The following is a 51,124-nucleotide window of genomic DNA, read 5'->3' on the forward strand; positions in this document are numbered from 1 at the left end:
CGGCCCATGAGATGGCCGACGAGGCCTCGGCGGCGCATGCGCTCGGCGGCGAACAGCTCACCTCGCTCTTGGTGTTCCGCGCCGGCTCCTCGCAGCCCAAGGCGGTGCCGCTCGGCCTCGTCACCCGGCTGGAGGAGATCGCCACCGACAAGATCGAGCTCTCCAACGGCCGCTACATGGTGCAGTACCGCGAGCAGTTGATGCCGCTGGTGCAGATGAACGGGGTCACCGTGCAGAGCTCTGGCTCGCAGCCGATCCTGGTGTTCGCCGACGACGGCCGCTCGATGGGGCTCGTGGTCGACGAGATCATCGACATCGTCGAGGAGCGGCTGCACATCGAGGTCGCCGGCCAGCAGGAGGGCATTCTGGGTTCCGCCGTGATCAAGGGCCAGGCCACCGAGGTGATCGACGTCGGCCACTTCTTACCCATGGCGTTTGCCGACTGGTTCTCGCGCAAGGAGATGCGGGCCTCCTCGACCGCGCAATCGGTGCTGCTGGTCGACGACAGTGCGTTCTTCCGCAACATGCTGGCGCCGGTCTTGAAGGCCGCCGGCTACAAGGTGCGGGTCGCCGTCAACGCGCAGGAGGGGCTTAGCGCGCTGCGCTCGGGCTACACCTTCGACGTCGTGCTGACCGACATCGAGATGCCCGACATGAACGGCTTCGAGTTTGCCGAAACCATCCGCTCCGACCATAACCTGAGCCAGCTTCCGATCATCGCGTTGTCCTCGCTGGTGTCGCCGGCGGCGATCGAGCGCGGGCGGCAGGCCGGCTTCCACGATTACGTCGCCAAGTTCGACCGTCCCGGCCTGATCGCGGCGCTGAAGGAACAGACCGCCGACGTCAGGAACGCGGCCTAAGGAACAAAGCAGATGACAACCAAGACCGAGACCATCGAGGGCACTGTGGCCGAATACGTCACCGCCGTGATCGGCGGGCAATTGTTCGGCCTGCCGATCTCCCGGGTGCAGGACGTGTTCATGCCGGAACGGCTGACGCGGGTGCCGCTATCGTCCGCCGAGATCGCCGGCGTGCTGAACTTGCGCGGCCGCATCGTCACCGTGGTCGACATGCGCGCCCGGCTGGGCCTGCCGAAGAACGACGACGGCAAGCCGGCGATGGCGGTCGGCGTCGATTTGCGCGGCGAGTCCTACGGCTTCCTGATCGACCAGATCGGCGAGGTCTTGAAACTCCACGATAACGGCCGCGAGGAAAACCCCGTCAACCTCGACCCCCGCATGGCCAAGCTCGCCGGCGGCGTTCACCGTCTCGACGGCCAGCTCATGGTCGTCCTCGACGTCGATCGCGTTCTCGAAATCGTGCCGAAAACAACCCTCGCAGCATAGCGCCGCTCGTCAAGCAAGGAAGCAAAAATGAAAACCTGTCTTGTCGTCGATGATTCCAGCATCGTGCGAAAGATCGCGCGCCGCATTCTGGAGGAAATGGACTTCCAGATTACCGAGGCCGAGGACGGCGAGCAGGCGCTTGAAGTCTGCAAGCGCGCCATGCCTGAGGCGGTTCTGCTCGACTGGAACATGCCGGTCATGGACGGATACGAATTCCTCGGCAACCTGCGCCGCCTGCCCGGCGGCGACGTACCCAAGGTCGTGTTCTGCACCACCGAGAACGGCATGGATCATATCTCGCGCGCGCTGCATGCCGGCGCCAACGAATACATCATGAAGCCGTTCGACAAGGACATCGTTGCGGCAAAATTCCAGGAAGTTGGTCTGGTCGCGCTCCCGGAACAGAGCTCGATCTAAATCTTATCCGCTTGTCCTTGAGAGGCCGCCCGTGAACCCGACCGACTATGAGTATCTGCGTAAGCTCCTGAAGGATCATTCCGGTCTCGACCTTTCCGCAGACAAGCAATACCTGATCGAAAGTCGCCTGCTTCCGCTGTCGCGCAAATGCGGCGTGTCGGGTATCGGCGAGCTCGTGCAGAAAATGAGGGGCGGATCGTCCTTGATCATCGCCCAGGTGGTCGAAGCCATGACCACCAACGAGACCTTCTTCTTCCGCGACAAGGTGCCGTTCGAGCACTTCCGCGATACGATCATGCCGGAGATGCTGAAGGCGCGCGCCGGCCGCAGGAGCATCAGGATCTGGTGCGCTGCCGGCTCAACCGGCCAGGAACCGTATTCGCTTGCCATGTCCCTGAAGGAAATGGACGCGGTGCTGGCCGGATGGCGGGTCGAAATCATCGCGACGGACCTGTCGACGGAAGTGCTTGAGAAATCGAAGTCCGGCATCTACAGCCAGTTCGAGGTCCAGCGCGGCCTTCCGATTCAGTTGCTCGTCAAATATTTCAAGCAGAACGGCGAGCTCTGGCAGATCAACCCGGAGCTCCGCGCCATGGTTCAGCACCGGCAACTGAACCTGCTGCACGATTTCTCCCAGCTCGGCGTCTTCGATATCATCTTCTGCCGTAACGTCCTGATCTATTTCGATCAGGACACCAAGATCAATATCTTCGGCCGGCTTGCCAAGGCGATGGAAGGCGACGGCTTCCTGGTGCTGGGCGCGGCGGAAACGGTTGTCGGCCTGACTGATGTGTTCAAGCCGTTCCCGGACAGGCGCGGTCTCTATCGGCCGAACGGCGCGCGTGCAGCATCTCCGCAGGCCGCAATGTCGATGCCGAAAATCGCGGCGATGGCAGGACGGTGAGCGATGACAGAGGACGGCAAGGGCGCGGAAAGAGTCACATTCAGCCGGGGCTATGACGTCTGCATCATGGCGATCGACGGCACCTGGCGCAGGGACTGCCAGCTCAACGCGATCTCGGACACCGACGCCGAGCTGACCGTGGAGGGCTCCATTCAAGGCCTCAATCTCAAGGAGTTCTTCCTGCTGCTGTCGTCGACCGGCCTCGCCTATCGCCGATGCGAACTCGTTCGCGTCAACGGCACGGAAATGGACATTCGCTTCCTGAGAGGCAAGCACGGCAAAAAGCGGCCGGGCGCCTCGTCAAAGGCCGAGGAGGCGATGCACTGAGGCAGCGAGCCCTGTCAGACTAAACGCGCTGGCGCGGGTGATTTTGCCGGTTCCGACGCACAGGCGCTCAAGCACCAGCCTGTATATTTTGACGTAGCGAATCGTTCCATAGCAGCAGGCGGTTATTCGTCGCAGGCCTGCAACGCGGCGGCGGTCTTCATGTCGCGGGAAGACACGTGGTCAAGCACGATGACGTTGGTGGAACTTTCGGGGCTGCCGAGCGGCGTTTCCCCGGCCATCGTCTGTTCAATCAGCCGCAGGCTCTTCTGGATGTGCTCGACCAGGCGGACGAGGTCCGAAACCACGGCGCGATATGCGTCATTCCGGTCGTGCGGCGCCTGTGCGACGCCGTCGCCTGCTGCATCCTGCATGAGTGCGCTCCTTAGTTACTTTTTTAGGCGTGCGTTGCTACTTGTGCGCTAAGCCATGGTCCCGTACAAATACGGTCCGGTATGCAGTTGAATACCGTTATCCGAGTGTGCGTCCCATTCAACCACGCATGGACGATGGAACATGGCTGAAAAGGCCCCCTCCCGCGGGGAGATTTTCGTAGTCGATGACGACCCTGCCGTTCGCGACACGCTTTCGATGGTCCTGACGGCAGGTGGCTACCAGGTCATCTGCTTCGCCGACGGTGCCGCTCTGCTGGCAGTCGCACGAACGCGCACGCCAGCCTGCATCCTGCTCGATGTGCATATCCCCGGAAAGTCCGGTCTCGATATTCTGAAAGAACTTCATGGTGAGGATTACCCTGCGCCGATCTTCATGATCTCAGGACAGGGCGATATCGCTATGGCGGTCAGCGCCATCAAGAGCGGCGCGCTGGACTTCATCGAAAAGCCGTTTCGCGGCAGCGAAATCGTGGCAAGACTTGATGAGGCGATCGAGGCTTATGCTCGCCGGCAGGCGCAAAACGCGCAGTCGCGCATTGCGGCCCTGCATTTTCCGGGACGTGAACCGCTTACACGGCGCGAACGCGAGGTGCTGGAGCAGTTCACCGCCGGCGCTTCCAACAAGGAAGCAGGGCGGCATCTCGGGATAAGCCCGCGCACGATCGAGGATCATCGCGCCAATATCATGAAGAAGCTTGGCGCGCGGAATGCCGCCGATCTGGTCCGGATCGTGATGACTACCCAGCGTCAGGGCCAAGTCTGATTGTAGGTTCTGAGGCCTGATCCGGCGCAAGCCTGCGTCAGCTAGTATTGCGTCACAACCGTTCAAATCCTCATCCCGAGGAGCGGCGTCTTCGCCGGGTCTCGAAGGATGCAGGCCCGTCTGTGGCCTCATGGTTCGCCCGGCGATGCGAAGCATCGTCCGGAGACGCCGGGGAGCCTGTCATCGGGCCGCGCTACGCGCGGACCCGTTGGCGCTCCTCACCATGAGGGGCTTCTGACGGAGCAGGGCTAGACGCGCTGCCGCGGCGTCAATCGGCGAGCGCCTTGCGGATCATGATCGCCATATCCGATTTTCGATAGGGCTTGGCGAGCAGCAATACGCCTTCGTCGAGCCGGCCGTGATGAATGATGGCATTCTCGGTATAGCCTGATGTGAACAGCACCCTTAGCCCGGGCCTGACCTTCAACATCTCGTCGGCGAGCTGGCGGCCGTTCATGCCGGGCATGATCACGTCGGTGAACAGCAGGTCGAACGGATGGCTGGTATGGACGAGCGCGAGAGCTTCGATCGCGTTCGCCGCGTCCAGCGTGATGTAACCGAGTGAATGCAGTTGCGTCAGCACGTAGTCGCGCACCAGCTTGTCGTCCTCCACCACCAGAATTGTTTCGTGACCACCCTGGACGGTCGCCGGCAGTGCCGGATCGACCGCCGGCAACGCGCTCGTGGCCGGCGGCAGGTACATCTTGATCGTCGTACCGTGGCCCTCCTCGCTGTAGATCATGATGTGGCCGGCCGATTGCTTGATAAAGCCGTAGACCATGCTCAGCCCAAGGCCGGTGCCCTTGCCGGGGCCCTTCGAGGTGAAGAACGGATTGAATACGTTGTCGAGCATCGCAGCCGGGATACCGGTCCCGGTGTCGCTCACGGCGATCATGGCGTAGCGGCCGGGCCGGACGTCGCTGTGCAGCCTCGCATAATTGTCGTCGAGCACGACGAAGCCGGTCTCGATGACGAGCTTGCCGCCATCAGGCATGGCGTCGCGGGCGTTGAGGGCCAGATTGAGGATCGCGGTGGCGAGCTGATTGGGATCGACGATCGCCGGACAGGTCTCGTCTTCGAACACCGATTCGATCTCGACATGCTCGCCGAGCGTCCGCTGCAGCAGCTTCGCGGTGTCGATAATCAGCGTGTTGACGTCGGTTACCTTTGGCTCGAGCGGCTGCTTGCGCGCGAAGGCGAGCAGTTGCTGGGTGAGATCGGCGCCGCGCGACGCCGCCTCGTCGATCATTCGCGTGATGGCGGCGAGCTGCGGTTCGCCCTTGACGGCATCGGCCAGGATTTCGATCGTTCCCGTGATCACCGTCAGGATATTGTTGAAGTCGTGCGCGATGCCGCCGGTGAGCTGTCCCATCGCCTCCATCTTCTCCGCCTGCCGGATCCGGTCCTCGGCCGCGATCCTGTCGGTGAGATCGCGGACGAATCCGTTGAACAGGAAGCCACCGCGCGTCCTCAGCGCGGCGATGCTCAGCTCGACCGTGATCTCCTTGCCATCCCGCCGCCTGACCTGGAGTTCACGGCGGGGCTGACGGACCACCTCGTTGCCGGAGAGCAAGAAGGATTGCAGGGCTTTCTTGAGAGGTCCTTGTCCGTCAGGCTTGCCCATCAATTCGAACACATTCTTCCCGAGCACTTCATCCCGCGGCCAGCCGAAGATATTTTCGGCCTGCGCATTCCAGTCCCGGATGAAGCCCTGCTCGTCGACCTGGACGAAGGCGTCAAGTGCCGTATCGATAATGCCGCGGGCGAGCTGCTCGCTCTCGCGCAACGTCTCCTGTGCCAGCCGGCTCTCGGTCATATCGCGGCCGACGAAGAAGAAGCGCCTGGCCGGCTCTGACCATGTTCCCAGCCAGGACAGCCACACGGCCCGCCCGTCCTTGTGCATGCAGCGCGTGTCGGAAATTCTCGGACGCGCGCCGCGCCGCGCCGAGCGCATTTCCCGGCGGGAATTCTCCAGATGGTCGGGATGAATGAAGTCCTCGCCGCTGCGACCGATCATCTCCTCCGGCCGGTAGCCCAGGATGGCCTCGCAGCTCGGGCTGATCTGAACCAGAAATCCCCGCGAATCCATCACCATGATCAGATCCTGCGAGGTCTCGAAGATGCGGCGAAGCTCCTCGGTTTGTTGCAGCACCACCTGTCTGGTTTTGTTGGCTTCGGTGATGTCGCGCACCACCTTCGAGATACCGATGATCGCTCCCGTGGGCGCCTTGATCGGGGAAATGCTCAGCGAAACCTCGATGCGGCTGCCATTCTTTCGCTGACGGACGGTTTCATTTTGCTCGATGCGTTCGCCCCAGCCGATCCGGCGCAACGTGTCCTGCACCTCCGGCAGCCGGTCCACGGGAACGAGGATGGTGATGTTCTTGCCCGCGGCTTCCGCAGCCGTGTATCCATACAGCCGCTCCGCAGCCGAATTCCAGCCGGTGATCGTGCCATCAAGCGACGCCGTGATGATGGCGTCATTGGAGGATTCGACCGCTGCGCTGAACAGCCGCTCGCGCTCGGCATGATGGTCGCGCGCCGCCACGGTGCGACGATGCTCCTGGACCTCCCGTTCGAGGGCGGCGGTCTTTGCATTCACTTCGCCTATTGCCTGCGCAAACGCGCGTGCGAGTACGCCGGTCTCGCCGCGTGCGTCGACCGGAATGGCGATCTTCTTGTTACTAGCCACCCCCTGCACGGCTTCGGTTAACTGCACAATCGGGCGGGTCAGCGACCTCGCGATCAGCAGGGCCAGCACCGCCGCGCACAACACGGCGATCCCGCCAACGAGAAGGGAAGTATTTCTGATGCTCGCGGCCGGCGCCATGATGACCGCGTTGGGCGCGGTTTCGATGACGCCAACCCATTCGACGCCCGCCAGAACGGCGGGCGCCAGCGCTATTCCCCCCGGCCGTGCGGCTTGATCCGGCACGATATCCGCGCTGTTTTGCGTTGCCCCGGCCTGCGAGGCCAGATGCGGGAAGTCGGCTTTCCAGTTGTTCGGCTTGCCGAGCAGCCAGCCGAACTCGCGCGACCGATCTGGGTGAATAAGATAGTCGCCGCGCTTGTTAACGACGTATATGGTCTCGCCAGGCAACACCGATGACCGGACACGGTCGAACGCGCGCCGCATGTCAACATTGATCATGAAAATGCCGAACAGCTTGCCGTCGTCTGCGAATATCGGCGTCGCGATACGAAGCGTCGGCCTGTGCACCTCCTCGATCAGTCCGTTTCGGCGACCCAGATCGAGCGGCGAGACGTAGATTTGTCCGGGGCCTAGCCGGATCGTTTCCGGGAAGTAGCTGCGATTGTTTCTCTTCAGCAATCCCTCTTCTGGTACGATCCGAACTGCCTCGCTCGGTCCCGCGCGATCGACGCGGACAAGCTCACGGCCATCATCATCAAGGCCTATGATCCGAAGCATCGCATAGGCGGGCTTGGCTTCGAGTTCGGCCGCGAAGCGCGATGCGAGCCGGTCGCGCCAGGTCTTTTCTGAGACGCCATCGACCGGATCTATGCCTCCCGATCTGCGGGCGCGGATCAATCCGTACAGCGCCGCTGCGGAACGAAAGCTCGCGACATCGCCGGTCGCGCTGGCCGCGTAATATTCGAGATCAATCGCGATCTGCCGCGAATGAGTCTCGATGCGGTCACGCGCCCGCAGCAGGAGCGCCTGTTCCAGGTTGCGATAGTTCAGCCATCCGACCGCAGAAACTGCGATCGCGACCAACGCAATCATCGCGATGGCAAGCCTGGTTGTGAGCGACATGGGTTCGCTCGCCCTCCGCTCCGTCCCGGCGAACTGCCGGGCAGGCCCTATGCTACGGCGCATTACGGGGAGGAAGCAACACCGCCGCGCGATGGCGAGCCGCGCCCGGCGGCTTCCAGGCAGCCCGTAACGGCTGCCAGAAGTTCGGCGGGCCGGAACGGTTTCTGCAGACTGGAGACCGCTCCGAGCTTGGTCGCCATCGTCAGGAAGTCAGGGGCCGAGTCTGCCTCGGACGAGATCGGCCGGCCGGAGATCACGACGATCGGAATATGCGGCCGCTGCAGGCGCACCATCCGCATGGTTTCGAATCCATCCATTCCCGGCATGAAGATGTCGAGGAACAACAGGTCGAAATCTCCGGACTGGCACAATGCCAGGCCGTTTTGCCCGTTATCGGCGGTGACCACGCTATGGCCGGCGCGCTCCAGCAACAGGCGGACGGTCATCTGGACCGCCGCATCGTCATCCACGACCAGTATTTTTGCCAACGTAAAAAGCTCTCTGGAATCAGGTCAACGGCAGGTTACGAGTTTTGCCGAAGCCTCTTGTTGCCGCAACTGCTTCGCGGGCAGGAACGTTCCGCTTGGACCGTCAAAAGGCCGGTACAAAACGCCGTTATACGATCAGTTGCTGAGATATTCCGGATAACGCGCCCGAATCTGGGCGAGTTCGCTCAGTGTTCCAGACAGATGGGTGCGCAGATGTTTTTGCGCCGCTTCGGGTTCGCCGGCGTCGATGGCTTTCGCAATGAGCTTGTGATGCCGCACGATATCCTGCGCCTTGCCGGGGGAGGGCAGATGCAGCCGGCGCAGCCGGTCGATATGTCCGCTGCGGCTGCGCACCAGCGACCAGATGTCCTGTTTGTCGGTGGCGGCATAGAGCTGGGCATGGAACTCGTTGTCGGCGGCCATGAACTTCTCGAAGTCACCAGCCTTTGCGAACTGCTGCTGGCGGATGATTGTTGCATTGAGTTCGACGGCAAGGGCTTCGTCATGGCGTAGCGCCAGCATGCGCACGATTTCAAGTTCGACCGCCTGCCGCAGGAAATGCGCCTGCTGCGCCAGCCGCACATCCACCCGGCTGACCACGGTGGCATATTGCGGAAAGACGTCGACCAGCCCTTCCTCTTCGAGCCGCATCAGCGCATCGCGAATTGGCGTCGAGCTGACCCCGAATTGTCCGGCCAATGCGGCGCGCGACAGTGGCGATCCCGGCGGCAGCTCCAGCGAAATGATCATGCCGCGGAGTCGCTCGAACACCTGCGGCGCGGCCTGACGGTCGCGATCGAGCCTGTCGGCGGAACGGAGGGCCGCGCGGCGGGGGGCGGTTTGCAGTGGAGCCATCGAACGAGCCGGCCGGTTTTTCAGAAGGCGCTTGCCTCAGATGCACTAATACATTAGTGCATCTCCCTCAGAGCGTCAATCAGATGCCGGAGGAGATGCACGATGAAAAACGGGATGTGGCGCGCCTGCGCAGGCGCCATCGCGGCACTGGCCGTCACCATGTTGCTGCCGGGCTCGCAGGCCGCGGCCCAACAAAAAGCCGAGATTACGCTGTCGCGGCAGCCGGGCATTTTCTACATGCCCTCGCACATCATGGAGAAGCACAAGCTGATCGAGAAGCACGCAGCCAGCCTCGGCGTGCCAGGCGTCACCACCAAATGGATCAACTTGAGCGGCGGCGGCGCGCAAACCGACGCGCTGCTGGCCGGCAGCGTCGACATTCTCAACACCGGGACCGGCAATCTGCTGCTGCTGTGGGATCGCACTCGCGGCGGCGTCAAGGGCATCGTCGCCACCTCGGCGCAGCCGATGACGCTGATCAGCCGTGATCCGAATATCAAGTCGATCAAGGATTTCGGCCCGAACGACAAGGTCGCGGTGCCCACCGTCAAGGTCTCGACGCAGGCGATCGTGCTGCAGATCGCGGCCGCCGAAGCCTTCGGCGCCGACCAATGGTCGAAGCTCGATCCCAACACCGTGCAGCTCGGCCATCCCGACGCTTATGTGGCGATGACCAATGCGCAGCATGAGGTGCGCAATCACTTCGCGATCCCGCCGTTCACGTTCCTCGAGCTGAAGAACGTCCCCGGCGCGCATGTGGTGCTGTCGTCGCCGGACGTGATGGGCGGCCCGCTCAGCCAGGCGCAGTTCTTCACCACGACGAAGTTCGCAGACGGCAATCCGAAGATCGTGCAGGCCGTGCGCGCCGCCACCAAGGAGGCGCAGGACCTGATCCGCAGCGACACCAAGGCCGCGGTCGAGATCTACAAGGAGATCACCGGCGACAAGACCAGCGTCGACGATCTGCTGGCGTGGCTCAAGGAGCCCGGCATGATGGAATGGAACCTGCAGCCGCAGGGCACCATGAAGTTCGCTGCGCATCTGTTCAAGGTCGGCACGCTGAAGACCATGCCCAAGGCCTTCACCGACTACTATCTGCCGGTCGCGCACGACCTGAAGGGCAATTGAAGAACATGACCGCGCTTCTCGATGTCAGTGACGTAACGCTGCGCTACAAGACTTCGAGCGCGGTGGTGACCGCGACCGAGCGGGTCAGCTTCACGGTCGATCGTTCCGATCGTTTCGTGTTGCTCGGCCCCTCCGGTTGCGGCAAGTCGACGCTGTTGAAAGCGGTCGGCGGCTACATGAAGCCGAGCGAAGGCAAGATGCGCATTAGCGGCCGCGAAATATCGGAGCCCGGCGCCGACCGGATGATGATCTTTCAGGAGTTCGACCAATTGTTGCCGTGGAAGACGGTGCTGGAAAACGTGATGTTTCCGCTGCTGATGACGCGGAAGCTGCCGCGCAAGGAAGCCGAGGCAAGGGCGCGGGCCTATATCGAAAAAGTCAGCCTCACCCGCGTCGTCGATGCCTATCCGCACACGCTGTCCGGTGGCATGAAGCAGCGCGTCGCGATCGCGCGCGGCATGGCGATGGAGCCCGACATCCTCCTGATGGACGAGCCCTTCGCAGCACTCGACGCGCTGACGCGGCGCACCTGCCAGGACGAACTGCTGCAGCTCTGGGCCGAGACCAAATTCACCGTCCTGTTCGTCACCCATTCGATCGCCGAAGCGATCAAGATCGGCAATCGCATCCTGCTGCTGTCGCCGCATCCCGGCCGCGTCAAGGCCGAGGTGGCCGATGTCGACAGGGTCTCCGGCGAGGACGGCAGCGCCGCGCGGCTGGAGAAGCAGATCCATGATCTGCTGTTCGCCGACGCCGCCACGGCACACTGAAGGAGCGCGCGATGGGCGAAGCAAAATTCCTGCTGCGCGATGCCGCCGATCTGACGGCGGCGGTACCGGCGGAAGTCGAGCGCAAGCTGACGGTGCCGGAGCTGCTGTGGAATGACGGCTTCGTTCGCAAGGCCGTGATCATCCTGTTCCTTGCGGCCGCCTGGGAGGCCTACGGCACCGTTCTCGACAATCCCCTGCTGTTCCCGACCTTCCACGACACTATTCTCACGATGTTCGACAAGGTGCGCGACGGTACCATCCCCTTGCGCGCCTGGGCGTCGTTGAAGGTGCTGTTCATGGGCTACGCCGCCGGCATCGCGCTGGCGGCGATCTTCACTATTCTCGCGATCTCGACCCGGATCGGCACGGACTTCCTCGAGACCATCACGGCGATGTTCAATCCGCTGCCGGCGATCGCACTGCTGCCGTTGGCGCTGATCTGGTTTGGTCTCGGCAATGGCAGTCTGGTGTTCGTGCTGATCCATTCGGTGCTGTGGCCGGTCGCGCTCAACACCCATTCCGGCTTCAAGAGCGTGTCCAACACGCTGCGAATGGTCGGCCGCAATTACGGCCTGCGCGGCCTGCCGTATGTTGCCCGCATTCTCATCCCAGCGGCGTTTGGCTCGATCCTGACCGGACTTAAGATCGGTTGGGCGTTCGCTTGGCGCACGCTGATCGCCGCCGAGCTGGTGTTCGGCGTTTCGTCGGGGCAGGGCGGCCTCGGCTGGTTCATCTTCGAGAACCGCAACCTCCTGGACATCCCTGCGGTGTTTGCCGGCCTGTTGACGGTGATCGTGATTGGCCTGATCGTGGAGAACCTGATTTTCCGCACGATCGAACGCAACACCGTTCAAAAATGGGGCACTCAGTCATGAGCAGCAAGAAGAACCCCGCCGACCTCCGCAGCGCGCGCTGGTTCGCGCCCGACGACCTGCGCGCCTTCGGCCATCGTTCGCGCGCGATGCAGATGGGCTACGCGCCGGAGGAGTGGAAGGGCCGGCCCGTCATCGCGATCCTCAACACCTGGTCGGATGCGCAGCCCTGCCACATGCACTTCAAGAGCCGCGTCGACGACGTCAAGCGCGGCATCCTGATGGCGGGCGGCTTTCCGATGGAGCTGCCGGCGCTGTCGCTGTCGGAATCGTTTCTGAAGCCGACCACCATGCTCTATCGCAACATGCTGGCGATGGACGCCGAGGAACTGTTGCGCGGCCATCCCGTCGACGGCGTGGTGCTGATGGGCGGTTGCGACAAGACCACGCCGGGCCTGTTGCTAGGCGCCACCAGCATGAACCTGCCGACGATCTATCTTCCGGCCGGGCCGATGCTGCGCGGCAACTGGAAGGGCAAGACGCTTGGCTCGGGCTCCGACGCCTGGAAGTACTGGGACGAGCGGCGCGCCGGAAAAATCTCCGACAAGGACTGGGTCGACGTCGAGGCCGGCATCGCCCGCAGCTACGGCACCTGCATGACCATGGGCACTGCTTCGACCATGACGGCGATCGCGGAATCGATCGGCATGACGCTGCCGGGCGCGTCCTCGATTCCTGCCGCCGACGCCGGCCATATCCGTATGGCTTCCGAGTGCGGCCGGCGCATTGTCGAAATGGTGTGGGAAGATCTGACGCCGGACAAGATCCAGACCCGCAAAGCCTTCGAGAACGCGATCACGGTGGCGATGGCGATGGGTTGCTCGACCAACGCCATCATTCATTTGATCGCGCAGGCCCGCCGCGCCGGCCAGGACATCGGGCTCGACGATTTTGAGAAGGCCAGCCGCAAGGTTCCCGTGATCGCCAATGTGCGGCCGAGCGGCGACAAATATCTGATGGAGGATTTCTTCTATGCCGGCGGCCTGCCGGGCCTGATGAGCCGCATCAGGGAGCATCTGCATCTCGATGTCATGACCGTCACCGGCCAGACGCTTGGCGACAACATCGCCCGCGCCGAGGTCTACAATAACGACGTCATCCGCACGGTGAAGGACCCGATCTACGCCGAGGGCGCGCTGGCCGTGCTCAAGGGCAACCTCGCGCCCGACGGATGCGTGATCAAGCCCAGCGCCTGCGAGCCGCGTTTCCTCAAGCACACCGGGCCGGCGCTGGTGTTCGACGATTACCCCTCGATGAAGAAGGCAATCGACGATCCCGATCTGGACGTTACCGCCGATCATGTTCTGATCCTGCGCAATGCCGGGCCGCAGGGCGGCCCCGGTATGCCGGAATGGGGCATGCTGCCGATCCCCACCAAGCTCGTGAAGCAGGGCGTGCGCGACATGGTGCGGCTGTCGGATGCGCGCATGAGCGGCACCAGCTACGGCGCCTGCATCCTGCATGTCTCGCCGGAATCCTATATCGGCGGTCCACTGGCGCTGGTGCGCAACGGCGACAAGATCACGCTCGATGTCAACGCCCGCAGCATCAACGTCGAAGTGCCGGAGGCAGAGCTCGCCAAGCGCCGCGCCGAATGGAAGGCGACGGAGCCGCGTTACGAGCGCGGCTATGGCTGGATGTTCACCCGCCACATCAAGCAGGCCAATGAAGGCTGCGATTTCGATTTTCTGGAGACAGGGTTTGGGGCGCCGGTGGAGGAGCCGCCGATTTATTGATCACCGTCGTTCCGGGGCGCGAAGCGAACTACGGTGCGCAATTGCGCACCTGAGAACCTCGAGAGTCCGGGTCTGGTCCTTCGGACCATCCCGGAATGACGGACCCAAACCGACAAGAGCGCCGACACCAAAACAAAAAGCATCACAGGGGGAGGACGACCAATGAACATCACCCGACGCAACCTGCTCGCAGGCGCAGGCGCCGCTGCCGCCACGACGCTTCTCGCGCGCACCGCCGGCGCGCAATCGTTTCCGTTCGCGCCGAACCAGCGCTATCCCGACCCGGCAGTGCAGATCCTCGATCCGAGCTTTGCGAAATACCGGATCTACTCGTCAACGGTGGAGCAGGTCGCGACCGGCATGCGCTGGGCCGAAGGGCCGGCGTATTTCCCCGAGGGCGGCTATCTCCTGTTTTCAGACATTCCCAATAACCGCATCATGAAGTTCGACGAGAAGACGAACCAGACCAGCGTCTTCCGCGCCAACGCCAACTATGCCAACGGTAACGCGCGCGACCGCCAGGGCCGGCTTGTCACCTGCGAGCATTCGGTCAGCCGCCGCGTCACGCGTACTGAGAAGGACGGCAAGATCACGGTGCTCGCCGACAAGTTCGAGGGCAAGCGATTGAATGCGCCGAACGACATCGTGGTGAAGTCCGACGACACGATCTGGTTCACCGATCCGCTGTTCGGCATCAATGGCGAGTGGGAAGGCAAGAAGGAAAAACCCGAGCAGGCCACCACCAACGTCTATCGCCTGACCAAGGACGGCAAGCTCACCGCCGTCATCACCGATATCGTCAATCCGAACGGGCTCGCCTTCTCGCCCGACGAGAAGAAGCTGTATGTCGTGGAATGGAAGGGCACGCCGAACCGCAGCATCTGGAGCTTTGACGTCAGCGCCGACGGCACGTTGGGCGGCAAGACCAAGCTGATCGACGCTGCGGATCAAGGCGCACTCGACGGTTTCCGCGTCGACCGCGACGGCAATCTGTGGTGCGGCTGGGGCTCCAACGGCGCGCTGCAGCCCGAGCCGACCGAGGTCGGCGGCCGCAGGGTGTTCCAGCTCAAGGGCAAGCCGGAAGATCTCGACGGCGTGATGGTGTTCAACCCTGCCGGCAAGCCGCTCGCCCACATCCGCCTGCCGGAACGCTGCGCCAACCTCACCTTCGGCGGCCCGAAGAACAACCGCCTCTACATGACGAGCTGTCATTCGGTCTACGCGCTCTATGTGGAGGCGCATGGGGCGGTGTGAGTAACAACCACCGTCATTCCGGGGCGATGCGTTAGCATCGAACCCGGAATCCCGGGTCTGGTACTGACGCACCATCCCGGAATGACGGATAACCGGATAGAAAAAGATGACAAAACTGAGCGACGCCACCCGCACCAAGCTGAAGACGGTTTCCACCGCCACCGTTGCCACCGCGCTGTTCAAGCGCGGCTTTCGCATCCAGATGATCCAGGACGTGCATCCGCTCGGTCCCGATCAGCCGGTGCTGGTTGGCGAGGCCTTCACGCTGCGCTACATGCCGGCGCGCGAGGACCTCAACAAGATCGACGTGTTCCGCGACCGTAGCCATCCGCAGCGCAAGGCGATCGAGGATTGTCCGCCCGGCGCGGTGCTGGTCATGGACAGCCGCAAGGATGCACGAGCGGCGTCGGCCGGCGCCATCCTGGTAACGCGGCTGATGCAGCGCGGCTGCGCCGGCGTCATCACCGACGGCGGTTTTCGCGATTCAGCCGAGATCGCCAGCCTCGGCTTCCCCGCCTATCACCATCGCCCGAGCGCGCCGACCAACCTGACACTGCATCAGGCCATCGAGATCAACGTCCCGATCGGCTGCGGCGACGCGCCGGTATTTCCCGGCGATGTCATCCTCGGCGATGCCGACGGCGTCATCGTGATCCCCGCGCACCTCGCCGACGAGATCGCCGATGAGGCGGTCGAGATGACCGCGTTCGAGGATTTCGTCACCGAGCAGGTCCGCGGCGGCCGCAGCATTTTGGGACTCTATCCGGCGACGGACCCGCAAACGCTGACCGATTTCGCCGAGTGGCGGAAGAAGAACGGGCGGTAATCAACGCTCCATCTCCGCCGTCGTCCCGGGCAAGCGAAGCGCGACCCGGGACCCATAACCACAGGGCTGTGTTGTTACGAAGATCGACGACCATCGAGCAACGCAGATAGATTCCGCGGTATGGGTCCCCGCGTTCGCGGGGACGACAGCTCGGCGGGAGCGTTGCTTGTCAAACCTCCCCCTTCTCCGCCAGCCCCACCGCCCACAGCGCGAACGCATAGGCGATCGCAACCTCGTCCAGCCGGTTGAACCGCCCGGACGCACCGCCGTGGCCGGCGCCCATGTTGGTGCGCAGCAGCACCGGGCCGCCGCCCGACATCGTTGCGCGCAGCCGCGCGATCCATTTCGCCGGCTCCCAATAGGTGACGCGCGGATCGGTCAGCCCGCCCATGGCGAGGATCGCCGGGTAATCCTTCGCCGCGAGATTGTCGTAGGGCGAGTAAGACAGGATGGTGCGGAAATCCTTTTCGCTCTCGATCGGGTTGCCCCATTCCGGCCACTCCGGCGGCGTCAGCGGCAGCGTGTCGTCAAGCATCGTATTCAGCACGTCGACAAACGGCACTTCCGCGACGATGCCGGCGAACAGTTCGCCTGATCGGTTGGCGCTAGCTCCCATCAGCATGCCGCCGGCGCTGCCGCCATGACCGACGATGCGTTTTGCGCTGGTGTACTTCGCCTCGATCAGTGCGCGCCCGGCCGCCGCGAAATCATCGAACGAGTTCGTCTTCTTCTCGCGCTTGCCATCGAGATACCAGCCCCAGCCTTTATCTGCGCCGCCGCGGATATGCGCGATCGCATATACAAAACCGCGGTCGACCAGCGACAGCCGGTTGGCGGCAAAGGACGCCGGCATCGCCATGCCGTAGGAGCCGTAGCCGTAGAGCAACAGCGGCGCACGGCCGTCGCGCACCAGGTCCTTGCGGTGCAGGATCGAGACCGGCACCTGCGCGCCGTCATGCGACGTCGCCATGATGCGCGTGGTGACGTAGTCGGCCGGGTTGTGACCGGACGGGATCTCCTGCCGCTTGCGCAGCACCCGCTCTCGCGTCGCCATGTCGTAGTCGTAGACTTCGGCCGGCGTCGTCATCGACGAATAGGAGAACCGCAGGTTCGTGGTCTCGAACTCGTACCCGCCCATGGTGTCGAGCGAGTAGGCGGCCTCGTCGAAGGCGATGGCGTGCTCCTCGGCTGTCTTGAGGTCGCGGATGATGATCGCCGGCAGCGCGTTGGCGCGCTCCAGCCGCACCATGTGGCCGGCATAGAGCTCGACATCGAGGACATAGACGCCTTCCCGATAAGGAATGAGATCGCGCCAGTTGGCGCGCTCGGGCGCTGCCAGAGGCGTGGTGACGACCTTGAAGTCGATGGCGCCGTCTGCATTGGTGAGAATGAACAGTTCATCGCCGCGGTCGGCGATCGAATATTGTACGCCTTCCTCGCGCGCCGCGACAAGCCGTGGCGGTGCCTCGGGATGACCAAGGTCGATCAGCCTTTGCTCCGAGGTCTCGTGATCTCCGCCGGCGATAACGCAGAAGCGGCCGGAAGAGCTCTCATGCAGATGCGTGAACCAGCCGGAATCCTTCTCCTCGTACACCAGCGTGTCGTCGGCCTGCTTGGTGCCGAGCCGATGGCGCCATACCTGCATCGGGCGGTGGTTGTCGTCGAGCTTGACGTAAAAGAAGCTGTTGCAGTCCTTGCTCCAGACGATGCCGCCGTCGGTCTCATCGACCACGTCGTCGCGATCGGCACCTGTGCTCCAGTCCCGCACGCGGATCGAGAAATACTCCGAGCCCTTGGTGTCGGCGCTCCACGCCTGCAGCTTATGGTCGGGCGAATGCCGCGCGCCGCCGAACTTGAAGTATTCGTGGTCTGCGGCCAGCGCGTCGCCGTCGAGTACGATCTGCACGTCGCCGCCATCGCGCGGCGTACGGCCGAACTGTTCATGCTGGCCGCCCTCGCGAAATTTTCGCAAATAGGCGAACGGGCCGTCCGGCGCCGGCACGCTGGAATCATCTTCCTTGATCCGCCCGCGCATCTCCGCGACCAGTTTCTTCTGCAGCGCGGCGGTGTGGCCGAGCAGGCTCTCGGTGTAATCGTTCTCCGCTTCCAGATAGTTCCGGATGTCCGGGTCGAGGATGGACGGATCGCGCAGCACTTCCTGCCATCTGGCGTCTTTCAGCCACGCATAGTCGTCGGTCACCGTAATGCCGTGCGTGGTGAAAATATGCGGGCGGCGCGGCGCGATCGGCGGCGACAGGGCAGGCTTTTTGGCGGCGGCTTGGGTCACGCGGTCCTCGTATGGCTCAATGATTGTGCGCCTTATATCGGGGCGAATGTGGCGGATTACCAGATGCGCTAACCGTCGTCCCTGCGAACGCAGGGACCCATACGCCGCGGCCTGCGAAAGTGGCACAAGGGGAGACGGATTCTCTCAAAACGCTGAGCGGTGGTTATGGGTCCCTGCGTTCGCAGGGACGACGAGCCGATAGAGCCGATCAACTATTCCTTAACCGCGCCGCCGCACCGCCGCCGAACACCGGGATCCGGTTCACCGCCAACACCACCGCAAACGTAATCACCAGCATGGCGATGCCGAGCACTGAAATGGCGGCGAGGTCGCCGCTTTCGTTGAGGTCGTATATCAGGACCGACAGCACCTTGGTCTGCGAGGTGAACAGCACGATCGCGGCGGACAGTTCCCGCATCACGCCGATGAAGATGAAGCACCAGGTCGCGATCACGCCGGTGCGCAGTAGCGGCGCGGTGATCTGGCGCAGCGCTTGCAGCCGCGTCGCGCCGAGGATGCGGCTGGCGTCTTCCAGTTCGGGGTGAATGGTCGCAAACGCCGCCTGCAATTGCTGATAGGCCGAAGGAAGATTGATGGTGAGGAACGCCAGCAGCAGGATCCAGAGCGTGCCGTAGAGCACGAAGGGCGGCCGCGTATAGCTCAGGAACAGCCCGACGCCGAGCACAATGCCGGGCACGGCGACCGGCGCGGTGGCGAGAAAGCCGAGCATACGATGGCTTGCGATCACGCGGCGGGTAGTGACATAGGCGACCACGAGCGCGAGGAGCGTGCCGACGGTGGCCGTCGATGCGCCCAGGATCACCGTGTTCTTCAGCGCGAGCTGGGTCGACGATAATTCTGTGAACACGAACACGATGTTGCGCAGGGTCGCCGTCGACGGCGTCACCAGCGTGGTCGCGTTCGGAGAGAACGCCGCGTTGAGCAGCGCGAAATAGGGCAGGAACACCGGATTGAGCAGCACGATGAGGCAGAATGCCAGCGCTGCCCACCGCCACCCCTTCATCTCCACGGGGCGCGGCGCGCCATATTTGCCGCCGACCACGGAGAAGCCGCGGCGGCCGAGCAGGAATTTCTGGCCCTGCAGCAGCAGGATCGTCAGCAGCAACAGCGGCACGGCGGCGGCTGCAGCCAATTCCAATTTCGGCGGATACTGGAACAGGCTCCAGATTTTTGTCGTCATGGTGTGGAAGCCCGCCGGCAGCGCCAATATTGCGGGTGATCCGAACAGCGTCATCGCCTGCAGGAACGCGATCAATGCGCCGGCGACCACCGCCGGCAGCGCGAGCGGAATCGTGACGCGGCGCGCTGTCGTCCACGCCTTGCCGCCGAGGATGGCGGAGGCGTCTTCCAGCTCGCCCGGCATGTTGTCGAGCGCGTTGGCGACCAGCACGAAGACGAACGGAAACGTGTAGCAGGAGATGACGAAGATCAGCCCGGTCAGCGAATAGATGTCGAACAGAGGGTCTTCGGCGCCGGTTACATAGCGATAGAGCTGGTTCAGCATGCCGCTGTTCGGCGCCGCCAGCAATTCCCAGGCGACCGCGCCGAGAAACGGCGGGGTGACGAAGGACGCCGTCACTAGCGCGCGGATGGTCTGCCGCCCCGGCATGTCGGTGCGCGACACCAGCCAGCCGATCGGTGCGGCGACAATGCAGCAGACCACGGCCGAGGTGGTGGCGATGATCGCCGTCGTCAGCAGCGGATCCAGAAAAGCGGGGTCGGTAAACAGCGTGACGAAATTCTGCAGCGTCGGATACCGTGCCTTGTCGGTGAACGCGAAAACCACCAGCCACGACAGCGGCAGCACGATCAGCACGATCATGAAGGCGGCGAACAGCCACAGGATGGGGCGGGTGATGTCGATGCCGGATTTGGGAGGATCGGTGGTGATGATAGTCATTTGATCCACGAGTCAGATGTTTCCCTCATCCTGAGGAGCCGCGCAGCGGCGTCTCGAAGGATGAATGGCACCAGCGGGGCCTCATGGTTCGAGACGGCGCTTCGCGCCTCCTCACCATGAGGAGATAGTTCAAACCCTGAACAGCCGCGCATAGCGCGTCTTGATCTCTTCGGCCATTTTCTCGACGCCCTCGGCGTCCTCCTTCATCAGCTTGATGTCGGAAATCTTCCGCCGTCCAGGCTTCGACTGCACCTGCGGGTGAACGGAATGCTGCGCGGTGAAATCGCAAAAGAACTGCTGGGTCTGGCGCGTATGCAGCCAGGCCTGGAACAGTTTTGCGGCGTTGGGATGCTGCGCGGTCTTGAAGATGCCGGTCGGCCCCGAAATCGTCGGCGTGCCCTCGACAGGATAGACCGGCTCGACCGGCTGGCCGGCTTCCTTCAAGAGTACGATGCCGTATTCGTTGCCATCGGCCATCACCGCGCGCTCGCCGAGCGACAGCTTCTTCGGCGGGTCGGTCGACGACTGCACCTGCATCACACGCTGCCTGGCGAGCTTTTCCATGTATTCCCAGCCGAGCTCGCGCACCATCTGGAACGTCGCGGTCATGATGGTTCCGCTATAGGCCGGGTGCCCCTTCACCATCTTGCCCGCCCATCTGGGATCGAGCAGGTCGGCAAAGCTCTTCGGCGCATCCTCTGGCTTCACGAGGTCGGTGTTGTAGGCGATCGACGACAGCCAGACGCGCGAAGTCGCAAACATGCCGTCGGGGTCGCGATAGTTTTCCGGAAAATGTTTCGCGACGTCCTCGGGCACGAACGGCATCAGCCAGCCGTTTTTCTTCCAGACGATGAAGTGCGAGGCGTCCGAGGAGTTGACGATGTCGGCGGCGCGAATGCCAGAGGCAAATTCCTGGTCGATCCGCTGGAACAGCCGCTCCGAACCGGAGCGTTCGATCTGGATGGTTACGCCCGGAAAGGCAGCCTCGAACGCCTTGCCGAGCTTTTCGCCGACCGGCAGGTCCATCGAGGAGTAGAAGATCAGTTTGCCTTCCTTCTTTGCCGCCTCCACCAGCGCCGGCGTGATCGCGGCCGGCTCCGGCGCCTGGGCACGAACGGGTGAAGGGAACGCCGTTCCGGCCGCCAGCGCCACTGAGCCTTGCAGGATGTCGCGCCGCGAAAGCTTTTGCCCTTTCATCGCTTCCTCCCGCTTGTTCTTGTCTATCGGCTCAGTGCCCGGCAGCGCTCGGGCGGCAGCGTCAGCCAGACCTCGCTGCCTTTTTGCACGTTGGTTTCGGTCGGCGTGGTGGCGCGCAAACTGGTGCCGTCGGCGACCTCGACCATGTAGTCGCGCGCGACGCCGAGATAGACCTGCCGCGTGACGACGGCCTTGATCGCATTCTCTGATGAAGCCGGCGCCTGCGTGGACAGGCCAATATCGTGCTGGCGGATCGCGACCACGGCGCCCTGGCCCGCGGTGAGCGGCGCGCCGACCACCTTCAACGTCGCGCCCGCAAAGGAAATGTGGCTGGCGTCGCGCGCCGTACCCTTGATGACATTGCTGGCGCCGATGAAGCGGGCGACGAATTCGGATTCCGGCCGCGCGTAGATGTCCTCGGGGGTGCCGAGCTGGTCGATCCGCCCGCCGTTCATGACCGCGATAAGGTCGGCCGTGGTCATGGCCTCGGACTGGTCGTGGGTGACGTAGACAGTGGTGTAGCGGTATTGGTCATGCAGCCTGCGGATTTCGAACCGCATCTCCTCGCGCAAATTCGCGTCGAGATTGGAGAGCGGCTCGTCGAGCAGCAGCGTCTGCGGTTCGACGATCAGCGCGCGCGCCAGCGCCACGCGCTGCTGCTGCCCGCCGGAGAGTTCGCCGGGATAACGCTGCGCCAGCGCCTCGAGCTTGGTGGTGGCCAGGATCGCCGCGAGCTTCTTTGCGATGGTGTCGCGGTCGAGTTTGCGCAGGCGCAATCCGTAGACGATGTTTTCTGTCACCGTCATGTGCGGCCACAGCGCGTAGCTCTGGAAGATCATCGACATGTTGCGCTGCTCGGGCGGCAGCGTGCGCGCTGTCGACGACACCAGCCGTTCCCCGACATGGATTTCGCCGTCGGACGGTTCCAGAAAACCCGCGATCAGCCGCAGCGTCGTGGTCTTGCCGCAGCCGGACGGCCCCAGCAGGCAGACCAGTTGCCCATGATCGATCCTGAGCGAGACGTTATCGACCACGGCAAGCGCCCCAAATCGCTTGGTCAGGCCGCGCAAATCAACGGACGCCAATCGCCTCACTCCCACTATTGTCTTTGCACGGATCAGCGCCCGGCTTGGTATGCCAGTATACGGACAAAAACAGGTTGGGAAAGGGAGTTGAGTTAGAAACGATGTCGTTCGCCTCGTGCGCAATTGCGCACGGGCGCGTCACCACGATTTCACATTGTGAGAGACGCCGTCTCCAAGTGGTCGTCCCTGCGAACGCAGGGACGACCACTAGCTTCGATAGTCGGTAGGATGGGTGGAGCGAAGCGATACCCATCACTGCCGCGATGGACTCGCTGCTTTGTCGTCCCTGCGAACGCAGGGACCCATACGCCGCGGCCTGCGGAAGTGGCACGGCGGGAGACGGCTTCGCCCCGAGAAGAGCGCTAGCCGGCGAACGCGAAGTATCAGCCGCGGCGCTTCATCGATGGATCACGCGGTATGGGTCCCTGCTTTCGCAGGGACGACCACTACGACCGGCGAAAGGCTCTTACGCCCCGACGTTCTCGCCGAGATATTCGATCGCGGCCTCGGTTCCGCCCTTGCCGTGAGGGATGCCGAGCGCATTGAGGCCGACCTCGACGACGCCGAGCGTGCCCAGAATCATCGGCGCATTCACATGGCCCATATGGGCGATGCGAAAAGCCTGGCCCGAGAGGTCGCCGATCCCGGTGCCCAGCACCACGCCGCATTTTTCCTTGCAGTAACGCTGCAGCGCGGCGGGATCGTATTCGTTCATTGTCACGGTCGTCACCGTGTTGGAGCGCTCATTGGCTTCCGCGATGTTGAAGCCGAGCACCTGGCCTTCGCACCAGACGGCCACTGCGCGGCGCACCGCCTCGCCGAGCAGGCGGTGACGCAGATGCGCGTTCTCCAGCCCTTCCGTGTGCAGCATGTCGATCGCCTTGCGCAGCGCGAACAGCAAGTGCACCGGTGCGGTGCCGGCATATTTGCGGTAGTGCTCGCTTCCCTCGCGCTCGGTCCAGTCCCAATAGGGCGTGCGCAGATCAGCTTTCTTGTGCACTTCGCGGGCGCGCTCGTTGGCGGCGACGAAGCCGAGGCCGGGCGGCGTCATCAGGCCCTTTTGCGAGCCCGACATCGCGACATCGATGCCCCATTTGTCCATCTCGAACGGCATGCAGCCGAGCGAGGCCACGGTGTCGACCATGAACAGCGCCGGATGTCCCGTGGACTTGATCGCCTTGCCGATGGCTTCGATGTCATTATAGGCGCCCGAGGCGGTATCGACCTGCACCGCGACGATCGCTTTGATGCTGTGATCCTTGTCCTGCCGCAGCCGCGCCTCGACCTCGGCGGGACGGATCGCGCGGCGCCAGTCGCCCCTGAGCACCTCGACCTCGGCGCCCATGGCCGCCGCAGCCTGACCCCAGCCGATCGCAAAGCGGCCGCTCTCCAACACCAGGAGCTTGTCGCCGCGCGACAGCACGTTGGAAAGCGTCGCTTCCCATGCGCCATGGCCGTTGGCGATGTAGATGTAGGATTGGCCCTTGGTGGCGAACAGTTTGGAGAGATCGGCGAGCAGGCTTTCGGTCAATTCCACCATCTGGTCGGAATAGATGTCGAGCGCCGGGCGGTGCATCGCCTGCAGCACTTCGTCGGGCATGGTGGTGGGCCCCGGGATGGCCAGAAATTCCCGGCCCGCGCGAACGGTCATTTGTTGTTTTTCCTTATAGGCAAGCACGCTGAATCGAAGCGCGTGAGATTCAGCCGGCATAATATTCGATCGGAACCGTCATTGCGAGCGCAGCGAAGCTGCAAAAAAGGATCAAATTGCTCTCATTGCTCTTCACAATGACGGCAACGGCGCATCTTATTTCCCCACCGCATTCGCGATCGCGCGCCAGATCTGATCCTTCAATTCGGTCGCCGGCGGGCTTGGGATCGTCACCGCAGGCCCCTCGCGCTTTCGGCACGCCTCGACCAGCCGCAGCACCCAGATCTCGCCGTCGGTGTAATAGAGGTCGCCGCCGCCATTTCGGCCCGCGATCGTGGGCCCAATGCCGGTGACCTGATACTTCGCCTCTACCATCCCCGCGCTTTCCAGATCCGCAGCCAGAAGCGCGCGCTCGGCGTCGAGATCGGGGCTGATGTGGTGCGTGACGGCGGCGGTGTAGTGGCTGACGCCGACGCCGCGATCCTCCGTCGCTGCTCCGAGCCAGACCGGGCGCTTTTCCGCGCCGCTCTCCAGCACCTTCCAGTAGCGCACATGGTTGCGACGGTCGGCACTGCTCCCGATCGGCTTTTCATAGGCGAGATCCTCGCGGCGGCCGAGGTAATAGAGATTGCTCACCGGCGCCTCCTTGTACGGCCTGTCGAGCAGCACGCTACCGATGATCTCGATCGAGGATTTCAGCGTGATCTGGTCGGCCGGATACCAGCCGGCCGCGTGCATCGCGCACACCACGTCGCCGGTGTTGCCGATCAGCCCGACATTCATGGGATCGCCAGGGATGCCCTGCGCGGTGCGTGTCACCATCGGCATGTCGGCAAGCCCGCGCTGATGCTCGTAATGCGTCCAGAAACCCGGCAGCACCAGATAGGCGAGCAGGCCGTACCCGCCGAGGATGACGAGCGCGAGCAACAACACGCGCTTTAATCGCAAATGATCTCGAACATTGGCCACGTGTCTGAGCTCTCGCCGATTCAGTCGTGGAGGCTAGGATACTCGATAGTGCGGGGGCTTTCATCCTTCGAGACGGCGCTGGAGCGCCTCCTCAGGATGAGGTTTGAGACCCTCATGGTGAGGAGCGCGGCATCGCCGCGCGTCTCGAACCATGAGGCCGCAGAAGCATCTACCGCCGCGTCTCGCGGCAGCCGGCGGCCTCAGCCTCCTCGACCGAGCAAAACCAGCGCGTGCCCTTTGAGATCTTCATTTCGATCTTCGCATACCAGCGGCTCGTCGGCTGGTGAAAGATGCATTCGCCGGACCGGTTGACGTTGCCCTTGATGGTGCAGTCGGGAGAGGGCGCCACCGATCCGGATGCTGACGCCAGCAGAACCGCCTTGGCGTTCTCCGGCGGCTTCACCGCGCCAAGAACGGTTGTCTTCTTGTTGCGTACGCGCCAGTCCCACGGCGCGATAAACGCGCCCTGCCACATCCCGGCCTTGGCCTCGCGCGCGGCCTTCTCATCCGGCTCGTAGTCGCGGGAGATCCGTGTAGCCGCCAAAGCCCAGCCGTTCGACACCAGCCATTTCTGGATGTCCTCGCCGTCGGCCTGGCACCGTGCGACGGTGCGGCCGCGGCGATCCGCAACCGGCCTGGTATGACAGGTCCAGCTTTTGCCGCCGAAGCGCTTTGTCAGTTCGTCGCGCGCGGCGGCGCCGCAGGTCCAGCGCTCGCCCTTGGTGTTGAGGCAAAGCTGATCGACCGCCGGCGCGTCGATGCCACCCAGACGGATGCGGTGATTGCCGATCTGAAGCTGATCGCCTTCGCGGATTTTCGGAACGCCGGAGATGTCGGCCGCCTGCGCGATGGCGGGGAATGACAATACCGCGATGGCGGCAAGCAATGTCGGTAGTTTCATCGGCAATCCCGGCAAAGAAAGGATGCGGATTGTGCGGAGATCGGAGCTATCTCGCCAGAGCCGGAACGTCGCACCGCTGTCAACTTCCTGTCATTGTGTTCGTCATTCCGGGGCGATGCGAAGCATCGAACCCGGAATCTCGAGATTCCGGGTCTGGTCCTTCGGACCATCCCGGAATGACGGCGGTTACGTCGAAGCGCCCTTCACCATCGCCCTTCGCGCCAGTGCCAGCCCCATCAACACAAACGCCGACGTCACCTCGGGGCCGCCGACCAGAATCCGCGTCGGCGTCTTCATCTTGTTCCACTCATAGGCCTTGTAGGGCCCGTGCCTGCCGCCTTCGCCGAAATGGGCTGTGATGCAGTTCAGCGCAGGCGCGAAGGTCGAAACGTCGGCGCCGAGATGCGCCAGCGCAATCAACGCCAGCGCAGCGTCGAACGGGTTCATCTCGCGCGCGATCAGTTCGCCCTCGACATAGGCGAGCACACGGGAGCGGATGAACTCGAACGTGCCGTCGGGATCGATCGCCTGCTTTGCTGCGTCAGGCAATGCCATGAACGCGGCATGGCAGCGGCCGAAATAGGCGGAGTACAGTTCCGGCAGATAGTAGATGTGCGAGCGCGGATTTCTGAACGCGCCGCTTTCCACCAGCCGCCGCTGGAAGCCGATGATGCGATGCACGGTCTCCAGCCGCGCGGGCGTTTGCAGGATATTCCAGCGCGTGAGGTTACGGAAAGAGACTTCGAGAATATCGAGATTGAGCGTCGGATCGAGGTCGTTGCCATAGGGCCGGTCGCCCGCGAGGTTGTCGATCCAGGTGACGACGCCGCCCTCGTAATCGATGTTGTCGTTGAGCGGCACGGTGACGCGCGGCTCGTTGGCGCCCTCGCGCACCTGGTAGCCGCGGTAGAAATCCAGGAGCGGCTGGTCGAGGATCGGATCCGTCGAGCCGGCCTGCGTTGCCGCCGAGAACGAGCACGCCGTGGTGTCGCAATCCGGCACGTAGATGCCGAAGCCGAGATCCTGCTTGATCTGGGCGAAGAAGCGCGAGAAGCGCGGATGCGGCAGCGGCGCCAGGGCCGTGATCACGCGTACCGTCGAGCCGTCATGCGAGGCTACTTCTTCGGCTGAGGTCTTCAGGCAAAAATCCACCATCTCGGAAATCGCCCGCCGCGACGCCGCGGCCTCGTTTGAAGACGCCAGCCCGGTCTCGACGTAGCTCAGCAGCGCCTCGGTGAAGAAGGCATCGTAATAGGCCGAGCGGTGGCGGATCTGCACCGGCTCCCACATCGGCTCGGCAATGCCCGTCCAGGGCGGGTTGATCAGGGCGCGGGCCGGCGAATGCGCAATGAAGACCCGCGCCAGGTTGAACAGCAGCGTCGAGTTCTTGTAGCCGCGCGAGTTCAGTCCCGTCAGCGCCATCAGCATTTCGCGGCCGCCCATGTCGGGGTCGCCGATCAGGTTGAAGGCGGCATAGGTCGGAATGAAGCCGTTCTTGGCGAACGAGCGCAGCAGATGGGCGCCGCAGCGGCGGATCACCCGGTCGATCTCGCTTCGGTCGGGCGCCCGGCTAGGGGCCGCGACCGGCTTCGGGGAGGGGTGGCGGACGTCGATGTCGGCCATCAGCTCGGCGATCGGCGCCCCGACCGCGGCCCAGTCCGGCTCGGCCTCGTCGCGCGCTCGCCTCAGCGCCTCCCGCAAGGCGCCCAGCCGCTTCTCGTCGCGTAGCGCCGGGTGTCCGGTCCGCCGCAGCAGCGGCCGCAGCGCCGGGTTGCCCAGCGCCGTGCGATAGAACTTGCCGAGATGGGGGTCGCCCCCGCGGTACTTCAGCAGCACGGGGTCGCAGACGTCGTACAGCGACGGGCCGTCTTTCCGGGCGGTCAGCGCCCGGAATGTGGCGCCGGCAATGGTGTGGAAGCCCATGCAGTTTCTTTCCGCCGGAACGGTGAAGGAAGGGCCGTGTTAAGCATGGCATATTACTTAAAGCGGCCACCGCCGGCCGGATCGGGCCCGCAAGCCCTTGAAAACTATATAAATCGACGAAAAACACAAATGTGATGCAGATCACTTAAGTAGAATTAACCCTTCGCCATAGTCGGCGGCAATTGGCTCTATGCACCAAATGAGGTTGTTCGGGAGGGCCCGGCAGGCTAAAAGCCGGGTTGTTGCGGTGCCGCAAATTGAGCGCAATTTGACGGCACACACCCGGCAACCCCTTCAAACCTGAACGGTCCTCACGCGACTAACTGGCGCCGGTCGTGCTTGGTGCCTTTGGACAAACTTGGGATGGTAACGCGATGAACCTCGGTCAGCTCCGCATCTCCCGCCGCAGCCTCACCATTGCCGTTGCGTTTGTCGGCCTGGTGTCGCTGGCGATCGGCGCCCATGCCGCGCTGAACAAGCGTTCGCTCGACGCCGCCAAGGCGATCGGGACCGAGCAGACCGGCTCGATCGGCACGTCAGCCAGCCGCGTCGCGCTGGTGATCGGCAACGGTCATTACCCGGATGCGTCAGCCCCGCTGTCCCAGCCCATCAACGATGCCCGCGGCCTCACCGCTGCCCTGCGCGCCAAGGGTTTTGACGTCGACGTGGTCGAGGACGCCACCAAGGACGACATGGCCCGCGCCATCATCCGCCTGAAGGGCAAGATCAAGCAGGACACCGTGGCGATGCTGTTCTTCGGCGGCTATGGCGTTCAGGTCGGCCGTGAGAGCTTCATGATCCCGGTCGATGCCGCGATCTGGAAGGAAGGCGACGTTCGCCGCGACGGCGTCTCGATCGAGCAGGTGCTGGATGCGATGACCGAGAAGGGCGCCAAGGCCAAGCTCGTCGTCGTCGATGCCTCCCGCCGCAACCCCTATGAGCGCCGCTTCCGCTCCTACTCGCACGGCCTCGCGCCGATCTCGGCGCCGGAAAACGCGCTGATCCTGACCTCGGCGACGCCGGGCAAGGTCGCCGACGACGGCAAGGGCCAGTACAGCGTGCTGGTGACCGAGTTGCTCAACAATCTGAGTTCGCAATCCGGCGCCGCGAGCGCCTTCAACAAGACCCGCATCTCGATCTCCCGTGCTTCCGACGGCGAGCAGGTGCCCCAGGTGTCGTCGTCGCTGCTGGAAGACGTCCGCCTCGGCGGGTAGGGGCGGACCCAACCGTTATCTCTCAGCACGTCGTCCCTGCGAACGCAGGGACCCATACGCCGCGGCCGGCGGAAATGGCATACGGCGAGACGGCTGCGCTTCAACAATGTAAGCTGGTGGTTATGGGTCCCTGCGTTCGCAGGGACGACGGCGGTTACGTGGCGATAGCTTCCCTCAAACGATCAGGTCGCTCAGATCCCGCTACTCCAGATTCTCGCGCTCGATCAGCTCGATCTTCCAATCGCGTTTCCACCGTTTCAACTGCTTTTCACGCGCGATTGCTTCATCCGGTCGCTCGAACGCCTCGACATATACTAGCCTGTAGACGCCGTAGGTTTTGACGAACGAGGAGCCTTCGCCATTGCGATGCTGCTCCATGCGTTTTGCGAGAGAATTGGTCACCCCGATATACAGGGTCCCGTGACGCCGGCTCGCGAGGATGTAAACGTAATACATGCGCCACCCGGTCGTCCCTGCGAACGCAGGAACCACCGCGTGAGCGCCCCCGCGCTCATCGCGATACCGCGTGATCTATCGATAAGACGCAGTAGCAGACACGGTATCACACAACGACCGCCTGTGGTTATGGGTCCCTGCGTTCGCAGGGACGACAGCGGAGGCCGCCGCTTACTTCACATCCGCACTCGCCGTTACCGGCCGCACCGGGTCGCCCTCGCGGAGCAGCGCGCCGGCGCGCGCCACCACGATGTCGCCTTCCTGCAGTCCCGAGGTGATTTCGACCTGGCCGGCCGACATCAGCCCCGTCTCCACTCGCCGCGTTTCGACGCGCGCGCGCCGCACCACCTGCACCACGGTGCCGGCGGTGCCGTAGAGGATCGCGGTGAGCGGCACCGAGACGCCGCAGCTCTGCCCGGTCTTGATCTGTGCGCGGCCGCTGGAATTCACCAGCAGGCGCCGGTTGGTGGTGACGCCGACGAACACCTGCGCGAGCTGGCTGTTCGGCTCCACGGTGGTCGACAGCCGCCGCACCTTGCCATCGACCTCGCCGGCGCCGATCACCTTGATCCGCGCGGTCTGGTTGACCTGGAGCTTTTGGATATCGCGCGTCGGCACCATGCCGACCAGGTCGAACTCGCCGCGCGCGATGATCGAGAACAGCGCTTCGCCCTTGCCCGATGCCATCGCGCCGACGGACGCCGTCGAGGCCGAGATCACGCCGCCGACCGGCGCCTGCACCGTGATCTGCCCGCCCTCCGGCAGGTTCAGCTTCGCCAGCGCCTGGCCTGCGGTGACGCTGTCGCTCGCATCCACCATCACCTCGGCGACCTTCAGCCCCAACCGCTCGGGCCGCACCTGCGTCTCCTCGCGCGCAATGATGGTGCCGGACACCTCGACGATATTGGCGAAGCAGGATTTTTGCGCCTTGAGCACGGTGACCGCGGCGCCCTTCGGGGCGGCGGGGTCGGGGTCCTCGGCGGCGCGGAGCGGGGAGGTGGAAAGGCAGATCATGGCCGCTGCGATCAGGGGGGCCAGCCTCAGTGAAAGGTCGCTCGCGCGAAAAATGGTCATCGGCATTTCGTTCCCGGTTTCGGTCTAACCGATACCAGAAGGCCGACAGGAGAGCCAAGCGCCAAGAATCTCACCCCTCCGCCCCGCTGACCGCCTCCGCCGGTGCCTCGGCCGCCAGCGGAACGCCTGCGAGTTCGTCCGCGCGGGCGATATGCCTCGCGATCGCGGGATTGACTGACGAGGCATGGGTGAGCGGGAGCATATGGCCGGCGGCCGGCAAATGCTGGATTTCGGCGCAGTCCATGATCGCGCCGAGCCGCTGCACAATGCGCTGGGTGAGATAGGGCGACAGCCCTCCCGAAAACAGCAGCGTCGGGACGCGAAGCGAGGCCGCCGCTGTGGCGACATTCTGTTCGGCGAACGCCGCCGTGAAATCGAAGGCGAGCTTGTCGGCGCGCTCGATCATGCGCAGGCGCGCGCTGGCCGGCAGCGGATCCTGCGGACCGGACCCGTTCCAGAACTCGATAAACCTGTCGATCGCTTCGAGCGCCGATCCACTCCAGAGGTCCTCGGAAACCTCCCGCGCGACCTCCGCGAAACGCGCGTGAAGCCGCCGGTCCGCATCGCTCTCGCACAGCAGCGTCGGCAGCACCGGCTCGATCAGCGTCAGGCTGCGCACGCGATGCGCGAACGGTGAAGCGGTCGCGATTTTGAACGCAATCGCGCCGCCGTAGGAATGGCCGACGAGATGGATCGGGCCGTCCGCGTCGTTGAGGGTACCGCTCAGGCATCGGACCTCTTCCGCGAGCGTCAGCGGCAGATCCAGCGCGCAAGCTTGGGCGCCATAGCCCGAGATATCAGGGGCGAAGAACCGATGGCTGCGCCCGAGTTCATCGGCGAGCGTCTTCCATTGGCGGCCCGAGCCGAGCGAGCAATGCAGGGCCACGACGCTAGCCTTTTCGCGTTCTTTGCCGCGCTCTGCGCGCGCGATTGGAATCACATTCGTCATCGAGCTATTCCTGATTTGCGGATGGGACGCATCGCATCAGCGGGGCCATGCCAATGGCCCCGCCGAAGTCTTGCCGGCGCGGCGTTTCACCGCTTGGTGATGACGACCTCGAGATATTCGCTGGGCACGACCATCGTGCTGTCGCCGGACCTGTTCATGCGAACGATCAGGGCATGCAGATCGTTATGCAGCTCTTCCTGTTTCACCGGGTCGAGCGCAGCGAACGCTTTCAGCACCGGGCCGTAATACGTCTTGAAGATGTCGAGGAAGTGCGCCGGCGAGCGATAACGAAACCGGAACAGGCGCGATTCCGCTCGGATCGAGCGCGCGCCCGCGTCGAACATTTCGGTCAGCCGTGCGCTTGTGCCCCACAGCGCCGGGGATTTGGTGCCGGCCGGGGGCGGCAGATATTTGCCGAGCGTCTTGAAGACCTGTCCGATAAAACCTTCCGGCGTCCAGTTCGCCAGGCCGATCTGGCCCTTGGGCTTGCAGACCCGCATGAGCTCGGCGGCGGCGCGGTCCTGGTTCGGCGTGAACATGACGCCGAAGGTGGAGAGCACCGTGTCGAAGCTGCCATCGTTGAACGGCAGGTTTTCCGCGTCGGCTTCCCTGAACTCGATTTGCATGCCTTCCGCCGCGGCGCGCGCCTGGCCGCGTTCCAATAGCGCCGGCACGTAGTCGGTCGAGGTGACGTCGCACCACCGCCGCGCCGCGGCAAGGCTCGCCATGCCATTGCCGGCGGCGACATCGAGCACCTTGGAGCCGGCCTTGAGATCGAGCGCCTCGCAGAGTTCTTCGCCGACGATCTGCAGCGTCGAGCCGACGATGGCGTAATTGCCTGACGACCATGCGGCTTGTTGACGCGTCTTGAGGGCTGCAAGGTCGGGGGCGGGTTGGGCAGAATCGGCCTGAATCTGGGTCGCTGCGATCGCGCTCTGGGCGGCCATCGATGTCTCCTTTGGGGATGCTGCGGCCACAGGAGAGGGCCGCGGGTGAACCAAACATGGCCTTGGGCGGACCTAAAGACTGTGATGCGGGGCTGATTTTGCCTTGAGGGCACCCTGATTTTTCAGTGAGGTGCCCGTTTCTGTGAGATTTTTCACACGGTTCCGCCGGGAAATTCGCTCTAACTTTCGCGCGTGCGGGACAAAGCGACCGGAAATTACGTGCCGATCCGAAATGACTTATGAAGTTTTAACCGGGATGAAGCCGTGCAATTTCACTTTTCCAACCATGTGCTGGATGTCGACCTTCGCGAGCTGACCCGCGGCGGCGAGAGCGTGGCGGTCGAGCCGCAGGTGTTCGATCTGCTGGTTCACCTGATCGAAAACCGCGACCACGTCGTCACCAAGGACGATCTGATCGAGACGGTGTGGGATGGCCGCATCGTCTCCGAATCCACATTGACGAGCCGGATCAACGCCGCGCGCAAGGCGGTCGGCGACAGCGGCAAGGATCAAATCATGATCCGCACCCTGGCGCGCAAAGGTTTTCGCTTCGTCGGCGACGTGCAGCCGAAAGCCGCGAACGGCGGCGATGCCCGCGGCGCGGCGCCCCAGCTGCGCGCCCCCGCCGGCGAGCCGCTGCCCCGGCAATTCCCGGCGCTTGATCGAACGGCGATCGCGGTGCTGCCGTTCGTCAATCTCTCTGGCGAGCCGGAGCAGGAATATTTTTCGGAAGGCATCAGCGAGGACATCATCACGGCGCTGTCGAAGCTGCGCTGGTTCTATGTGATCGCGCGGAATTCCTCGTTCATCTACCGGGGAAAATCCGTCCACCACCAGCAGATCGGCGAGGAGCTCGGCGTCGGCTACGTCGTGGAAGGCAGCGTGCGCAAGGACGGCGACCATGTGCGCATCACGGCCCAGCTCGTGGACGTCGCGACCGGCAGTCACCTCTGGGCGGAGCGCTACGACCGCAATCTCGCCGACGTCTTCGCCGTGCAGGACGAAATCACCCAGGCCGTCGTCGCGGCGATCGAGCCGCAGCTCTATGCGGCCGAGGATTTCCGGGCCCGGCGCAAGACGCCTGACAACATGGATGCGTGGGACCTGGTGATGCGGGCTCTGTCGCATTACTGGCGCGTGACGCGGCAGGACAATCTGGTCGCGCAGGCGCTTCTTGAAAAGGCGATCAGTGTCGATCCCGCTTACGGCCAGGCGCTCAGCCTGCTGGCTTCCTGCCATACGTTCAGCGCCCATATGGGCTGGCAGGAAATGTCCAGGACCGTTCCGGTGGCGGAGCGCGCGGCGCTGGCGGCGATCCGGGCCGACAGTGAGGATGCGTGGGCGCATTATGCGCTGGCCAGCGTCTATCTGTTCAACCGGCGCTTTGATGATTGCATCGCCGAATTCGAGCTGGCGCTGCGGCTCAATCCGAATTTTTCGCCTGCGCGCGGCATTTACGGCGTTGCGCTGTCCTATCGCGGGCTCTGGGAGGAGGGCGATCGCGCCGCGCGCGAGGCGCTGAAATTCTCACCCCGCGATCCCTTTGCCGCGATCTATTGCGGCGTCGCCGCCTATTGCCAGTATGTCGGCCGCAATTACGCGGAGGCGATCCGCCTGTCGCGTGAAGCGCTGCGGCAGCGCACCGACTTTGTCGGCGCCCACCGCGTGCTGACGGCTTCATTGGGCATGGCCGGCGGCACCGACGCCGCCAAAGCCGCCCTCGAGGGCCTCCGCCGCGCCCAACCCAACGTCACGCTCGCCTGGCTGGCCAGCGAACTGCCGTTCGAGCACGAAGCCGACAAGGCGCATTATGTGGAAGGGTTTAGACGGGCGGGGTTGGGGTAGGCGAGCAGTGTGCGCCTGAAGGCCAGCGTCTTCGGGCCGCAGCATCTGCCACAGCCCCGAGCCATCGAGTATTCCAGTTTCCCCAGGAGGCTCTCAGGATGATGGTACGCTGAGCAGACGTTGAAGGTTAGCTGGTACGGCCGTCCGCAATCGCCATCTTATGGAGATTGGCGCCTCACCCTCCCATGAGATGAAATCAACCTCGCCGCAATAAATGAAGGGCGTTGGCTTTGAACCCGTCTTCTTAGTTGATCTAACAAGCAGATGGACTCGTTGCCCCAGGGCACCGTGATTGCGGAGAAGCTGCCCATGCTTGGAGTCTTGCGTTGTCCGTTTCTGACTTTGCCAGGCAAACTCGCGATCGGATACAAAATGATCGACGTATCGATGACCCTCGTTCATGTCTTCTTTGGCGAGCGTCACCAGAAGGAAAATCTCCGGATCTTGGACGACAAAACCAGCGTTCCAAATCGCCTGACTAAAAGCGAGACCAAAGGCCGGCGCTATGGCTTCGCGTAGATAGCGTTCCCAAACCTGCAGTCTTTGAGAAGCCGGGATTCGTAGCGGTTCGATTTCAAGGCCCGATGGGCCGCGCTTTAATCTTACTCGTTCGCCACGTCCTGGTAGTCCAGCGTCATCCCCAAACCAACGACGGAGGATATCTGGCAGTTGGTTTGTCTCATCATCCAGCTTCCGGACGACGTCGATGGAGTCCTTTGCGATCAAGGCCTCGTAAGCTTCTTCTTCTACTTCGATGGGAGCAAGCCCCTGCTCTAGGTGGAGAGTCGCAGCGGCAGCCGGAAAGAGCAAGGTCGGACGATCGTCAGCACGGGATACTCGGCAGAAAATATCGTTAGTCGCGTCGCCCGAAACTTGTCGGTCCAAATACTGCGCTAGCCGCCAGTCTAGAATCTCGCGCAGAAGGTATCGAAAGGGCTCGGCGTCTCCAGCTTCGAAGGTGGTCGACAAGCGATTCACTTCGAAGCGGAAGAAAGAGACGCCGCCTGTTCCATGTCCGTCAACAAAAGCACGGATTGGATTTTCAATGAGTAAGCGGCGCAAGGCTTTCGTATCGTTGACGTCGACAGAAAAGTCGTCTCGGATTTTGAGATATCGACCGGCTAGCTTGGCAACTCCCTCTACTAACTCGTCAATTCCGATGTCGCCAGGTATTGCCTCTGCTGAAATCAGCGCAAGCAACAAAACGATTTTGTAGCTACGTGAAACCTCGGTCTTTTCAACGCTCTCTAAGAAGGCGCGGGATCTGGACAGGGCGGTAGACTCGGCCTCGCCAAGTCCGTTCATGCGAGAGACGAATCCTAGCCAAGAACGTTCGCTGTTGCTGCGCGGATTATACCCTTCGTGAAAAGCCTCAACGGCGGTCGGGCGGACACCGTGACGCTCGAAGAAGTCTCTGTAGAACGCTTCGAGCGCAGCTTCGGGCCGAGCTGGCTTCAATAGCCGTTCGAGAATCTCTATGCTCTCAAGTTCGTAAGTAACGGAACACCCTTCCGGCAGATCCAATTTTTCCGTAACGACCTCATGGAGGGTGCTCCTAAGAGCGCCGATGCTGCTTGCATTTCGGTTTGCTAGAGCCGCAACTGAGCGCAACTTCATGAGAAATGAGCGGTGATTGCCTATGTAATCGATTACTTTCAGAACTGATTTATCGGGTGCTCTGCGTAAGCCCCGACCAAATTGCTGCATCCAGATCACCGTCGACTCGGTTGGCCGCAGCATCAGAACGGTATCGATATTTGGAATATCGACGCCTTCGTTAAAGATGTCCACTGAGAAAATGACGTCAAGCTCGCCGTCTGCTAGCTGCTGAAGCGAGGTCGTTCTGGGAGCACTTTCACTACCGGCATGAACAGCCACCGAGCGCACGCCACGAGCGTTGAAGAACTCTGCCATGAAGTCGGCATGCCGTTGCGAGCAACAGAACGCAATGCACCGCTTTGCACCGTGCTTGCGGAACTGCTCAAGAGCATTTTGAGCACGCGCCTCGGTGGCAACTGCTGCTGTAAGCTCCGTTGGGTCAAAGCGCGCGTTCCGCCACGGAATATTGGCGTAGTCGACGACATCCGGTACGCCAAAGTACTGGAAAGCGCTGAGGAGGCCAGCAGAAACGCCATCGGGTACTGAGGCTTCAAACACAACGTTCTCTTGGCACAGTGCGAGAAGATCACCACCGTCCATTCGCTCTGGCGTCGCTGTTAGTCCAAGTAGGAATCGTGGTTGGAAATGATCAATTATCCGCCGGTAGGTCGTGGCTGCGGCGTGATGAAATTCGTCGATGATGATATAGTCAAAAGATGTTGGCGCGAACCCACTTAGGTTTTCTATGCGTCCCAATGTCTGTACTGAGGCAAAAAGCAGGTCCGCACTGGTCTCTCTCTGCGAAGCAATCATTCTTCCGATAGACGCATTCGGTCTGACGCGTCGAAAATTGTCGATCGCCTGATTCAGGATCTCTTCACGGTGAGCGACGAAAAGAACGCGGCGGAACTCTGACCTGTCGCTATCGAAAGCGGAAAGCCAGGTCTTCCCTAGTCCCGTTGCCAGAACAACTAGTCCTGCGGAGAAGCCCTCCTGGCGAGTGTCTTCGAGGGCCTTGAGCGCGGCTTGCTGGATAGCGTGCGGGATCGCCATAGGAGCGGGCGCTTCTTCTGCAACTCCTGCTGCTCGCCAATCTGGGGATGTCCGGCGCGATTCGTAGCTGCGTATCCAAGCTTCGGTGGCAGGGACAGCCGAGTATGAATTGAAGATATTTTCGAATGCGGTCGTGACTTCCAAGAATCCGGCTTGCTCATCGCGAGAGACCACTTTGTAGTTCCATTCGATGGAATTGGTTAGTGCCGGGGCTGATATGTTTGAGCTTCCGACAAAGGCGATGCCTTCGACGTCGGTCTGAAATATATAGGTTTTTAGGTGGAAACCTCGGTCCCGCGCTTCAAAGACCCTGACTGTGAAGTCACCAGCAAGGTCGTTGAGACGTCTTAGCGCCGCGGGTTCCGTAACGTTGAGGTAGTCTCCAACAAGAATCCGCGCCGTGCCTCCCCGCGCCAAAAAGTCTCGAAGATGCGCGACGATCATCCGTGCGCCGCTGTCGAGCAGAAAGGCGACGGCAATGTCGCAGATAGTTGACCCATCGAGGTGGAGTAGTAGATGCGGCAATAAAGGGTCGGTGCCGCCTTTCACGAGCTTTTGGCGGATGGCAATTCCAGAACGGGTTTCGTTGACAGCAAGGTAATTAGCCTTATCCGGAATCACATGCCGCACCCCGCCGCGAGGGTCGGCAACATCGCCGGCATAGCGCGGGATAATGTGCAAATGAAAGTGGAAGACCGTTTGACCGGCGGCCGTGTCTTGATTGAAGCCGACGTTGAAACCATCTGGGCGGAATCGCTCGGAGATGATGCCTTGACCCTGATCGACCGCTAACCAAATCGCAGCCTTCTCGGCGGAGGTTAGGTCCGGCCAGGCTGGCACATGACGCCCGGGAATGATGAGAAGGTGACCTGGACTCGCGGGAAAGCCATCCCAGATAGCGGTCACGAGGTCGTTTGAGAAAGCGATGCGGCTTGAATCAATCGAACAAAATGGGCAACTCGCTAAGCTTAAAACGTTCGCCGGCATCGCCAGTCTGTCTCCACGATGCGTTCCCGGCAATCGACGAGTCCGGCCTCAAAATCGAGCCCAGATGCAACAAGCGTCACTTAGCTGATTGGCAAGATATCGGCAACGGCCAGTCAGAGGAGGGCTTGGCTGGAAGCACTCGCTGCAGACTAGGAAGATCAGACTGGCCGCTTAATTTGCTTGTCGGGCAAATCACCAAAAATCTGTCAATCCGTTGGTGCAGAAATAATTCGCTTCCCGATTGACCCAAATCACCCGTACAACTCCGCGCATCCCGTCCCACCAAGAGGGGCGTATCGCGATCGTCACGGACGTTGGGTGCGGGATGCGATGGACGCGGCAGCGTCGGGCGCGCGAGGGGTCGCAGGGCGGATTTCCGTGAGCGACCATCCGGCGCGCAGACGACCGGCGCTTAAACGCCTTCGCCAGAATCTCGGTCGGCAGCACATGAGCCGGTCGAAGCGTTTTGGTGGAGGAAGCCGCGTACGGCAAAGGCGTGTGGTCCTGGCACCCGTGGCTGGTGTCAAGCTGATGGAGATTTGTCGGGCCCAACCGGGCTTCGAGAAATCGTCAATCCGTCAGCGACGGTGGCAAGAGGAATTCGTCGCCGGGGAGAGCGCGTTATAAGCCGTAAAACCATTGCGCAGGGAAGGCCGGGTGTTCCGGCGCACCTTGCGGTCACCCGTGTGCATTTTTGCGCACGATCGCGGGTGCTGAGGGCACCCGGCTTTCCCTGCGCCCTCTGAATTTTCGGTGGGCGGATGAAGATGCAAATCCTCGGGCGCGTGGCGCCGCGGGAGGTTTTGGCGTGTGTGTGTATGGAGGCCCCCGCCGTCATTGCGAGCGAAGCGAAGCAATCCATTTCTCCTCGCATTCGGAGCTGCATGGATTGCTTCGTCGCTTCGCTCCTCGCAATGACGGCGGAGAAAACTCGGGGCTGTTTGAAATTCGAAATGCGAGCGCGCGGCACACTCGGTGTCGTCCCTGCGAACGCAGGGACCCATAGCCACCGGCGGGTGTTTTGCGAAAGGCGTCTGCCGCTTTGCCCTATTGAGAGATCACGCGGTATGGGTCCCTGCGTTCGCAGGGACGACGGAGGCTACTGCATCTTCTTCCGTCGCGCCGCCGCTGCATCCACGACGTTGTCCACCTCCTCGCGCCAGCTCATGATCTCCGCCGCCAAAATCGGATGATTGAATCCCTTCAGATTCAAATCGTCGATCGGCTTGCCCTCGACCCACGGCTCGACCATGCCGTAGACGCGCCTGCTCACCACGATCTGGTTGGCCTTGGCTTCGTCGCACAGCCGCGACGCCAGGTTGGTCACGCTGCCGATCGCGGCGTATTCCAGGCGCTGCTCGAAGCCGATCTGGCCGAGCGTGGCGTAGCCGAGCGCGATGCCGATGCCGAAGCCGAGATTGTGGCCGCGGTTGCGCCACTTCTCGGTGAGTTGCCCGATGGTGTCGCGCATCTCGACAGCCATGCGAACGGCGCGCGCGGTGTGATCCTCGAACTGGATCGGCGCGTTGAACAGGATCATCACGCCGTCGCCGGCGTAGCGGTCGAGCGTGCCTTCGTATTTGAAGATCAGTTCGCCGAGCGCTGCGTGATATTCGCGCAGCACGTTCATCGCCTCTTCCGGCTCGGTGGTCTCGGTGAAACTCGTGAAGCCGCGCAAATCGCAGAACACCACCGTGACTTCGCGGCGGTGGCTGTCGAGCAAGCCTTCATGGCCGTCGGAGGAGGCGATCAGTTGCGCCACCTGCGGCGCGAGGAAACGCTCCAGCCTGCGGATGCGCTCGATCTCGCCGAGCTGGGTTTCGACGCGCTCCTCCAGTGAGCGGTTCCAGTCCCTGAGCTGGTCGGTCTGCTCCTGCAGCTTGTCGGCCTGCTCGCGCACGATGTCGTTGGCGGCCAGCAGCTCGCGGCTCTTGTGGTCCACCTCGGTGAACAACCGCGCATTGCGCATCGCCAGCACGGCCTGGTGGGCAAAGGTCTTCATCAGCCCGATCAGATTGGCGGAGAATTCACCGGCGTTCTGCCGCAGCACCACCAGCGATCCCAGAATGCCGGTCTGGTCGACCAGCGGCACCACCAGCACGGAGTTGTAGCCGGCTTCGATCGCGACGTCGCGCAGGGGATGTTCGCGCATCGCGCCGAGCTGGGAAATGGCGATCGGCTCACCGCTCGTCGCGGCTTCGCCGAGCGGCGAATTGTCGGCGTCGATGGCGCGGTGGCTGCCTTCGGCCGCCTTGTCGATGCCGATGGATTCAGCGAGGCTGAACTGGTGATTGCCGGCGTCATAGCCATAGATCAGCACGGCGTCGGCATGGGTGATTTCCAGCGCACGCGCGGCGACCGTGGGCAGCACCGCGTTGAGATCGAGCGAGGAGGCGACCGCGCGGCCGACTTCCTCGAGCACCTTGAGCTCGTTGATCGATTGCGCCAGATCGCGCGTCCGCTCTTTCACCTTGGCTTCGAGGTTCGAATAGGTCTCGGCGAGCTGCCCGGCCATGCCGTTGAACTGGTTCGCCAGCTCCTCCAGCTCGTCGGACGTCTTCACCTCGATGCGGTGGCCGAAATCGCCGGCGCCGAGACGCCGCGCGCCGGCCTGCAGCGCCGTGATCGGCACCAGCATGCGCCGCGCCATCATGGTGCCGGCGATGATCGCGACCACGAGGCCGAGTGCGATCAGCAGCGCGATCCGCGCCAGTTGATCGCGGATCGGCGTCAGCGCCTGCGCCGTCGGCTGTTCGAAGAACACATGCCAGCCGAGCTTTGCGACCGGCCTCGACGTCGTCAGCACTGCATCGCCCCTGCTGTCGGTCCCCGACGCCGGCGCCCTGCCGCCCGAGGCGATGACGGCAGCGACCTGCGGCAGCGCCGCGAGATTCTTGCCGACCTCGGGGCCCCTCGCCGAGCTCGCCAGCACCTCGCCTTTGGGATCGACGACATAGGCGAATGCCACCCGGCCGACCTGGTCGTCGCCAAGCAGATCGTCGAGGAAGTCGAGGTCGATCTCGGCGACGGTGATGCTGCCGTCGGCATGCGACAGCGCGATCGACATGAACGGCCGCTGGTCGCGCAAGTAAGCCGGCGCGAAACTGGTGCCGCGCGTGACGGTCTCGGTGAAACGGATATCGCGCGAGAAATCGGCGTTGCTGCCGAGCGTGACGGTCTGCCGCGTCAGGCGGAGCTGCTCGCGGCCATTGCTGCTGAGCAGCGAAAGCTGGCTGACCTGCGGCACCTGCCGCAGCAACTGGGTATAGTCGGCGCGGCGCAGATCCAGCGTGTTGGAGGAGGCGCGCGTCACCCAGGAGATCTGGCGTTCGAGGTCGGACATCGATTGCTCGATGCGCTTGGCGGTCGCCTGCGCCTTCTCCGACATGCCGTCGCTGAGCGAGCTCTTGATGCCGCGGTAGGTGATCCAGATTTCCATCGCGCCGTTGACCGCCAGCACGAACACGACGAGGCCGACCAGCGCGACGACGTATTTGGCGAACAGGCCCTCGCGCAGGAACCAGACTCTGTCCTTGACCTCGTTCATCCGGACCCTCGTGCCGGCCCACGCGGGGGCGCGCGCATCGGTTTGTCACGGCCGGCCTGTCTCGGCAGCCCCGGCATGAGGGTCTGTCTAGCACGAATTGGGGGGCAGGGCTGTGAGCCCGCCGACATGGTTAGCCCCAATTGTGGGCAGGAATCACGGGGGATTCGTCATGCCCGGGCTTGCTTAACCTCGCCCCGCTTGCGGGGAGAGGTCGGATCGCCTTTCGCGATCCGGGTGAGGGAGTACAGGTCTCACGTCGTTCAGAGCTCGCGGAGAGAGCCCCTCACCCCGACCCTCCAAGAGCGAGCTACGCTCGTCTCGACCCCGCAAGAGCGGGGCGAGGGAGTGGCCGTGTCACCGGTTGAAAAGCTGCCGCAAGACCTCGTTCATCGGCTGGCTGTCCGGCTGCGCGGTCGTATCGCTCGGTGGCGGGGGAGCCGTCGGCTCAGCCGGCGCGGCCTCGGCAGGAGCCTGCGCGGGCGAGTTCGGACCGGGGATGCTGCGTTGGCCGCCCGGACGCGCGCCGCCCTGACCCAGCCCGCTCAAGCCCTGCTGCAGCAGATTGCCGATGCTTTCGCCGAGCTGGCCACCAAGCGGGTTGGCCGGCTGTCCGCCAGCCCCCTGTCCGCCGGCGCCGCCTTGTTGTCCGCCGGCCGCTCCCGGCTGTCCGCCGAGCAGGTTGCCGATGGCAGCGCCAAGCCCGGCGCCGCCGTTGGCGCCGAACAGGCCCTTGCCCATCTCCTTCAGCCTGGCATAGGCCGCATCGGGATTGTCGAGGATGCCCTGCATCTCCGGATAGATCCGCGGCGCGCCCCACGGGCCCTCGATCATCACGGGAATGCCGAGCCCGACCGGATCGGCGGCGCGGCCCTGGCCCTCGGTGGTCATCACGAGCTTCGGCTCGACGCGGAAGCCGATCTGCTTGGTGCCGAGATCGATGGTGCCGACGCCGGTCATCTTCACCAGCGGGCCGACCAGGTTGAGGTCGGTGGTTTGCGCCTGGCCCTTGTCGATCTTGAACGACGCCGACAATTGCGAGAGGTCTGTCGCCTTCTCCTCGCTCTCCTGCCAGCCCGACAGCGTGCTCGCCGTGAGCGAGCGGATCATCTGCGCGACGTTGAGCCCCTTGATCGCACCGTCCTGGAACACGACGAAGGCCGTGCCCGCCATGTTCGACATGATCGCGCGCTGGCTGGTGCCGGCGGAGCGCACGCTGATCCTCGCCTGCATCTTGCCGTCGATCCTGTCGAAATCGGCGAGGCCATCCAGCAGCGGAAGCGCGCGCACGCCGGTGAGATCGGCCCGCATCGTGTATGCGGGATTGGCGGTGGAGACATCGAGGGTCAGATCGCCATTGGCGTTGCCGTCATAGGCGCCAAGGTTGGAAATCTGCGCCTTCAAGACGCCGCTTGCGAGCGTGGCGTCGATCGCGGCGGGGGTGAAACGCGCGTCGCCGACATTGAGTTCGGCCGCGGAAATGCGCGCCTGCAGGTCGATGTAATTGAGGCCGTTGACGTCGATCGTAGCACTGCTCCAAGGCTGTGCCGAGCCGCCGCCGGTGCTGCGCGTCATCGCGACCGTAAGCTTCTGGAAGTCGAGGTCGAGCTTCACCAGCGGCTTGCTCGACAGATCGACCGAGGCCCAGCCGTTGAACGCGCCGTCGCCGAGCGCGCCGGTAACGCCGTTGATCATCACGACCGAGCCGTTGAGCCGGGCTTCGGCCTTGGCCATGAGCGGGGCGTGCAGCAGGCCGGGCGCGTCGATCTTGATCTCGGCCGGGATATTCTGCCGCTCGATCGGCGGCGCGGGCGGCGCCGCCTTGATCTCGAACTTCAGCGGATGGCCGCCGCTGCGTGCGCTGCCTGTCAGCCTGACCTTGCGGTCGGCATCGATGGTGATGTCGGCGTTGACGGCCTCGATCCTGTTCTCGACGCGGTCGCGCAGATTGGAGAACACGACGGTGCCGCCGGTGACGCTGACGCGCTCGATCGAAAAGGCGTCAGCCGCTTTGCCGGCCGCGGGCTTGGGGGGAGGACTGGCCTCCTTCACGCGCTCGCGTTGCAGCGGCAAATTCACCACCGGACGGATGATGACGAGCTCAGTGATCTGCGGCTTGCCCGCCCACAGGCTCGCGAGCGTCACGTCCGCCTCGATGCTTGAGGCCGTGAAGCGGTGGTTGATGTCGCGGTCCTTCGGATTCTGCAGCGTGACATCGCTCAGCGTGACGTTGAGCGACGGCCACAGGCCGATCCTGGCGCCGCCGTTGATCGCAAGCTTGTAGCCGGTCTCGCGCTCGACCCGCTCCTGGATCTGCGCCGTCACAAAGCTCGAGGGGATGCCGATCACCAGCAGCAGCGCGATGACGACGATCACGGCGGCAATGGCGGCGCCGGCAATTTTCAGTGCTCTCATATCGACATTCCAGACCGCGCAAGCGGCTCTTATTTCGGTCGCGCGATACGCGGGCGCAACCGGTCAGGCGAGCTTATCCCGGAAACGGGATGGGCCCAAAGAAGCCAAAAATATTCCGGGGGTACTGCAAAGTTATGTGACTTATGACACACTCGTTGGCGCGGGATCTTGCTAACGGCCTTGATAGGGCGGGTCCAGGCCGATTTGGAAGGTAATACTATGAGTAAACAGGCCGAATTTGCGGTCATTTTGAAAATGAACCCGATGTTCGCCGATCTGGGCGCCGATGAGCTGCAGCGCATCTCCGGCCTTTGCCACACTCAGCAGCTCGGCGTCGGTGAAATGCTGTTCCAGAAGGGCGACGCTGGCGACGCCCTTTACGGGGTCCGGCGCGGCCAGATCCGGATCGAGACCGGCGCCTCCGACGGCAGCCGCCTGACGCTGAATTTCATGGGACCCGGCGACCTGTTCGGCGAGGTCGCCGTCCTCGACGGGGAGAGCCGCACCGCGGACGCCACAGCGGGTGAACCTTCCGAACTGTTCGTGCTGCGGCGCGAGGATTTCCTGGCGTTCCTGGAACGCGAACCGAAAGTCGCGATCAAGATCATCAAGCTGCTGTGCCAGCGCATCCGCTGGCAGAGCGAGCGGATGGAGGAATCCGTGCTGCAGCCGCTGCCGGTTCGCCTCGCGCGGCGGCTCTGTGCGCTGGCTTCCGATTTCGGTTCCGAAGTGCACATCTCGCAGGAACAACTCGGTGTCTTCGTCGGCGCCGCCCGCGAAAGCGTCAACCGTCAACTGCAGCTCTGGCGCAAGGACGGCATTCTGGACCTGCAGCGCGGCAGGATCCTGCTGCAGAACATGACCAAGCTGACGGCGGTGGCGCGGAACGAGTAGGAGCTGCGGGCGCGCTATACGCGCGCTTCGCGACCGTGCCAGATTCTCGTGATGAGGATGTCGCCTGCTTCGGCAAGAATGACGTAGCGGATAATATAACCAGACGCCCCGAAGCGGACGATAATCTGGCGAATCTCGGGATCCTCCGTCGACATTCCGAGTGTCGGAAAGTCCTGCAATCTCTCGATCGCGGCCGAGATCAGCTCCAGCGCTCGTCGTGCAGCGGCCGGATTCACATCATTGAGAAATGTTCTGAGCCGCTCGACGTCCTCTACGGCGTCGAGCGAAAGGAGAATCATCTGATCTTGCGGGGTTGCGGGCGTGGCAGTTCGTCTGAGGAACCCCAGCTTGCGACCCACGCTTTGACATCGTCAAGCGGTACGGCGGCGCGGGTCCGTCGAAATTCTTCGTAGCGACGACGATCCTCGCTAATGTCTGGACCGGCAAGATCGACAACGGAATCGAGCAACGCGACTGCTTCCGCCAACACGGCAGCAACATCCTGGCCGCGCTCCTTCGCCATTTCGCGAAGTCTCGCGTCAGTTTCAGCGTCGATTTCAAGCGTTCGGTTGACCAAGTTCATGATGTGAAATTTATCATCTATCGGTTGCCTGTCGAGGCCTCTCAACCAAGCGACCTCATACAAGTTCCCTCACTCCGCCGCAGGCGACATCGCCGGCGGACCCTTGGTAGGCGGCTCCTTCTCCGATCCGTGAGCGTCGGACTCCGTCTCCGCGCTGGAGACGATCAGCTTTTTGCCCAGCCGCCAGAACAGCGCACCGAGATCGTCCATCACCATGAACATCGCCGGCACGAACACCAGCGACAGGATGGTGGAGAAGATCAGGCCGCCGATCACGGCGAGCGCCATCGGCGAGCGGAATTCGCCGCCGGCGCCGAACGCGAGCGCTGACGGCATCATGCCCGCGGCCATCGCGATCGTCGTCATCACAATCGGGCGGGCACGCTTCATGCCGGCGTCGATGATCGCCTCGTCGCGCTTCTTGCCCTCGCGGATCGCCGTAGTCGCGAATTCGACCAGCATGATGGCGTTCTTGGTGACGATGCCCATCAGCATCAGGATGCCGATCCAGACCGGCGTGGTGAGCTGCTTGCCGGTCAGCAGCAGGGCTGCGATCGCGCCGCCGATCGAGAGCGGCAGCGAGAACAGGATGGTGATCGGCTGCAGGAAGGTGCCGAACAGCAGCACCAGCACCGCGTACACCATCATCAGCCCCGCGGTGATCGCGGTGGCAAAACCTTCCGACAATTCGTTGAGGCTCTCGGCGTCGCCTGACGGGCTGACCTTCACGCCCTTTGGCAGGCTCTTCATGACCGGAAGCTCGTAAATCATCTTGGTCGCGTCGCCGAGGGCTGCCGTGCCCACGAGGTCGGCCGCGACGGTCGCCTGTCGCTCACGGTCATAGCGGTTGATGCTGGTCGGACCCTGGTCGAGCTGGATGTCGGCGACAACCGACAGCGGCACGCCGCCGCGTTCGCCGCGCTGGCCGAGCGGCACCCGCAATTGCTGCAGCATCTGCAGGTCGCCGCGCGCATTGTCCTCGAGCTGGACCCGGATCGGGACCTGGCGGTCGCCGGCGTCGAATTTTGCCAATGCCGGACCGACGTCGCCAATGGTGGCCACGCGGATCGTTTGCGAAAGGCTTTCGGTGGAGACACCAAGCCGCGCCGCCAGTTCGGCCCGCGGCCGGATGCGAAGCTCGGGCCGGTCGAGCGAGGTTTCCGAAATCACGTTGGCGATGATCGGAATCCGCTTCATCTGCGTCGCCAGCTCGCTGGCGACGTTGTTGACGATGTTGCTGTCGACACCGGTCACGACAAGCGAGATCGCGCGCAGGCCGTTTTCGTCGAGGAACCAGAAGCGGATATCGGGAACGTTTTCCAGTTCCTGGCCGATCTCGAGCTCGAGTTGCCGCTGGGTGATCTTGCGATCGCCCTTCGGCGTGTAGTTGATGATCAGCGCGGCGCGACGAACTTCCTGTGTTCCCGGCGGCACGCGGCCGCCGTCGACGAAGATGCTCTTCACCTCGGGGCGCTTGCGCAGCCGCGCGACGATTTCTTCCGTCACCTTCTCGGTGTAGGCGAGCTGCGAGCCCGGCGGCAATTCCATCGCCAGCAGCGAGCGCGCGGTGTCCTGCGCCGGCAGGAAGCCTTGCGGCAGCAGCGTGATGCTCCAGATCGAGGCGGCGAAGACGCCGAAGCCGATCAGGACGGTGATGAAATAGTGCTTCACCGACCAGGTCACGAGCCGGGTGTAAACCTGCAGGATACGTCCGGGCGGCGGGTCCTCGTGCGGGTGATCCTTCAGGAAGTATGCCGCCAGCACCGGCGTGACGAAGCGCGCGGCAAGCAGCGAGAAGAACACCTGTACCGACACCGTGATGCCGAACTGCTTGAAGAACTGTCCGGCAATGCCGGACATGAAGCTGGCGGGAGCAAAGATCGCGATGATCGTCAGCGAGATCGCGATCACGGCGAGGCCGATTTCGTCGGCGGCTTCGAGGGCCGCGCGGTAGGGCGACTTGCCCATGCGCATGTGGCGCACGATGTTCTCGATCTCGACGATGGCATCGTCGACCAGAATGCCCGTCGATAGCGTGATGGCGAGGAAGGAGACCAGATTCAGCGAGAAGCCGAGCAGATCCATTGCCCAGAACGCCGGGAAGATCGACAGCGGCAGCGAGATCGCGGCGATAATGGTGGCTCTGATATCGCGCAGGAACAGCAGCACGACGATCACCGCAAGGATTGCGCCCTCGAACAAGGTCGAGATCGCCGCATCGTAATTGCCCTTGGTGAAGTCGACCGAGGTATCGATCAGCTTCAGATCGACATCGGGATAGGCGACCTTCAGCGCATCGATTCGCTTCTGCACGGCGGCGGCAACCACGACGTCGCTGGCGCCCTTGGAGCGCTTGATGCCGAGCGCCACCACCGGCTCGCCGTTGAAGCGGGCAAAGGTCCGGCGATCGGCAATGGTGTCGGTGACGGTGCCGAGATCGTCGAGCCGCACCTCACCGCCGCCGAACAGCGGAATCATGGTGCCGGCGAGCTCGTTCAGCGTCTTGGCGCCGGCCAGCGTGCGAATGGCCTGGTCGTTCTTACCGATTTCGGCGCGGCCGCCGGCAAGGTCGACATTGGTGCCGCGCAGAATCTGGCTGACATTGACGGCAGTAAGCCCGGCGGCCTGCAGCCGGTCGGGGTCGAGCGAGACAAGTATCTCGCGCTCGACACCGCCGATACGCTCGACTTGCGCCACGCCGCGCACGCCCTGCAGCGCGCGTTTGACGACGTCGTCAACGAAATAGGAAAGCTGCTCCGGCGTCTTGCCGGGCGAGATCGCCGCATAGGTGACGATCGGCAGGCCGATCACGTCGACGCGCTGGATCAGCGGTTCGTTGACGTTCTGCGGCAGGTTGGCGCGTACGCGAGTGACGGCGTCCTTGACGTCATTGAGCGCGCGGTCGGTGTTGGTCTCCAGCGCGAACTGGATCGTGGTCACTGACAGGCCGTCGGTGATCGACGACGAAATGTGCCGCACGCCCTCGACGCCCGATACGCCGTCCTCGATGGTCTTGGTAACCTGCGATTCCAGCTCGGCCGGAGCCGCGCCGAATTGCGCTACCGCGACCGAGATCACCGGAATGTCGGCGCTCGGCAGCCGCGTCACCGCGAGCTTGGTGAAACTTACCCAGCCCAGTACCAGCAGGATGATTGAGAAGACGATCGAAGGCAGCGGGTTGCGGATCGACCATGCCGAGATATTCAAAGCCATTAGCGTGCCCGCGTGCGCTCGAGTTCATCGGCGAACATGGTCTTGACCTGGTCGCCGTCATGCAAAGAGGTGCCAGCATCGGCCACGACGGTTTCGCCGACGTCGAGGCCTTCAAGAATTTCGGTAGAGGTGTCGGAGGTCAGGCCGACGCGCACCCTTCGCGTCTCGATCGTGTTGCCCTTCACGACCTGCAGGGTCAGGCGGTCGATGGCGGTGCGCGGCACCGCGACGCCGCAGGAGCGTTTGGCGTCGATATTGGCGCGGGCAAACATGCCGACCTTGAGTGATGGATTGTTGTTCAGCGAGATCCGGACCTTGCCGAGCTGGGTGCCTCGGTCGATCTGCGGCGAGATCTGCCGGACCTTGCCGACAACGTCGGGCGCATCGTCACGGCTGATACGCACCGTCGCGCCGGGATTGAGCTTGAGCAGGTGAACGCTCGGCACTTCGGCTTCGAGCTCGATTTCATTGTTCACGGAAATGCGGAACATCGGGCCTGCCTGCGGCGAGGCCGGCGCGCCGACGGCGGTCCTGGCTTCGGTGACGAGGCCGGCAGCCGGCGCGCGCAGCGAGATCGGCGCCTGTCGGCCGCCCGGGGCGCCTGGCTGCTGCGGCGGCGCGGTGAGGCGCGCCAGTTCCTGGTTTTCGGTGACTGTGTCGCCTTCGCGAACGAACAGATCGGTGACGCGGGAACCCTCCTGATCGACGCCGACCTGGGCCTCGCGGCGTGGCACGATAAAGCCGGTGACCCGCACCATGTCGGAGAAGCAGGCATTGGTGGATTTGGTCACGATCACCAGCGCCTGGCCCGGCGTGTCCTTTTCTTCGGCGCGGGGTCGGTGCTCGAACCAGTAATAGCCGACGGCCAGAACGACGACGAAGGCCGTTCCGAGCGCAGGTTTGAGGTATTCGGAGAATTTCATCGCCGGATCAATCCAGACTGGAAGTCAAATTAAACAGGGCGCTTGGCCGGCCGATGGCCTGCAAGGGAGCCCAAAACGAATACGTCCCGCACGGGTGCTGCGGGACGTATTGTAGCCGGAAACTATTGGTCGGCGCCACGCCCTTACTTGCAGGTCCTTACTTGGATGCGCTCGACGCCGTGGCCTTGTTTTCCATGTTTACGACCTGAACGCGGCGGTTCACTTCCGCCATCGGCTGGCTCGGATCCTTGAGCTTGCTCTTGCCGTATCCGACGGTGACGAGATCGGTGCCGTTGATGCCGTATTTGTCGACGAGATAGCGCTTGATCGCGTCGGCGCGGCGTTCGGAGAGATCCTGGTTATAGGCCTCGCCGCCGGCCGCATCGGTGTGACCCGCCACGACGAAGGTTGAGCCCTTGAGATCATTGTTGGTGAGCGCGCGGCCGAGCGCCTGAACCGACGGCAGCGACTTGGTGCTGATATCGGCCGAGTTGTAATCGAAGTTGATCTCCAAATCGATCTTCGGCTTGTCCTTGACGATGGCGGCGATCTCCTCGCGTTCGGCGCTCGAAAGCGACCGCGTGGAGCGACCACGGATCTTCTGCACGAACTTGCCCTCGGCGGCGGATGCGGCCGGGTCGACGGTGGCGGTCTGCGGACCGACCGAAAGCCCGCGGGTCAGCGGCTTCTTTTCGGGCGCCAGCGCACGGACAATCTGATCCTCGGTGACGTTCCTTTCCTGGGCCAGGGCGGTTCCCGTACTGAAGGAAAGTGCGGCGCCGAGCGTCGCAACCGAGACGATTTCGGTAAGAATTTTCGTTGCCGAGAAACGCGCCATTGCCAGTCCCCTCCTGCGCGTTTCCCGCGCGGTTCCAATATCATTTAAATGGGCTGCCGGACCTTGATCGCAGCCGGCTGCTTTCCTTTAGTCTGGACGCCCGCCTCAGGGTTCGAGGGGCGGCCGGCCTTCATCCAAAAAACGTCACTGCACCCCGTAATCGGCGAATTCCTTGACGATATTGGGGTCCATCGCCTTCGCATTGTTAATATCCAGGTCGCCTTCCGGAATCGAGCCGTTGCGTTTCTTGGCAAGGCCGCGGCCGTACAGCGACGACGTCAATCTGGGGTTGATCTTGAGGGCTGCGTCGAAATCAGCAATTGCATTCTTGTTCTGGCCGCTCTTCAGATTGACGAGGCCGCGGCTGTCGAGCGCATCGACGAAATTCGGCCGTAGCCGCAGCGCCTCGTTGCAGTCCTTCAGGGCCGCCTGCAGGTCGCCGATCACCGTGCGCGCCCAGCAGCGGTTGTTATAGGCTTCCACATCCTTCGGGTTCAGCCGCAGCGAATTGTTGAAGTCCTTGATGGCGAGCTCGTAGGCTCCCTTGCTCGCATAGACCTGCCCGCGCCGGTACAGCGCGGCCGCATCATCAGGATTATCGTTGAGCTTTGCGGTCAGGGTCTTGATGGTCGGGTCGTCGGCGAGCGCGACCGCCGTCGGGCTGGGGCTCTCGGCCGGCTTGGCCGGCGGCGGGGGCGGAGGAATCGCGGCTTCAACCGGCTTCGACGCCGCCGGAGGCGGTGGGGGTGGCGGCGCAGGCGCGGCCACCTGGGGTGCGGCCGGCGCAGGAGTAGGTGCAGGAG

At 63.2% G+C, this 51,124-nt stretch carries 39 protein-coding genes; 15 read left to right on the forward strand and 24 right to left on the reverse strand.

Features of this window, described 5'->3' with window-relative positions; genetic code table 11:
- From GWE18_RS38080 to GWE18_RS38100, 5 genes are all read left to right on the forward strand, one after another.
- A partial coding sequence (locus tag GWE18_RS38080; RefSeq protein WP_275190716.1) for a response regulator occupies positions 1 to 860 on the forward strand: 860 nt, incomplete at its 5' end.
- Positions 861 to 872: 12 nt separating this feature from the next.
- A complete protein-coding gene (locus tag GWE18_RS38085) occupies positions 873 to 1,346 on the forward strand; it encodes a chemotaxis protein CheW (protein WP_275190717.1) in 474 nt (157 codons plus the stop codon).
- A 27-nt stretch (positions 1,347 to 1,373) separates the two neighbouring features.
- Complete coding sequence (locus tag GWE18_RS38090; protein WP_275190718.1) at positions 1,374 to 1,763, forward strand: response regulator; 390 nt, start codon at positions 1,374 to 1,376, stop codon at positions 1,761 to 1,763.
- A 31-nt stretch (positions 1,764 to 1,794) separates the two neighbouring features.
- A complete protein-coding gene (locus tag GWE18_RS38095; protein WP_275190719.1) occupies positions 1,795 to 2,667 on the forward strand; it encodes a protein-glutamate O-methyltransferase CheR in 873 nt (290 codons plus the stop codon).
- Positions 2,668 to 2,670: 3 nt separating this feature from the next.
- Entirely contained in the window at positions 2,671 to 2,994 is a 324-nt protein-coding gene (locus GWE18_RS38100) for a PilZ domain-containing protein (protein WP_275190720.1), read from the forward strand.
- A 122-nt stretch (positions 2,995 to 3,116) separates the two neighbouring features.
- Here GWE18_RS38100 and GWE18_RS38105 read toward each other — a convergent pair whose 3' ends face one another.
- The gene (locus GWE18_RS38105; RefSeq protein WP_275190721.1) at positions 3,117 to 3,365 is read right to left on the reverse strand and encodes a hypothetical protein; all 249 of its coding nucleotides are present in this window, start codon (positions 3,363 to 3,365) and stop codon (positions 3,117 to 3,119) included.
- A gap of 142 nt (positions 3,366 to 3,507) precedes the next feature.
- On the opposite strand from GWE18_RS38105, the gene GWE18_RS38110 reads away from it, so the two are divergent.
- Complete coding sequence (locus GWE18_RS38110) at positions 3,508 to 4,149, forward strand: response regulator (RefSeq protein WP_275190722.1); 642 nt, start codon at positions 3,508 to 3,510, stop codon at positions 4,147 to 4,149.
- Between the two features lie 268 nt (positions 4,150 to 4,417).
- Here the strand turns inward: GWE18_RS38110 and GWE18_RS38115 are convergent, their stop codons facing one another.
- The 3 genes from GWE18_RS38115 to GWE18_RS38125 all read right to left on the reverse strand — a co-directional run bounded on the left by GWE18_RS38115 (position 4,418) and on the right by GWE18_RS38125 (position 9,267).
- Complete coding sequence (locus GWE18_RS38115) at positions 4,418 to 7,924, reverse strand: PAS domain S-box protein (protein ID WP_275190723.1); 3,507 nt, start codon at positions 7,922 to 7,924, stop codon at positions 4,418 to 4,420.
- 62 nt (positions 7,925 to 7,986) lie between these two features.
- Positions 7,987 to 8,412 (reverse strand): response regulator, encoded by a 426-nt coding sequence (locus GWE18_RS38120; protein WP_275190724.1) that lies wholly within the window; start codon positions 8,410 to 8,412, stop codon positions 7,987 to 7,989.
- Between the two features lie 135 nt (positions 8,413 to 8,547).
- On the reverse strand, positions 8,548 to 9,267 hold the full coding sequence (locus tag GWE18_RS38125) for a GntR family transcriptional regulator (RefSeq protein ID WP_275190725.1): 720 nt from the start codon (positions 9,265 to 9,267) through the stop codon (positions 8,548 to 8,550).
- 159 nt (positions 9,268 to 9,426) lie between these two features.
- Here GWE18_RS38125 and GWE18_RS38130 point away from each other — a divergent pair, with 159 nt between their 5' ends.
- The 6 genes from GWE18_RS38130 (at position 9,427) to GWE18_RS38155 (ending at position 15,853) form a co-directional block, all read left to right on the forward strand.
- On the forward strand, positions 9,427 to 10,395 hold the full coding sequence (locus tag GWE18_RS38130) for an ABC transporter substrate-binding protein (protein WP_275190753.1): 969 nt from the start codon (positions 9,427 to 9,429) through the stop codon (positions 10,393 to 10,395).
- Positions 10,396 to 10,400: 5 nt separating this feature from the next.
- Positions 10,401 to 11,165, forward strand: coding sequence for an ABC transporter ATP-binding protein (locus GWE18_RS38135; RefSeq protein ID WP_275190754.1), 765 nt, complete (start codon positions 10,401 to 10,403; stop codon positions 11,163 to 11,165).
- An 11-nt stretch (positions 11,166 to 11,176) separates the two neighbouring features.
- A complete protein-coding gene (locus GWE18_RS38140; protein ID WP_275190726.1) occupies positions 11,177 to 12,040 on the forward strand; it encodes an ABC transporter permease in 864 nt (287 codons plus the stop codon).
- Positions 12,037 to 13,773, forward strand: a complete 1,737-nt coding sequence (gene araD / locus GWE18_RS38145) for an L-arabinonate dehydratase (protein WP_275190727.1) — start codon at positions 12,037 to 12,039, stop codon at positions 13,771 to 13,773. The genes GWE18_RS38140 and araD overlap by 4 nt, the downstream gene beginning before the upstream one ends.
- Before the next feature lie 162 nt (positions 13,774 to 13,935).
- Positions 13,936 to 15,027 carry an SMP-30/gluconolactonase/LRE family protein gene (locus GWE18_RS38150; RefSeq protein ID WP_275190728.1) on the forward strand — a complete coding sequence of 364 codons (1,092 nt, stop codon included), beginning with the start codon at positions 13,936 to 13,938 and terminating at the stop codon, positions 15,025 to 15,027.
- 106 nt (positions 15,028 to 15,133) lie between these two features.
- On the forward strand, positions 15,134 to 15,853 hold the full coding sequence (locus tag GWE18_RS38155; protein ID WP_275190729.1) for a ribonuclease activity regulator RraA: 720 nt from the start codon (positions 15,134 to 15,136) through the stop codon (positions 15,851 to 15,853).
- A gap of 169 nt (positions 15,854 to 16,022) precedes the next feature.
- Here GWE18_RS38155 and GWE18_RS38160 read toward each other — a convergent pair whose 3' ends face one another.
- From GWE18_RS38160 to GWE18_RS38195, 8 genes are all read right to left on the reverse strand, one after another.
- Positions 16,023 to 18,140, reverse strand: coding sequence for a S9 family peptidase (locus tag GWE18_RS38160; protein ID WP_275190730.1), 2,118 nt, complete (start codon positions 18,138 to 18,140; stop codon positions 16,023 to 16,025).
- A gap of 208 nt (positions 18,141 to 18,348) precedes the next feature.
- A complete protein-coding gene (locus tag GWE18_RS38165) occupies positions 18,349 to 20,061 on the reverse strand; it encodes an iron ABC transporter permease (protein ID WP_275190731.1) in 1,713 nt (570 codons plus the stop codon).
- A gap of 129 nt (positions 20,062 to 20,190) precedes the next feature.
- On the reverse strand, positions 20,191 to 21,258 hold the full coding sequence (locus GWE18_RS38170) for an extracellular solute-binding protein (protein WP_275190732.1): 1,068 nt from the start codon (positions 21,256 to 21,258) through the stop codon (positions 20,191 to 20,193).
- A 23-nt stretch (positions 21,259 to 21,281) separates the two neighbouring features.
- Entirely contained in the window at positions 21,282 to 22,343 is a 1,062-nt protein-coding gene (locus GWE18_RS38175) for an ABC transporter ATP-binding protein (protein WP_275190733.1), read from the reverse strand.
- A gap of 466 nt (positions 22,344 to 22,809) precedes the next feature.
- Entirely contained in the window at positions 22,810 to 23,994 is a 1,185-nt protein-coding gene (locus tag GWE18_RS38180) for an aminotransferase class V-fold PLP-dependent enzyme (RefSeq protein ID WP_275190734.1), read from the reverse strand.
- 156 nt (positions 23,995 to 24,150) lie between these two features.
- Positions 24,151 to 24,963 carry an LssY C-terminal domain-containing protein gene (locus GWE18_RS38185; RefSeq protein WP_275190735.1) on the reverse strand — a complete coding sequence of 271 codons (813 nt, stop codon included), beginning with the start codon at positions 24,961 to 24,963 and terminating at the stop codon, positions 24,151 to 24,153.
- A 169-nt stretch (positions 24,964 to 25,132) separates the two neighbouring features.
- Positions 25,133 to 25,864, reverse strand: coding sequence for a thermonuclease family protein (locus GWE18_RS38190; protein ID WP_275190736.1), 732 nt, complete (start codon positions 25,862 to 25,864; stop codon positions 25,133 to 25,135).
- A 186-nt stretch (positions 25,865 to 26,050) separates the two neighbouring features.
- A complete protein-coding gene (locus GWE18_RS38195) occupies positions 26,051 to 27,787 on the reverse strand; it encodes a hypothetical protein (RefSeq protein WP_275190737.1) in 1,737 nt (578 codons plus the stop codon).
- Between the two features lie 374 nt (positions 27,788 to 28,161).
- Between GWE18_RS38195 and GWE18_RS38200 the strand changes: the two genes are divergently transcribed.
- Positions 28,162 to 29,001, forward strand: a complete 840-nt coding sequence (locus tag GWE18_RS38200; RefSeq protein ID WP_275190738.1) for a caspase family protein — start codon at positions 28,162 to 28,164, stop codon at positions 28,999 to 29,001.
- 201 nt (positions 29,002 to 29,202) lie between these two features.
- On the opposite strand, the gene GWE18_RS38205 is transcribed toward GWE18_RS38200, so the two are convergent.
- From GWE18_RS38205 to GWE18_RS38220, 4 genes are all read right to left on the reverse strand, one after another.
- On the reverse strand, positions 29,203 to 29,457 hold the full coding sequence (locus tag GWE18_RS38205) for a GIY-YIG nuclease family protein (protein WP_275190739.1): 255 nt from the start codon (positions 29,455 to 29,457) through the stop codon (positions 29,203 to 29,205).
- Between the two features lie 171 nt (positions 29,458 to 29,628).
- Positions 29,629 to 30,531 (reverse strand): HlyD family efflux transporter periplasmic adaptor subunit, encoded by a 903-nt coding sequence (locus GWE18_RS38210; RefSeq protein WP_275190740.1) that lies wholly within the window; start codon positions 30,529 to 30,531, stop codon positions 29,629 to 29,631.
- A gap of 70 nt (positions 30,532 to 30,601) precedes the next feature.
- Positions 30,602 to 31,480 carry an alpha/beta hydrolase gene (locus tag GWE18_RS38215; RefSeq protein WP_275190741.1) on the reverse strand — a complete coding sequence of 293 codons (879 nt, stop codon included), beginning with the start codon at positions 31,478 to 31,480 and terminating at the stop codon, positions 30,602 to 30,604.
- Between the two features lie 86 nt (positions 31,481 to 31,566).
- A complete protein-coding gene (locus GWE18_RS38220) occupies positions 31,567 to 32,427 on the reverse strand; it encodes a class I SAM-dependent methyltransferase (RefSeq protein WP_275190742.1) in 861 nt (286 codons plus the stop codon).
- Between the two features lie 264 nt (positions 32,428 to 32,691).
- Here GWE18_RS38220 and GWE18_RS38225 point away from each other — a divergent pair, with 264 nt between their 5' ends.
- Positions 32,692 to 34,272, forward strand: coding sequence for a winged helix-turn-helix domain-containing protein (locus tag GWE18_RS38225; protein WP_275190743.1), 1,581 nt, complete (start codon positions 32,692 to 32,694; stop codon positions 34,270 to 34,272).
- A 93-nt stretch (positions 34,273 to 34,365) separates the two neighbouring features.
- Here GWE18_RS38225 and GWE18_RS38230 read toward each other — a convergent pair whose 3' ends face one another.
- From GWE18_RS38230 to GWE18_RS38240, 3 genes are all read right to left on the reverse strand, one after another.
- Entirely contained in the window at positions 34,366 to 37,911 is a 3,546-nt protein-coding gene (locus tag GWE18_RS38230) for a DUF3427 domain-containing protein (protein ID WP_275190744.1), read from the reverse strand.
- A gap of 1,099 nt (positions 37,912 to 39,010) precedes the next feature.
- Complete coding sequence (locus GWE18_RS38235) at positions 39,011 to 41,458, reverse strand: adenylate/guanylate cyclase domain-containing protein (RefSeq protein ID WP_275190745.1); 2,448 nt, start codon at positions 41,456 to 41,458, stop codon at positions 39,011 to 39,013.
- Positions 41,459 to 41,812: 354 nt separating this feature from the next.
- Positions 41,813 to 43,870, reverse strand: coding sequence for an AsmA family protein (locus tag GWE18_RS38240; RefSeq protein ID WP_275190746.1), 2,058 nt, complete (start codon positions 43,868 to 43,870; stop codon positions 41,813 to 41,815).
- Positions 43,871 to 44,089: 219 nt separating this feature from the next.
- Here GWE18_RS38240 and GWE18_RS38245 point away from each other — a divergent pair, with 219 nt between their 5' ends.
- Positions 44,090 to 44,764 (forward strand): Crp/Fnr family transcriptional regulator, encoded by a 675-nt coding sequence (locus GWE18_RS38245; protein ID WP_275190747.1) that lies wholly within the window; start codon positions 44,090 to 44,092, stop codon positions 44,762 to 44,764.
- Between the two features lie 14 nt (positions 44,765 to 44,778).
- Here the strand turns inward: GWE18_RS38245 and GWE18_RS38250 are convergent, their stop codons facing one another.
- From GWE18_RS38250 to GWE18_RS38270, 5 genes are all read right to left on the reverse strand, one after another.
- On the reverse strand, positions 44,779 to 45,123 hold the full coding sequence (locus GWE18_RS38250) for a type II toxin-antitoxin system RelE/ParE family toxin (protein ID WP_275190748.1): 345 nt from the start codon (positions 45,121 to 45,123) through the stop codon (positions 44,779 to 44,781).
- A 293-nt stretch (positions 45,124 to 45,416) separates the two neighbouring features.
- Entirely contained in the window at positions 45,417 to 48,560 is a 3,144-nt protein-coding gene (locus tag GWE18_RS38255) for an efflux RND transporter permease subunit (RefSeq protein WP_275190749.1), read from the reverse strand.
- Positions 48,560 to 49,483 (reverse strand): efflux RND transporter periplasmic adaptor subunit, encoded by a 924-nt coding sequence (locus tag GWE18_RS38260; RefSeq protein WP_275190750.1) that lies wholly within the window; start codon positions 49,481 to 49,483, stop codon positions 48,560 to 48,562. The genes GWE18_RS38255 and GWE18_RS38260 overlap by 1 nt, the downstream gene beginning before the upstream one ends.
- Positions 49,484 to 49,640: 157 nt before the next feature.
- The gene (locus tag GWE18_RS38265) at positions 49,641 to 50,321 is read right to left on the reverse strand and encodes an OmpA family protein (RefSeq protein WP_275190751.1); all 681 of its coding nucleotides are present in this window, start codon (positions 50,319 to 50,321) and stop codon (positions 49,641 to 49,643) included.
- A gap of 144 nt (positions 50,322 to 50,465) precedes the next feature.
- Positions 50,466 to 51,124, reverse strand: a 659-nt coding sequence (locus tag GWE18_RS38270) for a tetratricopeptide repeat protein (protein ID WP_275190752.1), incomplete at its 5' end; no start/stop codon positions are given.

The sequence above is a fragment of the Bradyrhizobium sp. CSA112 genome (genome assembly GCF_029051645.1).
Classification (GTDB): Bacteria; Pseudomonadota; Alphaproteobacteria; order Rhizobiales; family Xanthobacteraceae; genus Bradyrhizobium.

Bases quoted from the DNA above. Each gene is read 5' to 3' on its own strand.
- GWE18_RS38085 (WP_275190717.1), top strand. From the start codon at position 873: ATGACAACCAAGACCGAGACCATCGAGGGCACTGTGGCCGAATACGTC.
- GWE18_RS38090 (WP_275190718.1), top strand. From the start codon at position 1,374: ATGAAAACCTGTCTTGTCGTCGATGATTCCAGCATCGTGCGAAAGATC.
- GWE18_RS38100 (WP_275190720.1), top strand. From the start codon at position 2,671: ATGACAGAGGACGGCAAGGGCGCGGAAAGAGTCACATTCAGCCGGGGC.
- GWE18_RS38105 (WP_275190721.1), bottom strand. From the start codon at position 3,365: ATGCAGGATGCAGCAGGCGACGGCGTCGCACAGGCGCCGCACGACCGG.
- GWE18_RS38110 (WP_275190722.1), top strand. From the start codon at position 3,508: ATGGCTGAAAAGGCCCCCTCCCGCGGGGAGATTTTCGTAGTCGATGAC.
- GWE18_RS38115 (WP_275190723.1), bottom strand. From the start codon at position 7,924: ATGTCGCTCACAACCAGGCTTGCCATCGCGATGATTGCGTTGGTCGCG.
- GWE18_RS38125 (WP_275190725.1), bottom strand. From the start codon at position 9,267: ATGGCTCCACTGCAAACCGCCCCCCGCCGCGCGGCCCTCCGTTCCGCC.
- GWE18_RS38130 (WP_275190753.1), top strand. From the start codon at position 9,427: ATGTTGCTGCCGGGCTCGCAGGCCGCGGCCCAACAAAAAGCCGAGATT.
- GWE18_RS38135 (WP_275190754.1), top strand. From the start codon at position 10,401: ATGACCGCGCTTCTCGATGTCAGTGACGTAACGCTGCGCTACAAGACT.
- GWE18_RS38140 (WP_275190726.1), top strand. From the start codon at position 11,177: ATGGGCGAAGCAAAATTCCTGCTGCGCGATGCCGCCGATCTGACGGCG.
- araD (WP_275190727.1), top strand. From the start codon at position 12,037: ATGAGCAGCAAGAAGAACCCCGCCGACCTCCGCAGCGCGCGCTGGTTC.
- GWE18_RS38150 (WP_275190728.1), top strand. From the start codon at position 13,936: ATGAACATCACCCGACGCAACCTGCTCGCAGGCGCAGGCGCCGCTGCC.
- GWE18_RS38155 (WP_275190729.1), top strand. From the start codon at position 15,134: ATGACAAAACTGAGCGACGCCACCCGCACCAAGCTGAAGACGGTTTCC.
- GWE18_RS38165 (WP_275190731.1), bottom strand. From the start codon at position 20,061: ATGACTATCATCACCACCGATCCTCCCAAATCCGGCATCGACATCACC.
- GWE18_RS38170 (WP_275190732.1), bottom strand. From the start codon at position 21,258: ATGAAAGGGCAAAAGCTTTCGCGGCGCGACATCCTGCAAGGCTCAGTG.
- GWE18_RS38180 (WP_275190734.1), bottom strand. From the start codon at position 23,994: ATGACCGTTCGCGCGGGCCGGGAATTTCTGGCCATCCCGGGGCCCACC.
- GWE18_RS38190 (WP_275190736.1), bottom strand. From the start codon at position 25,864: ATGAAACTACCGACATTGCTTGCCGCCATCGCGGTATTGTCATTCCCC.
- GWE18_RS38195 (WP_275190737.1), bottom strand. From the start codon at position 27,787: ATGGGCTTCCACACCATTGCCGGCGCCACATTCCGGGCGCTGACCGCC.
- GWE18_RS38200 (WP_275190738.1), top strand. From the start codon at position 28,162: ATGAACCTCGGTCAGCTCCGCATCTCCCGCCGCAGCCTCACCATTGCC.
- GWE18_RS38205 (WP_275190739.1), bottom strand. From the start codon at position 29,457: ATGTATTACGTTTACATCCTCGCGAGCCGGCGTCACGGGACCCTGTAT.
- GWE18_RS38210 (WP_275190740.1), bottom strand. From the start codon at position 30,531: ATGACCATTTTTCGCGCGAGCGACCTTTCACTGAGGCTGGCCCCCCTG.
- GWE18_RS38215 (WP_275190741.1), bottom strand. From the start codon at position 31,480: ATGACGAATGTGATTCCAATCGCGCGCGCAGAGCGCGGCAAAGAACGC.
- GWE18_RS38220 (WP_275190742.1), bottom strand. From the start codon at position 32,427: ATGGCCGCCCAGAGCGCGATCGCAGCGACCCAGATTCAGGCCGATTCT.
- GWE18_RS38230 (WP_275190744.1), bottom strand. From the start codon at position 37,911: ATGCCGGCGAACGTTTTAAGCTTAGCGAGTTGCCCATTTTGTTCGATT.
- GWE18_RS38235 (WP_275190745.1), bottom strand. From the start codon at position 41,458: ATGAACGAGGTCAAGGACAGAGTCTGGTTCCTGCGCGAGGGCCTGTTC.
- GWE18_RS38240 (WP_275190746.1), bottom strand. From the start codon at position 43,870: ATGAGAGCACTGAAAATTGCCGGCGCCGCCATTGCCGCCGTGATCGTC.
- GWE18_RS38245 (WP_275190747.1), top strand. From the start codon at position 44,090: ATGAGTAAACAGGCCGAATTTGCGGTCATTTTGAAAATGAACCCGATG.
- GWE18_RS38255 (WP_275190749.1), bottom strand. From the start codon at position 48,560: ATGGCTTTGAATATCTCGGCATGGTCGATCCGCAACCCGCTGCCTTCG.
- GWE18_RS38260 (WP_275190750.1), bottom strand. From the start codon at position 49,483: ATGAAATTCTCCGAATACCTCAAACCTGCGCTCGGAACGGCCTTCGTC.
- GWE18_RS38265 (WP_275190751.1), bottom strand. From the start codon at position 50,321: ATGGCGCGTTTCTCGGCAACGAAAATTCTTACCGAAATCGTCTCGGTT.